Source organism: Helicobacter sp. TUL (assembly GCF_002287135.1).
Lineage (GTDB): Bacteria > Campylobacterota > Campylobacteria > Campylobacterales > Helicobacteraceae > Helicobacter_F.
In genome coordinates, this window is record NZ_NESU01000013.1 from 1 (window position 1) to 57,065 (window position 57,065).

At 37.5% G+C, this 57,065-nt stretch carries 49 protein-coding genes and 2 tRNA genes; 29 read left to right on the plus strand and 22 right to left on the minus strand.

The genetic code is table 11. The features are described from left to right. A partial coding sequence (locus B9T66_RS08875) for a hypothetical protein (protein WP_180763360.1) occupies positions 1 to 342 on the plus strand: 342 nt, incomplete at its 5' end. On the opposite strand, the gene B9T66_RS06545 is transcribed toward B9T66_RS08875, so the two are convergent. From B9T66_RS06545 to B9T66_RS06555, 3 genes are all read right to left on the minus strand, one after another. Beyond that, the gene (locus B9T66_RS06545; RefSeq protein WP_095628181.1) at positions 339 to 764 is read right to left on the minus strand and encodes a hypothetical protein; all 426 of its coding nucleotides are present in this window, start codon (positions 762 to 764) and stop codon (positions 339 to 341) included. The genes B9T66_RS08875 and B9T66_RS06545 overlap by 4 nt on opposite strands. 131 nt (positions 765 to 895) lie before the next feature. Beyond that, positions 896 to 972, minus strand: a tRNA-Met gene (locus B9T66_RS06550). A gap of 78 nt (positions 973 to 1,050) precedes the next feature. Beyond that, positions 1,051 to 1,596, minus strand: a complete 546-nt coding sequence (locus tag B9T66_RS06555) for a hypothetical protein (protein WP_095628182.1) — start codon at positions 1,594 to 1,596, stop codon at positions 1,051 to 1,053. Positions 1,597 to 1,763: 167 nt separating this feature from the next. Between B9T66_RS06555 and B9T66_RS06560 the strand changes: the two genes are divergently transcribed. The 8 genes from B9T66_RS06560 to B9T66_RS06595 all read left to right on the plus strand — a co-directional run bounded on the left by B9T66_RS06560 (position 1,764) and on the right by B9T66_RS06595 (position 11,073). Then, positions 1,764 to 3,023: an aspartate aminotransferase family protein gene (locus tag B9T66_RS06560; RefSeq protein ID WP_095628183.1), complete on the plus strand. Its 1,260-nt coding sequence runs from the start codon at positions 1,764 to 1,766 to the stop codon at positions 3,021 to 3,023. Between the two features lie 2 nt (positions 3,024 to 3,025). Continuing rightward, complete coding sequence (locus B9T66_RS06565) at positions 3,026 to 5,101, plus strand: ATP-dependent helicase (RefSeq protein WP_095628184.1); 2,076 nt, start codon at positions 3,026 to 3,028, stop codon at positions 5,099 to 5,101. Positions 5,102 to 5,175: 74 nt separating this feature from the next. Beyond that, positions 5,176 to 5,769, plus strand: a complete 594-nt coding sequence (locus B9T66_RS06570) for a hypothetical protein (RefSeq protein ID WP_095628185.1) — start codon at positions 5,176 to 5,178, stop codon at positions 5,767 to 5,769. 5 nt (positions 5,770 to 5,774) lie between these two features. Continuing rightward, positions 5,775 to 6,635, plus strand: coding sequence for an NAD(+)/NADH kinase (locus B9T66_RS06575; protein ID WP_095628186.1), 861 nt, complete (start codon positions 5,775 to 5,777; stop codon positions 6,633 to 6,635). Continuing rightward, positions 6,632 to 8,188: a DNA recombination protein RecN gene (locus tag B9T66_RS06580; protein ID WP_095628187.1), complete on the plus strand. Its 1,557-nt coding sequence runs from the start codon at positions 6,632 to 6,634 to the stop codon at positions 8,186 to 8,188. The genes B9T66_RS06575 and B9T66_RS06580 overlap by 4 nt, the downstream gene beginning before the upstream one ends. Beyond that, complete coding sequence (locus B9T66_RS06585) at positions 8,185 to 9,510, plus strand: NFACT family protein (protein WP_095628188.1); 1,326 nt, start codon at positions 8,185 to 8,187, stop codon at positions 9,508 to 9,510. Before B9T66_RS06580 ends, B9T66_RS06585 begins: the two co-directional genes overlap by 4 nt. Before the next feature lie 11 nt (positions 9,511 to 9,521). Beyond that, on the plus strand, positions 9,522 to 9,845 hold the full coding sequence (locus B9T66_RS06590; RefSeq protein ID WP_095628189.1) for a hypothetical protein: 324 nt from the start codon (positions 9,522 to 9,524) through the stop codon (positions 9,843 to 9,845). A gap of 58 nt (positions 9,846 to 9,903) precedes the next feature. Further along, positions 9,904 to 11,073: a multidrug effflux MFS transporter gene (locus B9T66_RS06595; RefSeq protein WP_095628190.1), complete on the plus strand. Its 1,170-nt coding sequence runs from the start codon at positions 9,904 to 9,906 to the stop codon at positions 11,071 to 11,073. Between the two features lie 5 nt (positions 11,074 to 11,078). Here B9T66_RS06595 and B9T66_RS06600 read toward each other — a convergent pair whose 3' ends face one another. The 4 genes from B9T66_RS06600 to hemH are packed head-to-tail and all read right to left on the minus strand — an operon-like array spanning position 11,079 to position 17,473. After that, positions 11,079 to 13,082, minus strand: a complete 2,004-nt coding sequence (locus B9T66_RS06600) for a hypothetical protein (protein WP_095628191.1) — start codon at positions 13,080 to 13,082, stop codon at positions 11,079 to 11,081. Position 13,083: 1 nt separating this feature from the next. After that, positions 13,084 to 15,894 carry a cytochrome c biogenesis protein gene (gene ccsA, locus B9T66_RS06605; protein WP_095628192.1) on the minus strand — a complete coding sequence of 937 codons (2,811 nt, stop codon included), beginning with the start codon at positions 15,892 to 15,894 and terminating at the stop codon, positions 13,084 to 13,086. Positions 15,895 to 15,905: 11 nt separating this feature from the next. Beyond that, on the minus strand, positions 15,906 to 16,505 hold the full coding sequence (locus tag B9T66_RS06610) for a SoxW family protein (RefSeq protein WP_095628193.1): 600 nt from the start codon (positions 16,503 to 16,505) through the stop codon (positions 15,906 to 15,908). A gap of 11 nt (positions 16,506 to 16,516) precedes the next feature. After that, a complete protein-coding gene (hemH, locus tag B9T66_RS06615; protein ID WP_095628194.1) occupies positions 16,517 to 17,473 on the minus strand; it encodes a ferrochelatase in 957 nt (318 codons plus the stop codon). A gap of 115 nt (positions 17,474 to 17,588) precedes the next feature. On the opposite strand from hemH, the gene B9T66_RS06620 reads away from it, so the two are divergent. The 4 genes from B9T66_RS06620 to B9T66_RS06635 all read left to right on the plus strand — a co-directional run bounded on the left by B9T66_RS06620 (position 17,589) and on the right by B9T66_RS06635 (position 19,635). Continuing rightward, entirely contained in the window at positions 17,589 to 18,038 is a 450-nt protein-coding gene (locus tag B9T66_RS06620) for a hypothetical protein (protein WP_095628195.1), read from the plus strand. Between the two features lie 3 nt (positions 18,039 to 18,041). Next, complete coding sequence (locus tag B9T66_RS06625; RefSeq protein WP_095628196.1) at positions 18,042 to 18,341, plus strand: hypothetical protein; 300 nt, start codon at positions 18,042 to 18,044, stop codon at positions 18,339 to 18,341. Next, positions 18,310 to 18,729 carry an RsmE family RNA methyltransferase gene (locus B9T66_RS06630; RefSeq protein ID WP_257874644.1) on the plus strand — a complete coding sequence of 140 codons (420 nt, stop codon included), beginning with the start codon at positions 18,310 to 18,312 and terminating at the stop codon, positions 18,727 to 18,729. The genes B9T66_RS06625 and B9T66_RS06630 overlap by 32 nt, the downstream gene beginning before the upstream one ends. A 63-nt stretch (positions 18,730 to 18,792) precedes the next feature. Then, on the plus strand, positions 18,793 to 19,635 hold the full coding sequence (locus B9T66_RS06635) for a prephenate dehydrogenase (protein WP_095628198.1): 843 nt from the start codon (positions 18,793 to 18,795) through the stop codon (positions 19,633 to 19,635). A 29-nt stretch (positions 19,636 to 19,664) separates the two neighbouring features. Here B9T66_RS06635 and B9T66_RS06640 read toward each other — a convergent pair whose 3' ends face one another. The 3 genes from B9T66_RS06640 to B9T66_RS06650 all read right to left on the minus strand — a co-directional run bounded on the left by B9T66_RS06640 (position 19,665) and on the right by B9T66_RS06650 (position 22,819). Beyond that, positions 19,665 to 20,900 carry a hypothetical protein gene (locus B9T66_RS06640; protein WP_095628199.1) on the minus strand — a complete coding sequence of 412 codons (1,236 nt, stop codon included), beginning with the start codon at positions 20,898 to 20,900 and terminating at the stop codon, positions 19,665 to 19,667. Positions 20,901 to 20,909: 9 nt separating this feature from the next. Beyond that, positions 20,910 to 21,098, minus strand: coding sequence for a hypothetical protein (locus tag B9T66_RS06645; RefSeq protein ID WP_095628200.1), 189 nt, complete (start codon positions 21,096 to 21,098; stop codon positions 20,910 to 20,912). 320 nt (positions 21,099 to 21,418) lie between these two features. Next, on the minus strand, positions 21,419 to 22,819 hold the full coding sequence (locus tag B9T66_RS06650) for a hypothetical protein (RefSeq protein ID WP_095628201.1): 1,401 nt from the start codon (positions 22,817 to 22,819) through the stop codon (positions 21,419 to 21,421). A gap of 167 nt (positions 22,820 to 22,986) precedes the next feature. Here B9T66_RS06650 and B9T66_RS06655 point away from each other — a divergent pair. The 9 genes from B9T66_RS06655 to B9T66_RS06695 all read left to right on the plus strand — a co-directional run bounded on the left by B9T66_RS06655 (position 22,987) and on the right by B9T66_RS06695 (position 33,857). After that, a tRNA-Phe gene (locus tag B9T66_RS06655) sits at positions 22,987 to 23,062 on the plus strand. Between the two features lie 361 nt (positions 23,063 to 23,423). Further along, positions 23,424 to 24,014 (plus strand): restriction endonuclease subunit S, encoded by a 591-nt coding sequence (locus B9T66_RS06660; RefSeq protein WP_095628202.1) that lies wholly within the window; start codon positions 23,424 to 23,426, stop codon positions 24,012 to 24,014. Beyond that, the gene (locus tag B9T66_RS06665) at positions 24,011 to 25,501 is read left to right on the plus strand and encodes a type I restriction-modification system subunit M (protein WP_180763361.1); all 1,491 of its coding nucleotides are present in this window, start codon (positions 24,011 to 24,013) and stop codon (positions 25,499 to 25,501) included. The genes B9T66_RS06660 and B9T66_RS06665 overlap by 4 nt, the downstream gene beginning before the upstream one ends. 112 nt (positions 25,502 to 25,613) lie before the next feature. Next, entirely contained in the window at positions 25,614 to 26,519 is a 906-nt protein-coding gene (locus B9T66_RS06670) for an Abi family protein (RefSeq protein WP_095628204.1), read from the plus strand. Further along, on the plus strand, positions 26,516 to 27,523 hold the full coding sequence (locus tag B9T66_RS06675) for a virulence RhuM family protein (protein ID WP_095628205.1): 1,008 nt from the start codon (positions 26,516 to 26,518) through the stop codon (positions 27,521 to 27,523). The genes B9T66_RS06670 and B9T66_RS06675 overlap by 4 nt, the downstream gene beginning before the upstream one ends. A gap of 35 nt (positions 27,524 to 27,558) precedes the next feature. Continuing rightward, positions 27,559 to 28,848, plus strand: a complete 1,290-nt coding sequence (locus B9T66_RS06680) for a restriction endonuclease subunit S (protein WP_180763362.1) — start codon at positions 27,559 to 27,561, stop codon at positions 28,846 to 28,848. Continuing rightward, entirely contained in the window at positions 28,845 to 30,179 is a 1,335-nt protein-coding gene (locus tag B9T66_RS06685) for a haloacid dehalogenase-like hydrolase (protein ID WP_219350222.1), read from the plus strand. The genes B9T66_RS06680 and B9T66_RS06685 overlap by 4 nt, the downstream gene beginning before the upstream one ends. A gap of 14 nt (positions 30,180 to 30,193) precedes the next feature. Beyond that, positions 30,194 to 33,229 carry a type I restriction endonuclease subunit R gene (locus B9T66_RS06690; RefSeq protein WP_095628207.1) on the plus strand — a complete coding sequence of 1,012 codons (3,036 nt, stop codon included), beginning with the start codon at positions 30,194 to 30,196 and terminating at the stop codon, positions 33,227 to 33,229. Continuing rightward, positions 33,207 to 33,857 carry a M48 family metallopeptidase gene (locus B9T66_RS06695; RefSeq protein WP_095628208.1) on the plus strand — a complete coding sequence of 217 codons (651 nt, stop codon included), beginning with the start codon at positions 33,207 to 33,209 and terminating at the stop codon, positions 33,855 to 33,857. Before B9T66_RS06690 ends, B9T66_RS06695 begins: the two co-directional genes overlap by 23 nt. 114 nt (positions 33,858 to 33,971) lie before the next feature. Here the strand turns inward: B9T66_RS06695 and B9T66_RS06700 are convergent, their stop codons facing one another. Both B9T66_RS06700 and B9T66_RS06705 read right to left on the minus strand, forming a co-directional pair. Further along, positions 33,972 to 35,162 carry a hypothetical protein gene (locus tag B9T66_RS06700; protein ID WP_095628209.1) on the minus strand — a complete coding sequence of 397 codons (1,191 nt, stop codon included), beginning with the start codon at positions 35,160 to 35,162 and terminating at the stop codon, positions 33,972 to 33,974. 126 nt (positions 35,163 to 35,288) lie between these two features. Next, positions 35,289 to 36,449: a patatin-like phospholipase family protein gene (locus tag B9T66_RS06705; RefSeq protein WP_095628210.1), complete on the minus strand. Its 1,161-nt coding sequence runs from the start codon at positions 36,447 to 36,449 to the stop codon at positions 35,289 to 35,291. Positions 36,450 to 36,648: 199 nt separating this feature from the next. Between B9T66_RS06705 and B9T66_RS06710 the strand changes: the two genes are divergently transcribed. Beyond that, complete coding sequence (locus B9T66_RS06710) at positions 36,649 to 37,764, plus strand: efflux RND transporter periplasmic adaptor subunit (RefSeq protein WP_257874642.1); 1,116 nt, start codon at positions 36,649 to 36,651, stop codon at positions 37,762 to 37,764. A gap of 9 nt (positions 37,765 to 37,773) precedes the next feature. Continuing rightward, positions 37,774 to 40,899 (plus strand): efflux RND transporter permease subunit, encoded by a 3,126-nt coding sequence (locus B9T66_RS06715; protein ID WP_095628212.1) that lies wholly within the window; start codon positions 37,774 to 37,776, stop codon positions 40,897 to 40,899. On the opposite strand, the gene B9T66_RS06720 is transcribed toward B9T66_RS06715, so the two are convergent. From B9T66_RS06720 to hemW, 6 genes are all read right to left on the minus strand, one after another. Further along, positions 40,896 to 41,192, minus strand: a complete 297-nt coding sequence (locus tag B9T66_RS06720; RefSeq protein ID WP_095628213.1) for a DUF3240 family protein — start codon at positions 41,190 to 41,192, stop codon at positions 40,896 to 40,898. The two genes, B9T66_RS06715 and B9T66_RS06720, sit on opposite strands and share 4 nt — an antisense overlap. A 20-nt stretch (positions 41,193 to 41,212) precedes the next feature. After that, positions 41,213 to 44,269 (minus strand): efflux RND transporter permease subunit, encoded by a 3,057-nt coding sequence (locus tag B9T66_RS06725; RefSeq protein ID WP_095628214.1) that lies wholly within the window; start codon positions 44,267 to 44,269, stop codon positions 41,213 to 41,215. Further along, on the minus strand, positions 44,259 to 45,347 hold the full coding sequence (locus tag B9T66_RS06730; RefSeq protein ID WP_095628215.1) for an efflux RND transporter periplasmic adaptor subunit: 1,089 nt from the start codon (positions 45,345 to 45,347) through the stop codon (positions 44,259 to 44,261). Before B9T66_RS06730 ends, B9T66_RS06725 begins: the two co-directional genes overlap by 11 nt. Positions 45,348 to 45,356: 9 nt before the next feature. After that, entirely contained in the window at positions 45,357 to 46,652 is a 1,296-nt protein-coding gene (locus B9T66_RS06735; protein WP_095628216.1) for a TolC family protein, read from the minus strand. Between the two features lie 40 nt (positions 46,653 to 46,692). Further along, the gene (locus tag B9T66_RS06740; protein ID WP_095628217.1) at positions 46,693 to 47,175 is read right to left on the minus strand and encodes an RNA pyrophosphohydrolase; all 483 of its coding nucleotides are present in this window, start codon (positions 47,173 to 47,175) and stop codon (positions 46,693 to 46,695) included. Between the two features lie 81 nt (positions 47,176 to 47,256). After that, positions 47,257 to 48,330, minus strand: coding sequence for a radical SAM family heme chaperone HemW (gene hemW, locus B9T66_RS06745; protein WP_095628218.1), 1,074 nt, complete (start codon positions 48,328 to 48,330; stop codon positions 47,257 to 47,259). 108 nt (positions 48,331 to 48,438) lie between these two features. Between hemW and B9T66_RS06750 the strand changes: the two genes are divergently transcribed. Genes B9T66_RS06750 through rsfS form a run of 3 tightly spaced genes read left to right on the plus strand, consistent with a single transcriptional unit; the run spans position 48,439 to position 51,270 of the window. Further along, a complete protein-coding gene (locus tag B9T66_RS06750) occupies positions 48,439 to 50,280 on the plus strand; it encodes an extracellular solute-binding protein (protein WP_095628219.1) in 1,842 nt (613 codons plus the stop codon). Next, positions 50,277 to 50,912: a nicotinate-nicotinamide nucleotide adenylyltransferase gene (locus tag B9T66_RS06755; RefSeq protein ID WP_180763363.1), complete on the plus strand. Its 636-nt coding sequence runs from the start codon at positions 50,277 to 50,279 to the stop codon at positions 50,910 to 50,912. The genes B9T66_RS06750 and B9T66_RS06755 overlap by 4 nt, the downstream gene beginning before the upstream one ends. Before the next feature lie 28 nt (positions 50,913 to 50,940). Further along, positions 50,941 to 51,270: a ribosome silencing factor gene (gene rsfS, locus B9T66_RS06760; RefSeq protein ID WP_095628221.1), complete on the plus strand. Its 330-nt coding sequence runs from the start codon at positions 50,941 to 50,943 to the stop codon at positions 51,268 to 51,270. Here rsfS and B9T66_RS08880 read toward each other — a convergent pair. Further along, positions 51,267 to 51,482, minus strand: a complete 216-nt coding sequence (locus B9T66_RS08880; protein ID WP_180763364.1) for a hypothetical protein — start codon at positions 51,480 to 51,482, stop codon at positions 51,267 to 51,269. The genes rsfS and B9T66_RS08880 overlap by 4 nt on opposite strands. Before the next feature lie 153 nt (positions 51,483 to 51,635). Here B9T66_RS08880 and B9T66_RS06770 point away from each other — a divergent pair, with 153 nt between their 5' ends. Further along, the gene (locus tag B9T66_RS06770) at positions 51,636 to 52,676 is read left to right on the plus strand and encodes a glycosyltransferase family 4 protein (RefSeq protein ID WP_257874643.1); all 1,041 of its coding nucleotides are present in this window, start codon (positions 51,636 to 51,638) and stop codon (positions 52,674 to 52,676) included. Here B9T66_RS06770 and B9T66_RS06775 read toward each other — a convergent pair. The 3 genes from B9T66_RS06775 to B9T66_RS06785 are packed head-to-tail and all read right to left on the minus strand — an operon-like array spanning position 52,666 to position 55,212. Continuing rightward, the gene (locus B9T66_RS06775) at positions 52,666 to 53,142 is read right to left on the minus strand and encodes a phosphatidylglycerophosphatase A family protein (protein WP_095628222.1); all 477 of its coding nucleotides are present in this window, start codon (positions 53,140 to 53,142) and stop codon (positions 52,666 to 52,668) included. The genes B9T66_RS06770 and B9T66_RS06775 overlap by 11 nt on opposite strands. Before the next feature lie 2 nt (positions 53,143 to 53,144). Continuing rightward, positions 53,145 to 54,050, minus strand: a complete 906-nt coding sequence (locus tag B9T66_RS06780) for a response regulator (protein ID WP_095628223.1) — start codon at positions 54,048 to 54,050, stop codon at positions 53,145 to 53,147. 19 nt (positions 54,051 to 54,069) lie between these two features. Further along, positions 54,070 to 55,212: a bifunctional 2-C-methyl-D-erythritol 4-phosphate cytidylyltransferase/2-C-methyl-D-erythritol 2,4-cyclodiphosphate synthase gene (locus B9T66_RS06785; RefSeq protein ID WP_095628224.1), complete on the minus strand. Its 1,143-nt coding sequence runs from the start codon at positions 55,210 to 55,212 to the stop codon at positions 54,070 to 54,072. Positions 55,213 to 55,761: 549 nt separating this feature from the next. Here B9T66_RS06785 and B9T66_RS09195 point away from each other — a divergent pair. Further along, a partial coding sequence (locus B9T66_RS09195) for an MBOAT family O-acyltransferase (protein WP_308201229.1) occupies positions 55,762 to 57,065 on the plus strand: 1,304 nt, incomplete at its 3' end.

Consider the following 57,065-nt stretch of genomic DNA (forward strand, 5'->3'; position numbering starts at 1 on the left):
AGAGTTGATATGGGAGATGCAAGTGCGGCAGCAGGTTATGCAGCAGGTGGTGTCAATGGTATGAGAACTGTAGGTGTGATAAATACTGCTAATAATTTTGTGCAAAATAGTTTCCAAAATGTAGCTTTCTATGCTCCAGGTGGAAGTGTTGCTAAGCTTGGCACAAATACAGGATTTATATCTTCTAATAGTAGATATGGTATGGGTGTAGGAAAGTATAACCAACAAATGGCTACACAAGGTATGAGGCAAGAACAAGGAGCAGCCTTAGGAGATACTAAAGGGCTTGGGGGAGGAGGAATCACAAATAAGGCAAACAGCCTTGATATAGCTATGCCCTAAACAATAACCCTATGGGTTTTGTTTGCAAGATATTGCTTCACTACAGACAACCCTTGTTGATATAGTGGGTGTTTAGTTTCCTCTCTAGTTTCATCAGCCCAAATTAAAATAAATCCTGTTGGGTTTTGTAGTGGAGCAACTATTTGTAACTCTCCTTTTTCTATAAGGTCAGCTTGTTCATCTTGGGTCATATTTGGGTAAGTTTTTGGGAAAAACTTAAACCCCTCCTCGTGATTTCTTAATCTCTCGATAACCCCTTCCTTCACTGCTCTATCCCAAGCCTTCCAATATGCTTCCCAATATGCCTTTTCCTCTATTTCTCTCAATCTAGCCTCTTCTGCTACGATTTCTTTTGCGATTTCATCTGCAGTGGGTGTGAATACTGCTGCCCACATTGCTGCACTTGCTATATTGCTAGCCATAGTGTCCTCCTTAGTTTTAATTTCTGTGTGGATTATAACAGAAAATATAGGTGGTTTCAAAAGCTATGAAAGATTATAAGGATTGGTTATAAAATGACTAAAGCGGATTGTGATAGCAAAATCTGTGGTAATGGTGTCAAGGGGGAGACTTGAACTCCCGACCTCCGGCTTATGAGACCAGCGCTCTAACCAGCTGAGCTACCCTGACATCACTTGTGGTAAGTAGGTGTAAATTAAAAAGTGCGTATTGTAAAAAAACTTTGCTTAAAAGGCATTGAAATAACACTTAGCCCAAATAATCCCCTTGCATTATTTGCTCATACGCATTTTTATAGCGCTTGATAAAACTTTCAATTTGGCTATTTTGCACGCCAAATGCTTTGAGTTGGTGTTGGGTTGTCGCGTCTATTTGCGCACTCTCCATATCTTTGCGTCCCTGATACAAATCTGTAAATCTATACAAGCCTTGTGCCATAAGCATTTTTTGAGATTCACTTAAGCCTTGTGAAGCAAATACAAAGGCGCGATATTCTTCATCACTCATAAGCTCTAAGATTTTCAAACCATATGTGATACGATTTGGGTGCAGATTTTCATCGGTATTTTGAGAATCTTGGGCTTGATTTTGGGTTATGTCTTGCGTAGCAGTGATAGATTGCAAATCCTTAGAATCTTTAGAATCTTTGGTGCGTGAAGTGCTTTTGTCCTCTGTCGTGGCTAGTGTTTGATTTTGATTTGTATCCTCTGCTTTTTGATGTTGCGCTGTAGGATCGTTTTGCGTCGCATACGATGATGATAAAAATGGGGTATTGATAGTATTATTAATCTGCAAGTAAAGCTCCTAAAATAAATAACCACAAGCCCAAAAGCAAAAAACACTCCACAATTTGTCATTTGCTCTATAACATTTCAAGTTTCTACGCCCAACATACCTAAAATTTTGCTTGTTTTTACTCCCATTTTGCTACAATTACCAAACCAAACTTTAGGAGATTTGCTATGGCAAAATGTAGCGCACAACAAACAAGTAAAACAGAGGAATTAGACCACATAAAAGCTCTAGATCAAGCATATGTGCTTCCAACCTATGCACGAGCAGATATCGCCTTTATCAAAGGACAAGGCGCAAGAGTGCAAGATACGCAAGGCAAAGATTATATCGATTTTGGCAGTGGCATAGGCGTAAGTTCGCTAGGACACAATCACAAAGCCTTGCAAAAAGCCATCAAAAAAAGTGCAAAAACACTCATTCACACCTCTAATCTCTACTATATCAAACCTCAAGCCAAACTTGCCAAGCGACTTGTCAAATACTATCAAAATGGCAGTGATGAGACTACCAAATGGCGTGTGTTTTTTGGGAATTCTGGTGCAGAGGCAAATGAATGTGCGATAAAAATCGCGCGTAAGTTTGGGCAAGAAGATGGGCGTTATAAAATCATCACGCTAGATTCTAGCTTCCATGGGCGCACCATAGCTACACTCAAAGCCACAGGACAAGATAAATTTCACAAACATTTTGCGCCATTCCCTGATGGTTTTGTCCGCGCCAAAGATCTCTCTGATATACCAAATAAAATAGATTCTCACACTATCGCCGTGCTTTTGGAGCTTGTGCAAGGAGAGGGCGGAATCAACGCGCTAGATATACAACAAGTCCAACACCTAGCCAAGCTTTTAAAAGAACAAAATATCTTGCTTATGATTGATGAAGTCCAAAGCGGAATCTATCGTAGTGGAGAAATCTTTGCTTCAAAAATCTATGGCATACAACCCGATGTCATCACAATGGCAAAAGGTTTGGCTGGTGGTGTGCCAATTGGTGCGTGTATGACAAGGCTTATAGATGTATTTGCACCCGGTGATCACGGAAGCACTTTTGGGGGAAATTTCCTTAGCACAAATGCAGGTTTATGTGTGCTAAAAACACTAGAAAAAATGCGCAAAAACACAACCCTAGCTACGACAATACAATATTTTCATGCTAAGCTAGATTCTCTTGTGAAATCCTATCCTAAGCTTTTTATCAAACGCGTAGGTTTGGGGCTTATGTGTGGTTTGCAAACGCATAATGCAGAAATCCTCACACAATGCCTTGATGCATGCCTCAAGCATCGTGTGCTTGTATTGCGATCAGGAGGAAATGTCTTACGCTTTTTACCACCATTGACAATCACGCAAGAAGAGATTGATGAAGGTTTTGCGCGATTTACTTGTGCGATGAAAGAACTTAGCGCTCATAAGAAATCAAGAATCTAAAAATGAGCAAACTCTCTAAAGCTCTCCAATCCCTCAATCCATCACAACGCCAAGCAGTAGAACATACTGAAGGCGCGTTGCTTATTCTTGCTGGTGCAGGAAGTGGCAAAACAAAAACACTTACTACGCGCCTTGCCTATCTTATAGAGGGCTTAGGGATTTTGGCACAAAACACCCTCACTCTTACTTTTACCAACAAAGCAGCCGCAGAAATGCGTGAGCGCGCTATGACGCTTTTAGAATCTAGCACCCAAATACCACCGCTCCTTTGCACATTTCATAAGTTTGGCTTGCTTTTTTTGCGCTTTCACATACATCATTTAGGACGCAACGCAAACTTCACACTTTTAGATTCTGATGATTGCAAACGCATTATAAAAAAACTCTCACCCAACATCGCTCCACAAAGAGTTTTGGGCTATATCAGTAGTTGCAAAAATGCCTCACTAAGTCCAGAATCTGCCGCCGCCTACGCACATACTCCAGAATATAAAACTATGCATCGCATATATGTCGAATATGAAGAGTTTTTGCGCACAAAAAATATGCTAGATTTTGATGATTTACTCTATCTCACATGCGAGATTCTCGCTACAAACAAAGATTTATCCCTACAGACAAGCAAACATTATCAATACATTATGGTTGATGAATACCAAGACACAAATGAGATTCAATATAGGCTCCTCTCCTATCTCACAAGTGCGCACACTAATCTTTGTGTTGTTGGTGATGATGATCAAAGTATTTATGGTTGGCGTGGAGCAGATATCAATAATATTTTAAATTTTCAACGACAATTTCACAATGCCACACTTATCAAACTCGAACAAAACTATCGCTCTACACCCCAAATCTTGCAAGTAGCCAATGCACTCATCGCACACAATACACATCGCTTAGGCAAAAAACTCCAAAGTATGCAAGAAAACGGACAAGAAGTAGAAACTTTGCACTCTCAAGATGAAGCACATGAGGGACACGCCATAGCAACGCTTATTGCCCAAGCCCTACAACAAGGTGAACACGCAAGTAATTTTGCAGTGCTTTTTCGGCTTAATGCACTCTCGCGCAGCATAGAAGAATCCTTTAATAAAGCAAGAATACCTTATAAAATCATTGGCGCTATGCGTTTTTATGAACGCGCAGAAGTCAAGGATTTGCTAAGTTACCTACGCTTTGTGCATAATTTTGATGATGATTATTCGCTACTACGTATCATTAATAAGCCGCGTCGTGGTATTGGTAAAAAGACTCAAGAAACCCTAGAATCTATCGCGCGATCCAAACAAATGAGTATTGCAAAAACATTTTTTACATACAAAAATGAGTGCTTGCAGGCTATCGGAGCAAAAAATACCAAAACGCTTGAAGAATTTTTTGCCAAACTCACAAATCTACAGGCGCTTTTAGATTCTGATAGGCTTGGCTTTATTGAATCTTTGCAAGAATGGCTAGACTTCAGCAATGAATTTAGTGCTTTAGAATCTGTGGATAGAATCGCAAACATTGAGGAATTTTATGGGCTTTTGCGTGATTTTGTCGTGCATAGTCCAGATGAAAGTTTGCAAGATTTTTTAAATAATATTGCGCTTAGCTCAAGTAGTGATGAACAAGTCGGAGATTGCGTGAGTTGTATGAGCATACATAGCGCCAAAGGCTTAGAGTTTGATGTTGTCTTTGTGATAGGACTTGAAGAGGAGATTTTCCCTATCTCTAGTGGCGAAGAACTGCAAGAAGAACGACGATTGGGATATGTCGCTTTTACGAGGGCAAAACGCAAACTTTATCTGTGCAGTGTAGAAAGTAGATTTGTGCATGGTAAGCGTCGATTTTTGCGCCCATCTAGGTTTTTGGCAGAATCTGGAGTGCGTGAATCTAGCACCCTAAAAGCACATTCTTTAGGGGATAGTCAAGACAAAGATGAAGCAATCGGTGTCAATGATATGGTAATGCACAAAGTTTTTGGCACAGGGCGTGTGTGTGAAGTGCGAAATAATGGCGGACAAATAGCCTTAAAAATCAATTTTGGAGGCAATGAACGCGTGATACTTGAGAGTTTTGTGCAAAAAATCTAACAACTTTCATTTAATCTAGCTTTGAGCTAAATTTGCTACAATAAAGCAAGGATTTTGACATTAGGGGATAGACAATGGAAAAGAAAAGAGGTAGTAAGTTAGGATTGTATCTTGTGCTTGTGGCAGTGTTGTTACTCATCATACTTGGTGCAATTTATTATATCTTGCTTGGATCACAAAATAATATCTTAGAACGCAAGGAACTAGGGCTTTCTGTGGAGCGATCCCAAGATGATGCCAAAGACGCACAGATTAAGCGTCTAGAAGCTGAAGCAAAAGCACTAAGAAGCGAAAAGGATAGCGTATCTTTAACACTCAATTATATGATAAAACCACAAGAAACACTTGTGAGTGAATGTGGCGTTTTGCCTGTGGGCAAATGGAGTCTTAATCAAAAATGCCAACAAACACTCGCAGAGAATCTCAAACGCACATTAGAAGACAAAAGAGTTGTGGCTATCGAAGTGAGTGGAGTTGTGGATACGCGACCTTATGGCGGCTCTAGTCCAGAACTCAAACAAGAGGGCTTAGCAAGTTTCCGCGCAAAAGAGGCTATACTTTTTGTGCAAAAAAATGCGCCAAATATTGCCGTATTTGAAGGTCTTTCCCAACAAATACCAAATAAACGCGGATTTGTCGTTAAAGCCTATTATGTGGTGAAAAACTAGGTTGTATGCTAGAGGTTACCAAAGTCGCTAAAATCGGCGTGGTTTTGCGCCCATCAAGTCCAGATTTACGAGAAGTCTTTGAAAGCATAAATACAATCTTTCAAGCTCATAATATAGAACTAAAGCTAGATTCTATTAGTGCGGCGATGATAGGACTTAGGGGGGTAGATTTTAGCACCTTGATAGAATGGAGTGATATTTTACTATCCATTGGGGGCGATGGGACGCTTATTGCGATGATTCGGCGAAGCTATGGTAAAAATATCGCTTGTATGGGTATAAATACCGGTAGATTGGGGTTTTTGACAGCCATTATGCCACATCAATTAGAATCATTTCTCCCACATCTCCAAAATGCTACATATGATTTACAAGCACATATGATGCTAGAATGCAGTATCTTACGCGATAACAAACCTTATTGCACACTCTTTGCGCTCAATGAATTTTTGATTTCCAAACAAACACTATCCGGACTTATTGATATTGAAGCAAAAATCAATGGGTGGAGCTTTAATACATATTTTTGTGATTCGCTTATCGTAGGAACTCCTACAGGCTCAACAGCCTATAATATCTCTGTGGGTGGATCAGTGGTATATCCACACTGCAAAAATATCTTACTCACGCCTGTAGCCCCTCATTCTTTGACACAACGCCCACTTATTGTAGATAGCGGTGTGAAACTAGAATTTAGTGTGCGTGAAAAAGCATTGCTTATTATTGATGGACAAGAAAGTATTGATATCTTGCCAAAAGATACGATTCTTATCCATCAATCGCCCAAAGATGCCTACCTCATCTATCCAAAAGATCGCAATTATTTTGAAATTTTGCGTGAAAAATTTAAGTGGGGTGAGCTATGATTACACGGATTTTAATCAACAACTCTCCGGCTTTCAAACTCCTAGAACTTCAGCTTTTTAAGGGCTTTAATGTCTTTAGCGGAAGTAGTGGGAGTGGAAAATCAGTTTTTATGGAATCACTGCTTGCAATCTTTGGGATTAAAGATTCTAATGCAGATCTTATTGAGGCTAATATCACTATTGACTGGATGCAAGTCCCCCAAGATGTCAAGGAACTGCTAGAAGATGGTGATGATGAGATTGTTTTAAGCATTTTGCGCAAAGAAAAAGTGCGTTATTTCCTCAATCATCAATCTAGCTCCAAAAAACGCCTCAATGAGCTTGTATCCGGATTTGGTAAGCATATCAGTGCCAAAGGCGATGAGGATTTAAAACCTGCAAATATTTTGCGCATTTTAGATGCTTTTATTGCAACCAAAAATCCCAACCACGCCAAAAATTTGGAAATCTGCAAACAAAAATTTGCCAAGCTCCAAGAAATCCAAAAAAGCCTTAGCGAAATTATTGCGCAAGAAAGTCAGATTCAAACACTCAAAGAAATAGCAGAGTTTGAAATTAAAAAAATAGAATCTATCGCCCCAAAAGAAGGCGAATACGAGGAGCTTTTGGAGCTGAAAAAAACACTTTCACGACAAGAAAAAATCGCTCAAGAAATCCAAAATGTCCGCACAGCTTTAGAGAATCTACATTGTATAGATACATTTTTGGGACTTGTTGATGAACAATGTCCGGCGTTTTTTGATGGGCTAAATGAACTTGAAGCGCTTTTAGAATCTAAAGAGCAGCAACTCCACTCGCTTGAGGATATTAACCCAGAATCCCTACTTAATCGCATAAGCGATATATCAGAGCTTTTGCGCAAATATGGCAGTGTAGAGGAAGCATTGGCACACCTTGCCACGCAAAAACAAAAACTCACCCAATATGAAAATATGGCATTTGACAAGCAAGAATTGCAAAAATCTCAAGAACTTTTAGAAAGTGAGCTTCATACCCTTGCACAAACCTTGCACACACAACGCTTAGAATCTAAAGAGGCTTTTGCAAACGAGTTAGGTGCACTTATGCAAGAATTGCGCCTCAAAGATTTGCATATAGAGATTGATACAAAAACACTTGATAGTAGCGGGATTAGCGTGTGCAATCTCACGCTTGGCACAAGCACAATCAACACCCTAAGTGCAGGAGAATACAATCGTGCGCGACTAGGGCTTATGTGTCTTGATGTCTCTATTAGTCCTCGTGCTGGACTTTTAGTGCTTGATGAGATTGATGCAAATCTTAGCGGTGAAGAGAGCGAGGGTGTGGCAAAAATCCTTAAAAAACTTTCGCACTCATATCAGATATTTGCCATTTCGCACCAACCACATATGCCCACCTTGGCAGACAATCACTATCTTGTCTATAAAAATGGCGCATATAGCGATGTCAAATTGCTTGATACGCAAGGACGCATTGAAGAAATCGCACGTATGATTAGTGGATCGCAAGTTACCAAAGAAGCATTAGAGTTTGCCAAAGGTGTGTTAGCCAAAAATGGTATAAAAGTATGAATCTAGGCTTACTAAAAGGCATTAGCACATATTTTTCGCAGTTTCATAAAATCTATTGGTGCAGGAGAGTAGATGACAATCTCCTTGCACTAAACCTTGAGGGCAATATCTTTTATATTGACCTCACGCGCTCCAAAAGCACCATTTTTTGCACAACACAATCTCTCCTAAGCACAAAACACTATCAAGCACCATTTGATATTAAGCTTGGGCTTTGCCATAACGCATATTTGCATTCATCTTGTGTCGATGGCGATAACAGAATCTTAGCATTACACTTTACACCACAAAATGCCTACAAAAAACAAGCCTATATCCTTGAGTTAGAATTTACCGGTAAATACACAAATGCCATTTTGCTTGATGAGAGGCGCATCGTGATAGAAGCCCTGCGTCATATTAGTGAATCTAGGCGTCCCGTGCGTGTCGGAAAACCTTTAAATCCACTGCCACAACCACCTAACCCAAAGCCATATGAAGTTGTTGCGGTCCATAAGGAGCTTTTAGAGAATCTTTACAAAGAGCGCACACAGCATATGCTAGAGAGTGCCAAAACACAGCAATTAAAGGCTATTGAAGCCAAAGAGGCAAATCTCTCACGCCTCTTGCAAGAAATCCCATCAGTCCATGCACTCACAGAACAAGCACAACGCTACAATCTCTATGCACACACACTCACTGCGCATTTACATGAACTTCAGCATAAAGCCATACAAGGAGATTCACTAACCTTATCAAGTAGTGATACCCCAAGCCTTGAAGTGCAAATCCCTATCCTAGAGCACACCAAAAGCTTTTCCCACCTAGCCCAGCAGTATTTTACGCTTGGCAAAAAATATGCACAAAAAGCACAAAATATTCATCTACGCTTAGAGAATCTCACAGATTCTTTGCAATTCCTCCAAGCCCAAAAAGCCTTAATTGCTAAAGCCAAATCACTTGCAGATGTCAAAATATTTAGTCCCCCAAAAACATACAAAAAGCACCAAAAGCACCAAAATTTTGAAATATTTTTTATCGATGGAATAAAAATTGGTGTGGGCAAAAATACCTCACAAAATATCGAGCTCCTAAAATACGCCAGTGGTGAGGATATGTGGCTACATATCTGTGATATTCCTAGCTCACATATGATTATTTTTTGTGGTAAGACGCGCTTGCGTGATGAAGTTATACACAAGGCAGGAGAGATTTTGGTGGGGCTATGTAGTGTTAAAATTGGAAATTTTAGGGTCGATTATACAAAGCGTAAGTTTGTAAAGATTACGCAAGGTGCAAATGTCGTATATGCTAAATACCAAAGCCTAGAATATAAAAAATAAAGGAGGCGATGATGGCAGTAAGTTTCGTTGGTAATATTACCTATATCAATCAAAACTCCCAAACAACTGCAATGCAACATGCCGCCACACAGGCAAGACCAGATATATTGCTAGAAGCCAATAAAGGAGAATTTGAACGCAAACTACAAGAAATTGATCACATCAACCCCACACAAGCCTCCCCTAGCGTGGATAAAGATGGATCTAATCACGCATCACAAAATTTTGAGCAAGATTCTCAAGAATCTACTCATAATACAACGCACCAAGACACACAAGAACATAAACAAGAATATAAAGAATATTATGAAGGATTGCTTAATATTAGCGTATAAATTCCGCAACTTTGCATTACAATTACACACTCCAATATTTTTATCCCAAGGAATACATATGTCACGCAACAATTATGTCTATCTTTTGCTAAATATGGCTGCTCTGGCGGCTTTTGGTCCATTTGTAACAGATTTTTATCTCCCTGCACTCCCCGATATACAGATACTTTTTGACACAACCACATCACGTGTGCAACTTTCTATCACTTTTAGTCTCATAGGCTTAGCCTTTGGGCAACTTATCATGGGACCTTTGAGTGATAAATATGGGCGCAAACCCATACTTCTTTTATCGCTCCTCCTCTTTGTGCTTTCTACTATAGCATGCCTACTCTCGTGGGATATTTACTCTTTTCTTGTTTTTCGACTCATTCAAGGTATCTCTGGAAGTGGTGGTATAGTTATTTCTAAAAGTGTAGTAGCGGATTTGTTTGAAGGTGAGGATTTGGCGAAATTTTTTGCTCTACTTGGAGCAATACAAGGACTTGCTCCTATTATCGCACCTGTGCTTGGGGGCATAATGCTTCGATACACGGACTGGCATGGAATCTTTAGCGTGCTTCTTGGTATTGGTATCGTGCTTTGTGTCTCAATGCTATTTTTTAAAGAATCGCTACCCGCCGCAAATCGCATAAAGGGAAGTTTTTTAGAGAGTTTCGCCTTTTGGCATATCTTAAAAAACAAAGAATTTATGCTTTATGTGATCTTGCAAAGCTTTGCTATGGGCATTATGTTTAGCTTTATTGCCTCAAGCTCTTTTATCTTTCAAGCACATTTTGGGCTAAGTGGTTTTTGGTATTCACTCTGTTTTGCAGGAGCTGCCTTTAGTATCACATTAGGAGCGAGTGTAACGCCTATATTCAAAAATGAGCGATTGGCATTATGCATTGGGGTTATTGGGCTTTTTGTCTGTGGATTAGGACTATGTGTGCTTTTACAATGCAATCCTAGTCTTTTTCTTACAGAATTAGGCTTTGGTATTACGCTTGTGTTTTTAGGTTTTATTTTGCCTACTTCTACAGCTTTGGCTATGGAAATGGAGCGCAGCAACGCAGGGAATGCTTCAGCTATCCTTGGCTTTAGCTTTTTCACATTTGGGGGAGTTTTATCACCACTCACAGGGATTGGGGATAATATGTTTGCTTCTGTTGGTGCGGTCATCGCCCTATGTTGTTTAGGCGTTGGAATCTTTGGCTACATAGTGTTGCGTAAGCCACACTCACGCTAAGATTCTTATTTCTTTTTATGTAAAAGATTCCCAAGTCCTTGTAAAAGTTCAGCGCTATCAAGGACAAGATTCTTTAGCTCCACTCGCACACTTGGTTTTTCAAGGTTTTGTGTGAGCCATACATTTGCTTCATTTTTGCCTATACGCAAAGCAAGTAGTGAATCTATGGTTCTAGTTTGCAAATTAATATGCGTCTTTTGGGATTGAAGGTGCGTGTTTTGTGAATCTAGTGCAAAATTTGCGTGCAATGTGGCATCATCAAATTTGGTATCAAGTGCAACATTTTGGTATATCTCCTTTGTCATATCTACACCCAAAAAACGCACCACATCATTACTTAAGGCATTGGTAGTCATTTTGCCATCTTTGCCAGAAAGCGAGAGTGCGCCACGCTGTGCCAAAGTATTATAAGAAAAATTTCCAGAAAGTTCAGCTTGCACCACAGGCGCGATACCAAAGAGGGCGAGAATTTTTTGACTTGCAATGCCATGTAATTGCGCATTAATTTGTGAATCTCGGTAATTCCCTGTAATCATTCCGCCCAAACTTTGTGTGAGAAAATCAAAAGCTATGAGCTTATCAAGTGTCATATTTCCACTAAAATCTAACCCACCCCTAAGCGTAATACCACTTGAAAAAGCGAGTTTTGTAAGATCTTGGATATGTAGCGTATATGGACTAGAGAAAGTAAAATCTTGGATTTTTAGAGGGTTTGCTTCTAGTTGCAAACCATCACCTACAAGGCTTAATGCCCCATCACCATTGCTTCCATTAAGATTCATAGAAATATGTAGCGTAAGTGGGGTGCGTGGTAATGTGAGAGGCATTATCTTAGTATCTGGGTTTAGCATACCATTAGCTTTTGCCACAATCTTGGTAGTTGGCGTTGTATGCAAGTTTGTCATAAACAAATCTGCATCCAAAGTCGCACTAGCATATGGCGGAAGATACAACATCCATAAAAGCTCTTTAAGAGCCATATTTTGTGTGTGTGCCTCAAAACTAAGTGGCAACAAATCTTTAAACATAAGCTTATAGTGCGTGTTTGAGTTGGCAAAATCACTATCTCCTTGTATCTCTAATGCCTCAAGTAATGCACCTGTAATCGTGCCAGAACCCTGCAAACTCCCGCGTATTGCCCTAGCAAAGATTGGACTAAATGGCGTAAGATTTGAGAATCCAAATCTAAAAGAAGTATCTATAGGCATAGTGCGCAATGTAGCAAAACTAAGCGTATCAGGGAGCGTAGCAACTCCTTGTGCGTGAATATTGCCAATAGGTGCAAGAAATTCAAAAGTGTGCGTAATACTCTTATCTTGTGTTTGTGTATCCAAACGCGCACTAAAACTATTATCTTCTAAGGCAATACCAAAATCCTTTTGTAATGCCTCTGCATTAAAAACGCCATTGCGCACCACCGCATTTGTCGCTCCCTCAAATGCAGAATCTTTGTGGATGAGTTTTGTATCAATATTTAATACGCCATTAATATAAGGCTTATGCCCCAACATTGCCAAAAGTTCTTGAATAGAAGCTTCTTGCATATGCACTTCAAGGCTTTGGAGTTGTTGGTTTCTTAAATGCATATGCAGTGTGCTAAATGATTTGGCAATATCGCTTTTTGCCATAATGTTAAAATCATCAAATGTGCCACTACTTTGTGCCTCAAGCCTAAAGGCGCCCTGCAATGGTGTATCTACAAGTTCTCCAAAAATGCTAATGTCATGCACCAAGGCATTGAGTGTGAGAGTAAATTCTTGTGAGGGAATCCAAAAATGCCCATCTAACACAATATCAATATATGCACCATTTTGTAATTCAAGATGTAAGGCATCAGGCTTAAGGGAAAATTGCGTAATTTCAAGTTTAATAGGTGCTAGAGAATCTATCTTTGCTTGTAAAAGAGGTTTTAGCAACGCATTACCAAACGCACTAAAAAGCAGTGTATAAGCTATGATAGCACACGCTGCTACAATACCAAGAAACCAAAAAATACTTTTTTTAAGCACTCTATACCTTAGGCATTTGGAGTGTTCGTTTTGGACTAGCGCCAAGGATAAGAGCAACCATACACGCTACCATAAGATACATATACCAAGGCACTCTCGCGGCTTCCCCAGTCGCATAAGAATGCATACCGGTTAGAAAATAATTTACCCCAAAATATGTCATAAGCACACTCAAAAATCCCAATACAGAAGCCGCGCTAAAAATAAATGGCATATTTTTCAAGCCAAGCAATCGTAAATGCAAGATAATAGCATACACCCCTATACTAATTAATGCCCAAGTTTCCTTTGGATCCCAGCCCCAATAGCGTCCCCAAGATTCATTTGCCCAAATTGCACCCAAAAAATTACCAACGGTGAGCAAAAATAATCCTAGCATCATACACATCTCATTAATCGCACTTAAAGACAAAATAGAATCATCAATATGCGCGCGCTTACTTGATCGCAACATAAAGAGTATCAATGTAATGCACCCTAGCACAAAACACAAGCCCAAAAAGCCATAACTTGCTGTAATAACCGAAACATGAATATTAAGCCAATAAGACTTTAGTACCGGCACAAGATTCCCAATCTGTGGATTCATATCTCCCAAATTTGCTACAACAAGGGTAATTCCAGCAAGAAAACTTGCTGCACAAAGGGCAAGTGCGGATTTTCTAAAAAATACCACACCAGCAAGTGCTCCAGCCCATGCAATATACAACATAGATTCATATGCATTACTCCACGGAGCATGACCACTAACATACCAACGCAAACCTAAACCAAGAGTATGGATAACAAAGCACAATGCAATGAGAATCCACGATATGCGACAAACCCATACATTAAGTGCTTTGGCGGTGATAATATGTATCAAGACGATAATAAAGACCACCACGCCAATAAGCACATATGGATATGCGAGTTTTTCAAAGATTCTGTATTTGTTGAGAAAAATCTCAGCTTTTACCTTGCTAGATGAGATAATAAGCTCAGACCCGTGGGATTTTTGATACTCTTGAAGTTTTTGTAAGCCCTCAAAGCCAAGTTTCCAATCATTATTTTGCACACCCATAACAAAACCATGAGAAAGTATATTGACAATATGCAAAAGTTCCTTAAGCTCTTCATTGTTGCCCTTGCTTGCATGTAGAGCATCTTGGATATCATACCAAGTTAAGTCCGTAGCTTGAGTGCTTGGAAAAACTCGCAATGTTTGCCCCGAATAGATAAGCCCAAAGATATATAACCTTTCATTGACTTCAAGCACATCTTTATCGAATCTATCTTGTTCTTTGAGAGATTTTTGGTTAGCTGCTTCGACATAATTCCTTAGAATATAGTTTCCATCAGGCGTGTATGCATCCACCGCAGCAATATATTTTTGATCTACATCCACGCCTAGAATCTCTCGCAATTTAGGGCTTTTTGTCTTAATCATTTTGATATGCCTAAAATACTCCGGATACATCGTAATCCCCAAAAAGATCTGCACATTATTAAGCCCCAAAAATCCATCTTTTCCAGTAATTTTGTGGATATATTCTGCCGCAACGGTATCAACGGGCTTAATGCGCCCACCTGAATCTTGGACAAGTAGCATGGAGAATATATCACTAAAACTAGTAGCATGCGTTTTTATATTTGTGATAAGTGTTTGGACTTCTTGAGCACTTGGAGGCGCAAAATCTTGCATAGATTCTGTGGCATAAGATGTTTGTGGTATGAGCGCATACATACCAAGCACAACCAATGCAACAAGGCTTTTAGATCGCACAAAACGCGCAAGAGACATAAAGCGTCCATTTTTATCAAAAAGTAGCCACAAACAACCCACAATCAACAACGCATACCCCACATATGTAGGAATCTTGCCCGGATCGTTATTGACAGATAAAATCGTGCCACTCTCATCTGGAAAATAAGAACTTTGGAAAAACCTATACCCACCATAATCAAGCACATTATTCATAAAAATCACTGCATCTTGTGTATTTTGGCTACTTGGATCTTGCACTTGCACAAAAGAAGCATATGATGAAGGTGCATTTGATCCGGGGTATCGATCAAGCACAAAATCTTGTAGATAAATACTAAAAGGTAGCGTATATGCCTTGCTCCCCCAAGCGACAAAAAAGACATACTCGCCTTGATCTATACGCGTAAAGCTAGGCATATCCCCCAATGGAGATTGCATAATCTGTGTGCTTGTGTGAGAATCTTGAGTAGGGTTTTGTGCTTCTTGCGTATTTTTAGAATCTACAGGCTGAAATGACAAACTAAGATCAAGGGCTTGATAAGGCATACCAAATTCATTTTTACGCTCACCGATATTTTCTAGCTTTAGCGCCATTTCTTTGCCAAAAAATGCAATGTTATATTCTCTTGCTTTTGTTGAATGCAAGGCAATCTCTATGCCTTCAATCTTTTGAGTGGATCGCTCAAAGCCCTGTATAAGCACATAAGGTTCGCTAGAAAAAATCACATTGGAGCTCGTGTGTTCTTGGATAGGCATACTGCCCTCAAAGCCAAAATATCTTGTAATTCCAGCACCCACAATAATCACAATAAACGAAAAATGCAACATAAGAGAAGCATATTTTTTGCGTTGCCAAGCCTTAGAAGCAACAAAGCACCCAATAAGCGAAAGCAAAAGCCATATATGCAATATCTCAAACCACCAAGTCCCATACACACTTGCCTTGGCTGCAGGAGTGCCATTGGCAGATTCTATAAATGTCGCCACACCACAAGCTGTAGCATATAAAGCAATCAAAACAAGCACAAGTGGCATATTTGCAAATAAAACTCTCAAAATTTTCATCACAATATCCTTTAACGCGTAGAATCTATCACTGCACTAAGCTTATTAGCAATGTTTTGCACATCATCAGAATCTATAATGCTATAGTTTTGTGCGCTTTGCAAAAGTGCTTGAAATTTAGAGGGAGTGAGATACCCTGGATACATAAAAAAGACCTTGCCTGTAGAATCTAAAAAAATCAATGTCGGCGTGGGGCGGATATTATATTCTCTCGCAAGATTTAGCGTATCAATCTTTCTAGGCTCTGCATCATCAAACAAAAGATTATGAATCTTAGAGTAGTCAATATTAATATAATAACTCGCAAAATTATCCCTAAGGATATTTTGAAGCTCTAAACTTGCCTTAATATCATCTTTTAGTTTATCGCAATACACGCAATTATTTTTACCAAAGATAAAAATCATAGGCTTATGATTGGCAGCAAGTGTCTTGGTATCCAAAAACACATTTTCTAATCCTGCATAACTTACCTTATCCATAGATTCTGCTTCTTGCAATGCTTGAGTGTTTGTTTTGTTGCCATCAGAGAGTTCAACCTTTTGATCATCACAGCCCCAAAACACCAAAACACCAAAACATACACTAAAAAATACTTTTATACCTTGCAATGTATCCCCTTTTAAGCTTGTTTGAGTGCATTTTGCGTTGTTGTAATAATAAATCTTGCAAAATCTTCACTTGCATTAAAACAACGCGCAACAATGTATTCACGCACGCCTGCGTTTTTAGCGATATGTGCACATTCAATGCTTAATTCATAATCAGTCTCGGAATTATCAATCGTAAAAGCCAATGGAAAAACAAGCACCTTTTGATCTTTTAGTGAAGCAATAACGCTTTGTGTCGTAGGACCAACCCACTTAACCGGACCAATCTTAGATTGATAAGAGTGTAAAATTTGTTTGAAATGCATTTGCTTAGTATCAAGAATCTCTTTTACTAACGCGATATTTTGCTCACATTCATAAGGATAATGATCGCCCTTTTTGACAAGAGCTTCTGGGATAGCATGTGCAGAAAACACCAAGGTAAATTCACCACAATCCCTATCTCCTAACGCATTTTGGATAGATTTAACAATCAATTCACAAAACGCATAATCATTAAAATAGCGTTCTACCACGCGAATTTTTGGGCTATATTGCGTTTCACACAAAGCTTGTTTAATATCTACAAGAGAGGATTTTGTCGTGGTGGTGGAATATTGTGGATACATACTAAAGAGCACAAGAGATTCAATACCTTTGAGGCGTAAGTCCTCTAGCACATCTTTTGCAAATGGCGGTGTATAACGCATACAATATGTATAAAAACATTGCGGATCTAGTGCATTTAAAACATTTGTTAATTCAAGAGTGTGTTTAATAAGTGGCGAACCACCACCGATAGCCTGATAATTTGCCTTGGCGGTGCTAAGACGCTTACTCGTAATAAGATTTGCCACCATATTACGCACAAAAGTATTAGGAATATTTAAAATATGCGGATCACTAAACAGCCGTTTTAAAAATCCCTCTACTTCAAAAAGCGAATTTGGTCCTCCCATGTTAAACAGCACAACGGCTTGTTTATTCATCCATTTCCCTTTGTGAATCTAAGACTCAATTTGTTGTTAAAAAAGATTTGTAATAATAGACTTTTAAAGTTAATAGTGCCTCCTCTTATTTTAAGAATATTTTAAGGATTTATACATGCAAGAAGTCTCTCAAAGCTTAGCTCAAACGCCTATGATTATCGAATCATTTAGGCAACTAACTTTTTATCACAGCTTTTTTTCACTTTTTTTGATTCTCCCTTTTGTGTTGAATCTTTGGAGTTTATTTTTTTACAAAAATCTTGTGCAACTTAATAAGCGTATCTGGTTTATGATGCCCCTTATTTTTTTCCTACTTTCTGTTGCAGTATTAAGCGGTCTTAATATTTTGGTTTTTAATCCCCAAAGTTTTGGCATAAGCACACTTGTGATGATTATTTTATGCCTTGTGGTTTTTGGAGGCGAAATCTATCGTATCAAGATTCTAAAAATCGCTAGACGCACAAGCTTAGAAGCAATGCAACGATATGTCGTATTTTGCAAAATGCTCTACACCATAGATGTTATATTATATGCTCTTGTTATTCTTAGTGTAGGAATCTTTTAGGTAATGCGCTTTGTCTATCACCCTGATGCCAAAGCACCTACGCTAACACTCACTGGAGAATCTTATACACATATTTTTAAGGCTAGGCGACATGATAAAAACACGCCTCTTGTGCTTTGTAATCTTTTAGATAATCATCTTTATACCTACCAAATTACCCACCTTGATAGAAACAAAGCTTCCTTAGAGCTCACACATAGCACACCTTATACACCAAACACACAACACACAACACACAACACATATTATTTGGGCGATTGTAGATTCAAAAATCGTAGAAAAAACTCTGCCCACACTAAATGAGCTTGGTATAAGCAAACTTACGCTTTTTTTTGCGCAATACTCCCAAAAGCCCTTTAACCCAAACCTCCAAAGACTCCACAAGATTCTCACGCACTCTTGTGAGCAATGTGGTAGAGGCACACTCCTAGAACTTGAGGTATTAAAAGACTTAGATTCTGTGCTATTAGCATACAAAGATTGTGTAGCCCTAGAATTTGGTGGCGAAGTGCTCACACATACAAATCTTATCGCCAATCTCAAAAACAAAAGTATCCTTATTGGTCCCGAAGGTGGCTTTAGCCCTAGTGAGCGCGATAAACTCCCTCATACAATTGGCATAGCAGGGGATCTTATCTTGCGTAGCGAAAGTGCCTGTATCTTTGTCGCAAGTATGCTAAAGCTCCTTTGACACATACTCTTGCTTTATAAGGCTTGTGCTACAATAGCATATCACAATACAAAAGGAATGATAATGGAGCATAAATTACACGCAGGTATTATTGGGTTAGGACTTATTGGCGGATCTATGGGATTAGCATTGCGAGAATTGCAAATGTTTGCCTGTATAGCAGGTTTTGATAATAATCCTTTGCATTCCCAGCAAGCACTTTCTTTGGGACTTGTAGATGAATGTATAGATCTTAGAGAGCTTATCACCCAAAGTGATGTCATATTTCTTGCCACACCAGTAGAGGCTATCATTTCTCTTATGCCACAACTCACACACATAAAACCTAGCGCGACTATTATCGATCTTGGTGGAACTAAAGAGCGCATTATTCAACACATTCCAGATTCTATACGCAAAAATTTTGTTGCCGCACATCCAATGGCAGGCACGGAGTTTTATGGACCAAAAGCCGCATTGCCAAATCTCTTTAAAGATAGCATTGTGATTTTAGCAAACCTACAAGATAGCGGAGATTCACAAGTCCAAATAGCGCGTGAGATTTTTTTGGGTATTGGTATGAAAATTATCAAAATGGACGCGCACGAGCACGATAAACATATTGCACTCATTAGTCATATGCCGCATGTTATCAGTTATGCCCTTGCTAATGCCGTGCTTAAACAAGAAGATCCTCAAACAATCCTAGCTCTTATAGGCGGAGGGTTTAAGTCAATGAGTAGGCTCTCTAAAAGTTCGCCAAAAATGTGGAGTGATATTTTTAAGCAAAACACACAAAATGTGCTAGATTCTATTACAAGCTTTCAAAATGAGATCCAAAAAGCCAAGGAAATGCTCCAATCCAAAGATTGGGAAGGATTAGAAGCCTTTATGGCACAGGCAAACAAGCTACAAGATTTTATGTAGCCTATGCCTTAGCCTAAAAATCACAAAAATTAAAAATCATAGCGGATTTCTACACGCCCCTTACCATAATTTACATCACCAAGGTTACGCCCATAATATGCAGTTGCACTCACCTTGCCAACTTTGTAAGTAATAGATGGTGCAATTTCGTGATATGTGATACCTTTGGCATTATCTTGTGTCAGCTTGTCTTTAAGCGAACCTGCCACAGCATTAGCCACAAAAGGATAATTGTTGTTGCCAGTGATAAAAGAATAATCTAACCCAACTTTCCAAGCTTTGCCAAGTTTATAATCTAGCGCTAAATACGCTACATAAATGCTTGTGCCACTTCTGCCACCAGCACCCATAAATCCAAAACCTTCATTTGTCGCATCATAGCTATTAATCCAAAACTTTCCTGCGACATCAATCCCACCTTTGCTATCAAGCAATGTTCCATAACCATCGCCAAAACTCCCTACAAATCCTAGCTTTGCAGAAACAGGGGCTTCTTTGTTTTTATAGCCGACTTGAATATTATACATACCTCGATTTGAAGCCCAATCGCTATTATTAAAGCCTGTGTATGAAAAAAATTGTCCTGCTGTTTGTGTCCAATCTGTGCCTGTTTTGTTACCATTAGGAAGCATAAAATTTGCATTCTTAGACATACCAGTAGCAGAAACTTGTCCTAGCACATACACGCCACCAAAATCATATTTGGCATCAACAAATGCAAGATAATCAAGCAACCTATTAGCGTGTCCTAACGCGACATTAAAACTAAACTTGCTACCTGCCACATTATCACCCTTATTAAGAGAAAGTATCACAAGGTCATTACCCAAACTCCCTGTAGTCGTAGGAATTGCACTATTTGTTGAATTATTACCAAGCGAAGTTCTCCTTGCGTTATATATCACATGACCTGTTACCCAACTATCAAAATACTCCGCACCATATGTAATACCATTATTTGCTATAAAACGCGCCTTACCACCATTACCAACATCTAGGGTTTTATCTGTAAAAACATTTACAAGATTTATGCGTCCGACACTAAATTCTGTCTTGGCATTTTGGGTAGCGATTTCTTTATTGACCGAAAATACCGCTACACCAAATCGATCGTTATATTTTCCTCCGGTTACAATCGCCATTGATCCTTGTGTGGCGTAATTTGTATTGCTAGTCGTTGTTGGATTACTTGAACCCATATTAAACATCAAACCACCAGTAAAACTCCAGCCCTCTACCTTACCTGTCGTAAGATCAAGCTTCATTCTTAGCTGTTACTCTGCACCACTTTCCCCAGCACCATCGATTGTCGTATAACGTGCTCTTGCAAATCCTTTTGCCTCTATACCATCTAAAAATTGGCTAGTAAGGTTTTTAGATTCACTAGAAGTGGGTGACTTTGTCTCATCTGCCAAAAGTAGTCCTGCTCCAATCAAGCTTGCTACAAATATTTTGTTTTTCATGAATTCCTCCAATTTGTTCGTATTTTTAAATACAAACAAATTGTAATAATACTTGAAAACTTTTTGGAAACAATATATATTTATATATAATAAGCGGATGCAACAATAATTTGTAGAAATATATTATTGAAATAATTTGAAATATTTTTTATTTAAAATTAGATACAAACCTAAAATACATTGTCTAAGATAATAAATATAAGAGGTTAGGAGAGGTATAACCCAAGAGTTACGCAATGTAACATCTTGGATTTCTTGGAAAGTAGGATACAAACACTCACCCATTTGCACTACCTTTGTTTATCAACATAGTCTTCTAGCTATTGCAAATCTTCTAATTCTTGAGATTCATCAGCTTCATCAAGGCTTATGTCATCATCAATATCAATGCTATATTCATTACTAAACATTACTTCATCATTGACTTTAAATGCTTCAGCACTCGGTGTTTGAGTGTATTGGAGTTTGACACCATATTGCTTAGAATCCGCTTGCTTGATAAAATATGTCCCTACCTCATTGATGAAATCTTTAAAGCTTAGCATGTCCTTATAGCGCCCCAAAAGTTCTTCAATAGGATATTTACTAGAAACCGCCAAATTAAGCTCTAGATTCTCAGGAGAAAACTGCCCATCAGCAACATAAGTAACTTTTTTGTCATTGAGCAAGAAACTAGAATCTTTTATGCTAAATTTTGGATTACTTCCAAGAATTGTTTGTCTTCTTTGTTCAAGCTCATGGAAATTAATGGGGATGGGGAAGGAACCAACTATAGAAGTCAAATACCCCACGGTATCTTTGTGCATATTTTGAATCTCTAATGCACTAGAAAAATCTGTGATATCTAACTTAAACTTTTCATATGTAGATTTATTGTCGATGACAAAATTCTTAAGCGTCAAATCAGCACTTACATCATACAGATCGTTAGAGGCTTTTGTTTTGTTAGTAACCCCAAATTTCTCAAATCTTACCTCAACATCATCATCACCAAATTCAATAGCCTTGAAATGTGCGGTGCTTTTGCTAGAAAACAATGTTCCTTTGCTTATCATACTTATTAGATCCTGATAAGTCATTGGTGTATCATATTTATCTTCTGCAACAAAATCCTTGATGCTCCAATGAAAATATTTATCATCACTAGAAGCCTCAGGTAAGCTAAATACTATACTTTTTATTCCATAGTCTGTAGTTGTATGCAAAACGAGTGAAAGTCCCTTAACCTCTACATTGTCTCTTCTTTTATGTATTATCATATCATTAAGTCGCAATGCTAGACTTCCGCTACCCAATTCAATAACACCAATTTTGCCATCTGCAAATACTTCTTTGATGTCAGCATGTGTCGAAGAAACATAAAATTTCGAAGATGTGAAAGGGATATTAGAAAATACAAAATCAATATCAAATGCAACACGTAATTCTGGAAAACTAACCACCCACTTACCATTTGAATGCAACAACCCACTCTCATATGGTGAAGTTTCAAGACTTAAATCAAGCTCTTCAATACTGCGCAACATATACGCAGCACTCATTCCCTGTGCTTCAAAAATAGGTTTGAGCGCAGAAGCCACACTCGCCTTTATATCACTCACGCTTTTTTGAGACAACTCTTCATAATACTTCTTGTGAATGCCATTTATATACACTGCAGACCCTATAAATGCCCCAAGTGCAAGCACTATCACCACGATACCAACAACTTTCTTTGTCATTTGTCATCCTTAGTTTTGTAAAAATTGGGCTCTCATTATACACAAAAAATGCGCAATTTGATAAGACAATTTAGAGTTTCCAAGAATCTCCTGCTTTTAAGTATTTTTTCAAACTCTCTATTATATAATCCCACCTTTTATTACCTAAACCTTTCTTTATTCTTTGTGGCTTGATAGCTCAGTCGGTAGAGCAGAAGACTGAAAATCTTCGTGTCGGTGGTTCGATTCCGCCTCAAGCCACCATTCTTATATAAATTTTTTATGCTACGAAAATATCACTATTGAATTATTCATTCACTTCAAAAATCATCCTATTCGCTCTCTTCCAAACAAGAAATGCACTATAATATCCTCAAGAATCGAACTAGATAAAATCGCAATGCAATCAATCTCTTGCTTCTATGCCTTTTAATAGCAATACTTCAAGATTATAGCCTAGAAAGGGAATATATAAACCCTTCTTCTCTATTATGCTATATCATAGTTATTACGGCATTTCAAAACTTATTTATCAATTTTAATTATGTCCAATATAAAAAAAACAATTTTTTATGATAATTGTGGTATAATTTTTCCTTAAAAATATGAAACACAATGAGGAGAAATGGGAAAACTTAAAAATTTAGCATCCTTTCATTCTGGCTTACAACTAAGTCGAGTGCAACATCAAGAAGATAATGAAGGCTTCTCTTATAAGGTTATTAGAATCTCTGATTTTGGTAATTTTGGCACACTTAAGTTGGAAAATATAGAGCAAATTACTTTTTCCAAACCTATTCCCAAAAGCAATCTGACACAAGAAGGTGATGTGCTTGTCAGACTAAAAGCTCCATTGAGTGCAGTATATATTACAAAAGACTATGCTGGTTGCGTCTTTTCTTCGGTTATGGCTGTTATTCAGACAAATCCAAGCAAACTCTCATCTCAGTATCTTGCCTATTATCTCAATTCTTCAATGCCCCAAGGATATTTTCAAGAGCGTAGCACTAATGGAACAATGATGTCATTTCTAAGACTTACAGATTTAAAAGAACTAGAAATTTATCTGCCAAGCGTAGAACAACAAAAAAAGATTGTCCAATTCATTCGAGAATCTAATAAAAAAATTGCACTTTTGCAGGAAAAAATTAGTGCTGAAATCTCATTAAAAAATGAAAGATTCAAACAGCTAATCACAAAGGAACTCAAATCATGAAAACAACAAAAGATCAAATAAATGCTGTAGTATGGAAAGCTTGCGATAGTTTTAGAGGGAGTATGGATAGCTCAAAATACAAAGACTATATCCTTAGCCTTCTTTTTGTCAAGTATCTCTCTGATTCTCACAAGGAAACCTTGCAAAAACTAAAAAAAGAATACAAAGACAATCCAGAGATGTTACAAAGAAGACTTTCAAGAGAAAAATTCAAGCTTGATGAAAAAAGCACATTTGATTATCTCTATGCAAACAAAGAAAAAGAAAATATCGGAGAAATTATCAATGCAGTCCTTGAAAAAATTGAAGAGGATAATCAAGAAAAGCTAGAAGGCATTTTTAGAAATATTGATTTTAATGATAAAAACCTTTTAGGAAACAATAAAGAGCGCCACAAGATTCTAAAAAATCTACTTGAAAATTTTTCAAATAACAAACTTGACCTCTCTCCAAGCAAACTAGAAGATCAAGATGTCATGGGTGATGCGTATGAATACCTCATTTCAGAATTTGCAGGCGATGCAGGAAAAAAAGGAGGGGAGTTTTTTACGCCTAGTGGGGTTTCTACTCTCCTAGCAAAACTCCTACAAGCACAAGAATCAAATACTATCTATGACCCTACTTGTGGCTCTGGCTCTTTGCTTATCAAAGCAAGTAAAGAAGTAGGTAATACAAACTTTGCAATCTATGGACAAGAAAAAAATTCCCAAACCCACTCACTTTGTCGTATGAATATGTTTTTGCATGGAATCGATGATGCAGATATCAAGTGGGGAGATACTATCATCAACCCCCAACACCTAGACAACGACCACATCAAAACTTTTGATATTGTGGTTGCCAATCCTCCCTTTTCCCTCAAGGAATGGGGTGAGGAGCATGCAAAAGATGATGAATACAAACGCTTTTCCTCCTACCCCATGCCTCCAAAAACAAAAGGGGATTATGCCTTTGTTATTCATATGATTTCATCTCTTGCCCCTCATGGCAAAATGGGCATTATACTTCCTCATGGAGTGCTATTTCGCGCAGCAAGTGAAGAAGCAATAAGAAAAAAAATCATCGAGGAAAATTTACTTGATGCAGTCATCGGACTCCCTGAGAACCTCTTTTATGGGACATCTATCCCTGCGTGTATTTTGATTTTTAAAAAAGACAGAGAAAACAAAGATATACTTTTTATTGATGCAAGCAAAGAGTTTCAAAAAGGCAAACGCCAAAACACGCTCACACAAGAAAATATACAAAAGATTCTCACAACCTATCATAATCGTCAAGAGATAGAAAAATACTCTCACATCGCCACAATACAAGAAATAAAAGAAAATGAATATAATCTAAACATTCCAAGATATGTAGATACATTTCAAAAAGAGGAAGAAGTGGATATCCCCTCAACGCTTGAAAAAATCGCTCATCTTGATAAAGAGATTGCCAAAACTCAAGAAAAAATGGATAATTATCTCAAGGAATTAGGATTACAATAATGAAAAAAAATTTCCATAGATTCGGTATTTTTAAATTTTTTATAATATTTTTGAGATACAATACCGCCAACAGACCTCTCGGGTGCTCGACACTGACTGGGAGGTGCTCTCTATGAATTACAAAAACTTCAAAACTCATAACGAACTCATAGAAATTCTAAAACAAAGACATCTTATCATCAAAGATGAATCTAGCGTTATTGATTTTTTAAAAAAAGTGCATTACTATCGCTTGAGTGCTTATTTTATCCCATTTCAATATCCAAAAGATTCAGATAAAAAAGATATCTTTAAAGACAATGTAGCTTTTGAAGATATCACAAATCTTTATTATTTTGATTGTGAGTTAAAAAAACTAATTTTTTCTTATTTACAACAGCTTGAGCTTACCCTAAGAGCCCAAATCTCTCATATTCATTCACAAAAATACAACCCCTTTGGATACATACAAAACCAAAACTCTCTAAAAAGAGAACTAAGAAATAAAAATATTTTTCTTTTTTATGAGTTTATCACGAAAGCTCAAAAAGAAAAACAGCGTGCAAGCGAGGATTTTATCAAACATATCAAAGATAAATATAAAATTGATGACCTTCCGCTTTGGGCTTTGGTAGAAATCCTCTCCTTTGGCTCGCTATCAAAGTTTTTTAAATTGATGCAATTAGATGAGCAACTCAAACTTTTAGAATTTTTCAAAATGCAAAATATAAGAGTTGGGATTTTTGAAAACTGGCTTGAATCTTTATCTTATGTGAGGAATATTTGCGCTCATCATGCAAGACTATGGAATAAAAATCTAGTTAAAAAATTTAGGCTTGATTCAAACTATGATTTTTTACATCAATCTGTGCCAACAAATAAAATCTTTTTTGCCCTAAGTGTCCTAGCAGAAATCCTAAAAGAATATTCTATCAAGTTAGAATTTCAAGCCCTACTTGCCAAATATCCCTCTATCTCTAAAGAATCGATGGGTATCCCTCAAAATTGGGAGAATCTAGCCCCTTGGAGCAATCTATGAAAAGCAATCAGATTCAAAGCATTCTCTATCATATCAAGCAAACTGACTTAGAAATCAATGTGATTGTCAAAGATGAGAGTATTTGGGCGACACAAAAGGCAATCGCAGAGCTTTTTGGCGTCAATGTCCCAGCAATCAACAAACATTTAAACAATATCTACAAAGAGCATGAACTTGATGAAATGGCAACTATTTCCAAAATGGAAATAGTTCAAGTGGAAGGAAGTAGAGAAGTAGCAAGGATTCACACACTCTACAACCTCGATGCCATTATCTCTGTAGGTTATCGTGTCAATTCCAAAGAAGCGACAAGATTCAGAATCTGGGCGACAAATATTCTCAAAGAATACACAATCAAGGGTTATACACTTAATCGTGAGCAATTAGAGCAAGGAAACAAGATCTTTGGAAAAGACTACTTTAAAGATCTCTTAGAAACTATTCGCTCTATTCGAGCAAGTGAGAGAAGAATCTATCAGCAAATCACAGATATTTTTGCAGAGTGCTCCCTTGATTATGATCCACACTCTCCTATCACAAGAGAGTTTTTTGCTTTTATCCAAAATCGCTTTCATTATGCTATCACAGGAAAAACAGCTCCTGAAATCATCTATGCCAAAGCCGATGCCTCACTTCCAAATATGGGACTAACCACTTGGAAAAACTCGCCAGAAGGTAGAATTCTCAAAAGTGATACAGAAATAGCAAAAAACTATCTTTCAGAAGAAGAAATCAAAAAACTTGAGAGATTAATCGGTGGATATTTTGATTATATTGAGGACTTGGTAGAGCGAGAAAATACTTTCACTATGGAAGAGTTTAAGGCAAGCGTGGATAAGTTTCTAAACTTTAGAGATTATAAAATCCTCCATGACAATGGAAAAATCTCACGAGCCCAAGCCATAGAAAAAGCTTCAAGTGAGTATGAAATATTTAATAAAACTCAAAAAATCAAATCAGACTTTGACAAAGTCCTTAAAGCCTTACAAAAGGAGAGCAAATGATCTCCAAAGGCTACAAACACACAAAACTTGGAATCTTGCCTATTGATTGGGAAGTGGTGAGATTGGGGGAGGTGTGTAATTTTTTAAAAACTTATAGTAAATCACGTAGTGATTTGTCAGAATCCCAAAATTGTATTGATGGCGTTGCTTATATTCATTATGGAGATATTCACACAAAATTTAAACATTTTCTTGATATGGATAAAGATATTTTACCCTCAATCGATTCTAAAAAATTAGCAGAAGATTTAGAGGATATTGTCTTTGTTGAAAACGGTGATCTTGTCATTGCAGATGCTTCAGAGGATTATGAAGATATTGGGAAAAGCGTTGAGGTTAAGAATCTATCCAATCCAACAGTATCAGGATTGCATACCATTTTGTGCAGAGATAAATCTAATTATTTTGCCAATGGATACAAGGGATATATGTTTTCTTTATATAAAGTTCATAAGCAAATCAAAAGGTTGGCTTGTGGAATTTCTGTTTTGGGAATCTCTCGAAGCAATTTATCAAAAATTCAAATCCCTCTCCCACCCCTTGCAGAGCAAGAAAAGATTGCAGAGATTCTAAGCACTTGGGATACTCAAATCCAAAATTTTGAATCCCTCATCACAGAGAAGCAAAATCTCAAAAAAGGACTTTGCCAAACCCTCCTTACAGCAAAAACACGCCTTAAGGGCTTTAGCGAGGATTGGGAAGCAGTGAGATTGGGGGAGGTGTGTGAGATTTGTAATGGTTTTGCCTTTCAATCCAAGAATTTTAAAAAAAATGGATTCCCCATAGTTCGGATATCTAATATAAAAAGCAATAATACGATTTCACTCGAAGATATGGTTTATTTTTCATTTGATGATTACAAGAATAGGGATTTGAATAAATTTGCAATTTATCAAAATGATATTTTGGTTGCATTATCTGGAGCAACAACAGGAAAGATAGGCAAATTGAAAGAAAATGTTGTTCTGTATCTAAATCAGCGAGTTGGAAAATTTCAACCTTCAGAAAGATTAAATAATGATTTTCTCTATCAATGTTTATTGCTTCAGTCAAATTTTCTTTTTCTATTGTCTGGTGGAGGGGCTCAACCAAATTTAAGTACAGCAACTATCAAGGATAAAGTATTGATTTCGCTTCCACCCCTTGCAGAGCAGGAAAAAATCGCAGAGATTCTAAGTGAAGCAGACAATGAAATCACACTCTTAGAGCAAAAACTAGAATCTCTTAAATACCAAAAAAAAGGGTTAATGCAAAATTTACTAAATGGAAAGGTTAGGGTAAAATATAATAAAAAGAATATTTCAATAATAAAGGATAGAAAATGAGTGAAAGTAAATCTATGATAAAAATGGCAATAGCTTACGATTTTGATGGAACTTTGGCAATGGGAAATATTCAAGAAAATTCTTTTTTACCTGAACTTGGTATCGATAAAAATGATTTTTGGCAACAAGTAAAAAAAGAGGCTCAAGATCAGAATATGAGTGAGATTCTCGCTTATATGCGTCTTATTATTCGTAAAGCCGATGATGCAAATACAAAAATCACCTATGATGTCCTTAAAAATCATGGAAAAAGCGTCGAGTTCTTTAAAGGCGTAGAAGAATATTTTGACAGAATCAAAGACTATGCTAAATCCAAAGGCGTAGATCTGGAACATTATATCATCTCTTCAGGAACAAAAGAGATGATTGAAGGAACAAAGATAGCAGACAAATTTGAAACGATTTTTGCATCATCTTTTATCTTTGATCCCTATGGAAAACCAACTTGGCCAGCTGTAGCGATTGATTATACCTCAAAGACACAATATCTCTACAGAATTAGCAAAGGGATTTTAAACACTTGGGATTCACAAGTCAATAAGCCCGTAGCTGAAGAAAAAAGAAAAATCAGATTTGAAAACATGATTTATATTGGCGATGGAGAAACTGATATTCCTGCAATGACACTTCTTAAGTCAAAAAAAGGAATCTCTATCGTTGTTTATGATGTTCAAAATGCTGATAAAGTTACACAATCTAAAGAAATGCTAGAACATGGTAAGGTAAATTATGCTGTTCCTTCAGATTATACAGAAGGAAGTCCTCTTGATGATATAATCAAAATGACTATTGACAAGATAATAATTGAAGCAAAATACGGAAAATACCAAAGCACTTATCAAACACAAAAAGAAAAACTGCAAGATAATCAAGATAATTCTAATGTTACAGAAGAGTATAAAGAACAAAGAAAAGATAAATTTGATAATGAAGAACAATATTTACGCACTTTAGGTATCACAAAATTCTCCACAGAAAGAGATGCTACATCATGCATCTATCTTGAACAAGATAGATGGAATGATAGAGGGTATGAGACAACCTTTAGAATGTATAAAAAGACAAATGAGGCAGGTATGGATATGATAGGAAAAATAAAAATTTGTTTTATTGAACAAAAAAAAGGAGAACATACAATTAATTTCTTAGAAAAAAACTTTAAAACATTAAAAAACACAAAATTTATTTCATATTTTCAAATTACCAAAATTGACATTACAGAGGATGAAGAAACAGCCTTGCGTTTTCTACTAAATGATATTAGAGAAAATGATGAATATGATGATCAAGATATTGTTAAATACTCTCTAAAAAGAGGAATACCCTTTTAAATGGAAGGAATAAAATGACCTACTCAACCACTGAATATGCAACTATCCAAAAACCTAGCATTGAGTTTTTAGAAAAACTAGGCTATGAATACATCTCACAAGAAAAAGCCCTAGAGCTTAGAGGTGGCAATCTCTCAAATGTCCTTTTAAAAGACATTTTGGCAAAAAAGCTAAAAGAGTTAAATACGCGTAACTTTGTCATAGACAAAGCTATCAAAGAGCTTGATGTATCGCTTGATAAAGGACTAAAAGAAGCCAATCGTGAAATCACTAATTTGCTCACCTATGGCACAGCCACACAAGCAGAGAGCCAAAAAGGCAAAAAATCTCAAAACCTTAGATATATCGATTTTGACAATCCTAGCAACAATCACTTTTGTGTGACTGAAGAATTTAGCGTAAAAAGAAAGATACCAGATGCAGAGGGAGATACGCGTCGCCCTGATTTGGTGCTTTTTATCAATGGAATCCCTTTTTGCGTGATTGAGCTTAAAAGTTCAAAAACAAATATACAAGAAGGTATCTCTCAACTTATTCGCAATCAAAATGAAAAAAATGAAATCCCTAATCTCTTTAAATTCATACAAATTTGTATCGCAGGGAATAACCAAGAAGCCAAATACGGCACGATTTTTACCTCAAGTGAATTTTATAGCCTATGGGAAGAAGAAAACAAAGAAAATAATCCATTCACGCCACAAGCCTATGGTGTAAATATCCCAGATGCATTAGATAAGCTCTTTGCTTCTTTGTTACATAAAGATAGGATTTTAAAGCTTATACAATCTTTTATTATTTTTGATAATGGGAAAAAAAAGGTTGCAAGATATCAGCAATTTTTTGCCATACAAGAAACATTAAAAAGAATCAAAAATAAAAACGGAGATGAAAGAGGGGGATTAATATGGCATACTCAAGGCAGTGGTAAATCTCTAACGATGTCTATCCTAGCCTCCCTAATAAAAAAGACAATCCCCTCAAGTCGTATCATAGTCGTAACAGATAGAGAACAACTAGATGATCAAATACATAAGACTTTTTTAAAAACAGGTATAGAATCTAAAAGAGCCAAAAGTGGTAAGCATCTGATAGAATTGCTGCAAAATGGGGAGACGGTCATCACCACACTTGTGCAAAAGTTTAAAGCTCCAGATGAAAAAAATATCTCTATTGATACAAAAGATATTTTTTTACTTGTAGATGAGTCTCATCGCACCCAAAATGGACTTTTGCACAATGCCATGAAAGAATCTATCCCAAATGGTTGTTATATCGGATTTACAGGCACACCCCTTACCTCTGATGAAAAAAACTCTGCCAAGAAATTTGGGGGCTTTATCCACAAATACACTATCGAACAGGCATTAAGAGATAAATCGATTTTGCCACTTTATTATGAAGGGAGATTCTCCGAGCAATTCATCAATGACAAAGAAAGTCTTGATAAAAAATTTGAGGCTATAACCAAGGGATTAACCGAAGAAGAAAAAATGCACCTAAAAAACAAGACAGCAAGAGCAACACTCTCATCATACCAAAGACTAGAATGGATAGCCCTAGATATACAAGAGCATTTTGAAAATCATTTTAAAGGGACAGGGTTTGTAGCGATGTTTGCCACAAGCTCAAAAGGTGATGCCATAGCGTATTACAAAATTTTTAAGTCTCAAAAAAGACTTAGGGTTGCCTTTGTGATTTCCTCCCCTGATACAAGAGCAGGAAATACAGCAGTAAATGAAGAAAATGAGGATGATGTAATCAAAGAATGGAGACAAATTTTAAAGGATTATGGAAGTGAAGGGACTATTACTGAGAAATTTGAAGATGGTGAGATTGATTTGCTTATTGTTGTAGATAAACTCCTTACAGGATTTGATGTTCCAAGAGTAGCGTGTCTTTATTTAGATAAAAGCCTAAAGGATCATGGCTTGCTTCAGGCAATTGCTAGAGTGAATCGCCTATATTCCGGAAAAGAAAGAGGCTATATTATTGATTATCGAGGGATTAGCGAAAAAATAGATACCGCAATAAAAATCTACAAAAAACTTGCAAACTTTGATAAAGAAGATTTGCATAATGTTGTATTTTGTATCAAAGATGCCATAAAAGAGTTAAGAGAAAATTTTTCGAATCTTCAAAAGTTTTTTGCAGAAATCAAAAAACTAGAAGGACAGGGTAAGTTTCAAGAAATCTATGAGCAATTTTTGGAAGAAAGAGAAAAAAGAGAAAGATTCTATGAACTTTTAAGTCTTTTTGCGCGCTCCTTAAATGCTTTGATAATTTTTCCCAGATTCAAAGAGAGCATTAGTGAGGATGAAGTCACTAAATATAAAAATGCTCTAAAATTTTATATTGATTTAAAATATAGTATCCAAATTCGTTATCATGAAAAAATAGACTTTAAGCAATACGAATCTCAAATCAACAAAATGATACATCAATTCATCGGTGCAAAAGAACCTCAAAGTATTGGGAAAATGCTAAGTATATTTGATGAAAATTTTATCAATGAAGTGATAAAACAACCAAATGACAGAGCTAGGGCAGATAAAATCACTGGAGCTATGACTCAATATATCAAAGAAAACCGACAAAGCAACCCCTATTTTTATGATGAAATATCTACTAAGATTCAAAAAATAATTGATGATTACAAAGAGGGGCGATTAAGTGAAAAAGAAAAGTTTGATGAGCTAAAATCTATCTATTCAGACATTTTAGAAAATAAAACAATTCAAAACAAACAATACCCCAAAGAATTACAAAAACCTACATTAAAAGCTTTTTATGATAGCTTGAAGGGGATTTTAAAAGATTTAAAAGAAGAAGATATTGTTTTTCTTGCTCTTGAGATTGATAAAATTTTTATACAAAAGAGCAAAAAACCTGAATGGAAGAGCAACTATGATGTTAGAAACGAAATGCTCAATGAAATAGAAGATGTGCTACTTGCTTCTGATAAACATATCACTACCGAAGAACTAGATGAATTAGGCAAGCAATTTTTTGAAATTGGGATTTTTCACTATGGAAGCAAAAATTCTTTATAAAACTATCAAGAATCCTATACTCAAGGTAACGCCAAAGCTAGAAGTAATTCTAAGTATGCCCCTTAATGCATCGCAACAAGAAATCGAGCATATTCTAGAAAAAAGAAAAAGATGGATTAATCAAAAATTAGAATTTTTTAAATCTAAACAAATGCCACCAAGATTATTAATTAGTGGGGAAGATTTTTTCTATCTAGGAAAACGCTACAGGCTAAAAATTATTAAAGATACACAAACACAAATAATCCTAAACAACAAATACTTGCAAATCTATCTTAAGGACACTAAAAACTACAAGAAAAAAGAAACAATGATTAAAAAATGGTATCAAGAAAGGGCTAAAGATATATTTTCTGAAATTTTGACACGCTATAGCAAAATGCTTGAAATAGACTTCAACACCTTTTCTATCAAAACAATGAAAACAAGATGGGGGAGTTGCAAAATTAGTTCAAGACACATCACTCTTAATCTTGAATTAATCAAGAAGCCCAAAAAAAGTATAGAATATGTTATTCTACATGAACTTGCCCATATAAAATACCCATACCACAATCAAGATTTTTACAATTATCTTAACATACATATCCCTGACTGGGAAAATGCTAGAACAAAACTAAATGAGTGAAAGAAAAGACATTCTAAATATTGTTTGCTTCCCTTTACATTTGCTACATATTTATAATCCAAAACACAAAGAGTAATACTAGGCGTGGGAGCCTAGTATTTTTATAGGGTTAGATTAAAAATCCCATTTGATACGCATAGCACCGATGACACTGCTTTGTTTATTCTCTTTTCCAAGACTTACCCTTGAATCTGCGTCACCTGCAACAGAATAATACGCTACAAGTGGTGCTAGTGTTAAATTCTGGCTAACTTTATATGGTAGATTGATAAATGCTGCAAAAGAATTGATACCACCATCTCTCTCACCAGTTGTTTGTTTGTATTGATTGCTACCACCTGTTGTGAGTTGATAACCTCCACCGATAGCCATACCAAATTGCTTGCTAAAATCATACCCAAACTCTAAATGTGCTCCTATACGTGTAGCATTATATCCTATGTTACTATTTATATTCCCATTTATATTCCCATGTGTATAAGCACCTGTACTAATAGTCGTGCTTTGTTCACCATACAAATCACCATTTTTTCCTGCATTTGCCATAAAGGAAATATAGGCATTGCCAAATTTTGGTCTAATACCAAACCACGCGTGATACGCATGCAAATCTGGTCCGCTATAACTAGATGCCGAATAATATGGACCATATCCACTAACTCTCACATAACTAGCACCTACTTTAAAAAAGAGATTGCCATCCGCGTCTTTGGCTGTATAGCTTGCGGCAATCCTTGGCATTTGTGCATTAGCACGATATGCTCCATCTTCTTGTGTTACCCCAGTATTCACACCTGTGCCCATCTTGTCCTCAAGCAGTGCAATATTAAGACCCCCAATTTTATAGGCCACTTGTATACGTCTCAAAGCTAAAGCCACACCACCAAAACCTATAGATCCAGTATCTGCATTAAGCCAATTTGACGAAAAACCTTCATCTGTAGTAGGTGAATTTTGCTTACCAAACAAAAATTCTCCGCTAGAAGTCTTATATGCACCATAATAAAGACGCCAACCTGGTGAATTATCTGTCTCTTGCCAACCATATTCTACCTGCGCCCTAAAGTCTCCTGTTGAAAAATTGATACCAAATCGACTATTGTTTTGTAAGCCCATAAGATATCCAGTAGGAGCATTAGGTCTGCCTGTTCCTTCTGGAGCAGAAAGATTGTGTCCTACGCCTATATAACCTCTCATTGATGCATACACATCGAGCTTTGTATTATCATTATTATAAAGCTCAAAACCAAAACTAGGAAGTGCTAACAATGCACTAACCATACTGCCTGCTACAACTTTTTTCATAAAAGCCTCCTCCTAAAATGTTGTTCGTTCATTAAGAACTTTTTACATTATGATTTACGTTTACTTTGCATTTGCTTTACATAGAAGTATTTTTTTAGCATTATGTGTAATTTTTGGACATTTCGGCTAAGAGGCAACGCGAAGAAATATCGCTGCTAACAACGCCTCATCATCTAAATGCTCCATATCATACATATGTGTCATACCTCCTAAACCTCGCGCGAGAAGATATGTTTGTGTCTTTTTGACAAGCTCTGGCACAATTTCTGTGAGATGATAGATTTTTGTGCTTTTATACGCGTGTAGGTGCATTTGAGATTCTATAAGAGAAAGTATGGTGGGAATATCCTCATCTATTGTCAAAAGGTCTATAATCCGCTGATATAAAGGGGTTTGGGTTACCAATCTATCAAGCATTTGTGGTGTATGAGTGCTAAGCTCATAGCGCAGAATCTCTGCAAGCGCAAAAGCAAATCCTTGTGTATATGTAGTCATATCATCAAGGAAAAAATTAAAATCTCTCCCTATCAAACGTCCAAAACTTTTTAATGTATCTACATACCCAAGCTCAAATTGTTCGCGTATCGCAGTAGCGTCAAAATCTAGCATACCTCCCAAACGCTCTTTTGGCTGGATACATCGCACAAAGGGGTGATTTGTGTAGGCGTGAGGTTTGGGGTTTAGTGCAATAGCGATGACTTCTTGCGCACCAAGTCTAAATGCAAGTGAAATAGGAAGATTATCATAATATCCGCCATCAATATACCCCTCACCATCAATCTCATAAATAGGAAACGCTGGAAAACACGAGCAAGACGCCATAATCCAATCTTGTAGCTGTGCCTTTGGTATAGAATCTTTTTGTTTTTGCACTGGTTGCATAGAGGGAAATCGCACACTCACAAGCCCATAATCCACCGATGAAGCAAAGAATCTATCCGCATCAATAAAATGTCCCAAAAGATTCAATAATGGTGTAGTATCCATACCTTTGTTGCTTGTATAGGTTTTGAGAAATCCTAGAAGTTTGTCGCTATGCTCCATATAATAATTAAGATCTGTGCGGAGGTTTAAACCATTTAACACAACTTTATCAATATCTATGCTCTGCCATAATTCAAACGCACGATCATAGTCTCCCTGCACCATTAGCGCACCATTACACGCTCCAATACTCGTGCCTGTAACAATATCATATTCTATGCCAAGCTCTCTTAGTGCTTTCCAAGCACCGATTTGATAAGCTCCCTTGGATCCGCCACCACCCAATACAATAGCACGCTTCATATATAAAATTCTCCTATGCCTTTGCTATACATTCTCACTCATTCCTTAAGATTCTAGCACAAGCAATACAAAGATTTTCTTATAGTAATATTTACTTACAATAATATTTTTATGCTATAATCCGCCGTTTTTATAACAGAATCTAACACCAAACCCCTCAAAAATTAATTGCAAAATGATGAGACTATGGAGGATGTCAATGAAGTATTACAGATATATAGGTTTTTTTGGACTTTTGTTGTTGATGATAGGTTGTGGCTCACAAGAACAGCAACAAAAAAAGATTGCTCTCCCTGTCAATACCCAAACAATCACAAGCCAAGATCTTGATTTGAATTTTGAATATCCTGCACGACTAAAAAGTGTGCAAAGCGTGGATATTTATGCGCGTATTGAGGGAATCTTGCTCACACAGAACTTTACTGAAGGCGATATTGTCCAAGCTGGACAAACACTCTTTACTATAGAATCTACACGCTATAAAGCTAGAGTCAATATGGCAAAAGCTCAATACAACACTGCATTGGCAAACCTCACAAAAGCAAGCAAAGATTGGACGCGAACAGAAAGGCTGTATAAGCAAGGTGCTCTCACAGTCGATCAGTATGATAATGCTATGTATAACTACCAATCCGCACAAGCCAATGTCGAGAGTGCAAAGGCTTCCCTTGATGATGCGCTTGTAGATTTGAAATACACCACAATTACCGCAGATATCACCGGTAGAATTGGTATGAGACGCTATGATGTTGGGAATCTTGTGGGAAGAAATGGCGGTGGAGGCGATACATATCTCACCACGCTTACACAACTTAGCCCTATTTATGCAGAATTTTCTATCCCTAGCACGGATTTTTATTATATGCGTGGCTTAGATAAAGATAATGTGATTGTAGAATTTATCTTGGGCAATGATACAATCTATGATAAACGCGGTAAGCTTGACTTTCTTGATAGTGTGTTAGATTCTCAAACAGCCTCTATAAAAGCAAGAGCAATTGTCAATAATGACTCATATGTTTTGCTACCTAATGAAATTGTGCGTGTGAATCTCAAAGGATTTAAAGCACAAAAAAGCATAGCTATTCCACAAAAAGCACTTTTGCAAGATTCACAAGGAAGCTATGTTTATATAGCCAAAAATAATCAAGCGCAAATCGCACGCCTCACACTTGGTAAAATGCTCAAAAATGGACAAGTTATTGTCCTAAGTGGTTTGCAAGATGGCGATATGCTCATTACCAACAATCTTACAAAATTACGACAAGGTAGCGAGATTAGCCCCCAACAAAACGCACCACAAAGCGCCAACTAGGAGGCTTTAATGTTTTCTAAGTTTTTTATTAATCGCCCTGTATTTGCTATAGTAACTTCTATCATTATTACACTTGTGGGAGTTTTAGCGATTTTTAGCCTTCCTGCGGAAGAATATCCACAAGTAACACCTGTGGAAGTGGTGGTTTCTGCCAACTATACTGGTGCTAGCGCGGAGGTTATTTCAAACACTGTCGCAAGTGTGCTAGAAAATAGCATTAATGGTGTAGAAGGTATGCTCTATATGAAGTCTTCATCTTCATCAAGCGGTAGGCTTTCTATCACTGTGTATTTTTCTAATGATACAAATCCTGATATGGCAACAGTCAATGTCAATAACAGGGTGCAAGCGGTTTTAAGCCAACTTCCTCAAGAAGTCCAACGCTTAGGAGTAACGGTTAGAAAGCGTAGCTCTACAATACTCACTGTGTATGCGCTTTTCTCTGATAATCCTGCGCACGATGATTTGTTTATCTCTAACTATGCAAGTATTAATATCATTGATGAATTAAAGAGGGTGCCGGGCGTGGGTGATGCCTCAACCTTTAGATCCCAAAATTATTCGATGAGAATCTGGCTAGATCTTGATAAACTCTCTCAAAACAATCTCACACCTTCAGAAGTCACAAATGTGATTCAAGAACAAAATGCGCAATTTGCCGTAGGACAATTTGGACAAGAACCAATGCGCCAAGATATTGTCTTTACTTATTCTATCAATACGCAAGGTAGGTTTATAAAACCTCAAGAATTTGGGAATATTATCATACGATCTAATTCCGATGGCTCAAGTCTAAGACTAAAAGATATTGCAACTATCGAACTTGGATCAGAAAGCTATAATGTAAGAGAGAAATTTAATGGTAAAAGCGCGGTGGGCTTTGGAGTATATTTGCAACCTGGAGCAAATGCTATGGAAGTGGCAAAAAAGGTGGAGGAGAAAATGCAAGAACTCTCACAAACCTTTCCACAAGGTTTGCAATATGGTATAGCACACGATACAACAACCTTTGTGAGTATATCGATTAAAGAGGTGATTAAGACATTTATAGAAGCTATTGTGCTTGTTATTATTATTATGTATTTTTTCTTGCAAAATTTCCGCGCAACTATTATTCCAGTTATTGCAATCCCTGTGTCTATCATCGGAGCTTTTGCAGGTATGTATGCATTAGGATTCTCAATAAACCTCCTTACGCTTTTTGGACTTGTGCTTGCGATTGGTATTGTTGTAGATGATGCGATTATTGTGATAGAAAATGTCGAGCGTATCTTGCATAGCCACCCTGAAATTTCTGTAAAAGACGCCACCATTGAAGCTATGCACGAAATGCAAAGTCCTGTGATTGCCATTGTGCTTGTGCTTTCTGCGGTGTTTATCCCTGTGGCATTTATCGGTGGATTTGCCGGAGAAATCTTTAAACAATTTGCCATTACAATCGTGGTTTCTGTTGTCATTTCTGGATTTGTAGCCTTGACACTTACTCCTGCATTATGCACACTAATCCTCAAGAAAAAAGAACCTAAGCCATTTGCAATAGTCAAAAAATTCAATGTATTTTTTGATTGGCTTACCGAAAAATTTACTTTGAGTGTGAGCAATTTTATCCGCAGGGGATTGCTACTGCTTGCGTTATTTGCGGTTTTTGTAGGCTTAACTGGCGGACTTTTTTGGAAACTCTCAAGCGGACTTGTCCCACAAGAGGATAAAGGGACACTCATAGCCTTTATGTCATTGCCACCTGCAACTGCCCTAAGCTACACAGACGCTGAAGCTACAAAAATGGCAGAAATTTTGCATAATAACCACAATGTGCGTTCGTTTTTCCTTGTAGAGGGATTTGATATGCTTGCAAGTGCGCCTAGAACACATGCGGTTACTTCATTTGTGAAACTCAAAGATTGGAGTGAGAGAAAAGGTCAAGGAGAAGATTCTTTTAGTGTCGCTGGAACACTTACAGGTGCGTTTAATCAAACACTTGATGCCACAGCCTTTGTGATGAATCCACCTGCTATCAATGGTTTAGGACTTGCTGGAGGTTTTGAAATCTATTTGCAAGATAGAACTGGTGGTAGCGTCAAAGACTTAGATACATATGCCAAACTCCTTATAACAGAAGCAAACAAACGCCCCGAGATAAAGGGTGCAAGATCCTTGCTAGATACTAGCATTCCACAATATTTTGTAACACTTGATAGAGAAAAGGCAAAAGCCTTTAATGTCAATGTAAATGATGTATTTACGGTTTTGCAAAGCACATTTGGTAATTATTATGTCAATGATTTCAATCTCTATGGGCGCACATACAAAGTCTATGTGCAAGCCCAAAGCCAATTTAGAGAAGCTCCTGAAGATTTTGGTCGTGCCTTTGTGAAATCAACTGATGGAAAGCTTGTGCCTATTAGCTCCCTCGTAGAATTTGAACGCATTGTCAATACCGATATTATTGATAGATTTAACCTCTTCCCAGCAGCCAAGCTTATGGGTGATGCAAATACCGCAGATGGCTACTCAAGCGGTGATGCCCTTAGAGCAATTGAAGAAGTCGCAAAAGAAGTTTTACCAGATGGCTACACAATCGCATATTCGGGTATGTCATATCAAGAAAAAGCCACAAGTGGTGCAGGTATGATAGCCTTTGTATTGGGATTGGTATTTGTATTTTTGATACTCGCTGCACAATATGAGCGTTGGCTTATGCCATTTGCGGTGATCTCTGCCGTGCCATTTGCGGTGTTTGGTGCGGCATTAGCCATTTGGTTGCGTGGATTAAATAACGATATTTATTTCCAAATTGGACTTATTACACTTATCGCTCTTGCTGCAAAAAATGCAATTTTGATTGTAGAGTTTGCACAGCATAAACGCGAACAAGAAGGCTTAGGTATGATAGAATCTGCCGTGGAAGCTGCAAGACTTAGATTCCGTCCTATCGTGATGACATCTCTAGCATTTAGTATTGGGGTATTGCCTCTAGCTATTAGTAGCGGTGCAGGAGCAGCAAGCCGACACGCCATAGGAACAGGCGTCATCGGTGGTATGCTTGTAGCAACATTCATAGGGACATTTTTTATCCCTCTCTTTTGGACATATTTTGCAAGACTTAGTGAATTTATCAAAAGCAAATTACACTAAATCTTGTAATGTTGCATATCGCTTTTAAAAATTTTAATATCATCTGTGCCAAAAGCTTGTAAAAGCTTGTTGGCTAAAAACTTCGCACTATCCTCGCTAAGAGAAATTTTAAACATACCATAATCTTGTCTGCCACTCACTTGCTCCATTGAACTATGGAGCATAGAGCTAGACGCATATTTAGAACATCTATGATAAAAGAAATCATCAAAGCCATCATCTAAAAGCATATCCACGATAGAATCTTTGAGATTAAATCTAAAATATATCTCAAGCACTATTTCTTCATCCATAATCTCTCCTCTATCACAAACTACACGCCAAACTTACGCACGACAAATCTAAATAATGGTGGCAACATCACAAGGGTTAAGAATGATGAAGTTACCAACCCTCCAAGCACCACGACAGCGAGTGGTTTTTGGACTTCACTGCCCACACCACTTGAAAGCAACATCGGCACAAGTCCAAGCCCAGCGATACACGCAGTCATAAGCACAGGTCTTAAGCGTCTTCTAGCACCTATCACGACGCATTCATCTAGTGTCCTTCCTTGCTTAAGAAGCTGCAAGAAATAACCCACCATTACCACGCCATTAAGCACAGCGATACCAAAAAGCGCGATAAATCCAACAGATGCAGGCACAGAAATATACTCTCCAGATATAAAGAGTGAGATAAGCCCTCCTGTAACAGCAAATGGAATATTAAGCAAAATAAGGAGCGCAAGCGGGATAGATTTAAAAGTAAAGAACAAAATAAAGAAAATTGCCAAGATACTAAGCGGAATCACGGTTGAAAGTCTCTTGAGTGCGCGTTGTTGGTTTTCAAACTGCCCACCATAGACAATGCTATATCCATCTGGGAGCTGAACTTGTGCGCTAATTTTTTCTTGAGCTTCTTGCACAAATCCTCCCAAGTCTCTATCGCGCACATTGGTGCGAACAACATTGTAGCGTTGCGCACCTTCTCTTTGGACTTGCACAGGACCATCAACTTCAACAATCTCTGCAATCGAACTAATAGGAATTGGTGAGCCATTTTGCGAACTCATCTCTAAACTTTTTAGTTTTGTAATATCTGTGCTAAGCTCGTTATTTTGTCGGATAATTACAGGAATCCGCGCCGCACCTTGTGGAATATACTCCACCATAATACCCTCTAGTGAGCTTTTCATAAACTTTGCAAACTCATCACTAGGAATCCCCACATTTGCCATTATCGGAGAATATGGTGTGATATGGAGATAATTTACACCTTTATTAAAGGTGGTAAAAGTCTCTTGTGCGCCATCAATGCCCTTCAAAATATCCATAATTTGCTCACTTAATTCATTAAGTTTATCAATCTCTGTCCCAAAGATTTTTATCGCCAAATCTCCACGCACCCCTGTAAGCATTTCGGAGATTCTCATATCAATAGGCTGCAAAATCGCGAGATTCATTCCTTTTATGTCATTAGTTACTTCTCGAATCTGATCGCGAATCTCATCAAGATTTTTAGCCTGCCATTCTTCTTGAGGTTTGAGAGAGATAAAGGCATCGCTTTGGTTTGGACCTGATGGATCTAACCCCACTTCATCGGCTCCTATACGCGTTACCACACTTTTGATATCTGGCACACGTGCCAAAAGCTGCTCTTGGAGAGAAAGCATAATTTCTTTATTTTGCTCCAAAGAAATAGATGGAGGACCCTCAACATTTACCACTATATCACCCTCATTTAGTGTAGGCATAAAAGCCGTCCCTATGTAAGGAAAAATCGAGAGAGAAAATACCAAAAATGCAATAGCACCCAAAAAGACTATCTTAAAGTGATTAAGAGAGAAATTGAGCAATGGATCATATAATTTGTGCAAAAACACAATAAGTATGGTTTCTTTGTGATCTTTTACCTTTAATACATAAGAACTCACCACAGGAATAACGGTCATAGACAATATAAGGCTACCCACAAGGGCAAATACGATTGTTTGGGCAAGTGGCACAAAGAATTTGCCCTCTAACCCTTGCAAAGTCAAAAGTGGCACAAAGAAAATGATAATAATCAAAATCCCACTAAAAACTGAAACCGAAATTTCCTTACACGCGCGATATACGGTGTGTAGTTTGGGTGAATTTTTGTTTTGGCTAAGGCGCTCAAAGGTGTTTTCTACCATTACCACCGCAGAATCCACCAAAATACCTATGGCGATGGCTAAGCCACCAAGACTCATAAGATTAGCGGACAATCCATATTCTTTCATCATCACAAAAGCTACAGAGATTGATAATGGCAAGATGACGCTCACTGCCACAGCAGCGCGCACATCGCCCAAAAATAAAAAGAGTGTGATAATAATAAGTATCACAGCTTCGGCAAGAACTTTTACAACATTATTCACTGCCTTTTGGGTGAGTTGTGAGCGATCATAAAATACGCGTAACTCCACACCCTCTGGAAGATTTGGCTTTAACTCTTCCATTTTTTGTTTGATCCCATCAATTGCATCACGTGCATTTGCACCTTTGAGTGAAAGCACAAGCCCTTGTGTAGTCTCCCCTACACCATCAATCACTACAAGCCCAAGCCTTGTCATATGAGATTCTATCACTTCACAAAAGTTTCCAATTTTTACAAATCCATTTTTGGTAATAACAGGAATTTCCTCAATCTTTTCACGCGTGAGTGAAGCGGTTTGCACCTTGACTAAAAATGTCTGTCCATCTCTATCTACACGCCCAGCACCTTCATTTTTGAGATTTGCACTTAGGGCGCTTTGGAGTTGAGAGATACTAATACCAAGCCGCGCCATATTATCAAAATCAGGCACAACCGCAATAGCCCTCGCATACCCACCAAGCCGATTCACATCAGCCACACCTTTTGTGTTTCGTAGTATCGGGCGAATCGTAAAATCAAGCAATGAGCGCTTTTCTACCTCGCTTATATCACCCTCGATAGTAAACATAAACATATCGCTAAGTGGCGTAACAATAGGAGCTAGACCACCGCTTACCTCTGCTGGAAGATCTGCCATAGTCATTGTAAGCTTTTCATTCACCATATTACGCGCAAGATAAATATCCGTCCCATCATTAAAATCAATGGTAATATCTGCTAAACCATATTTTGAGAGAGAACGCAAACTCTTTTGGTTTGGCAAACCCAAAAGTTCTAACTCCAAAGGTCGCACCACCCTATTTTCCACTTCTTCTGGTGCCATACCCGGTGCTTTCAAAATTACCTTAACTTGCGTAGAAGAAATATCAGGAAACGCATCAATTGGCACGGTCAAGAAACTATATGCCCCAAAAAACAAAAGCCCACATGCGCAAATGATCACCATTAAGCGCTGTCGGAGTGAAAATTCAATAATGCTAGTTAGCATTTTCGTCACCTGATCCAAGTCCGCTTAGCATACCTTGCAGGATAATAATAGATCCTGTGGCAATCTGCATATTTGGCTTAAGCACACCCTTAGTAATCCCAAAACTATTGTCGCGCTCCTCTGTTACATTGACTTTAGTTGGCAAAAAGCCGTTTTTAGTTCTCACAAAAACAACATAATCATTATCAATCTTTAGCACCGATGATGATGGGATAAGCATACTATTTTGGGGTAAATTACCACCGATATATACCTCAACCATTTCGCCGACTTTGTATTCTTTGGCAGTGATTTTTGCTACCGCCAAAATTGTGTTTGTATCTCTATCAATGGCTACCGAGATTGTATCAATATAACCGATATTTTTTCCAGACTGATCCAAAAGTACATCGCCCTTTTCAACCGTGTGTGCAAGATGTGCAGGTATGCGAATACGCCCTAAAAAGCTATTATCTTTAAGGGAGATTCTCACATATGGCGTAAAGGCATTGATTTTTTGCCCTATTTGTCTTGGAGCTACCGAAAGCACTCCAGACGCTCTCGCTACGATAGGAAAACCATAGCGCCCCTGCTTCCCACCTTCCATAAAGGATCGGCTAACACCTAATAAGTCAAGTTTTGCAAATGTTTCGTTGTATTTAAGCTTTAGCTCATTCATTGTAAGGTAGCTTAATTGATATTCACGGCGCGAAATCACACCACTTTCATAAAGCATTTTGTCTTTTTTTTCATTTTCTGATGCAATTTTTAGCCGTTCTCGTGTGTTGGTAAAGTCAAAAAAGAGTGTGCTAAGCTCATTGGAGCTAATATCACAGATTAAATCGCCTTTTTCTACATACTCCCCTTCGCGTTTGTAGATATTAACCACCACGGTTTCAAAGCTTGAGCTCTGTGCTACAGAAGTTTTATCATCAAAATCAATCACAGCGTTAAAAGGTATGCCACGCGTGTCAAAGTCCTTAGTGCCTACATTTATGAGTTTTATGCCATTGACTTTCATTTCATTTTCATTTATTATGATCTCATCATAGCCCCATAGACAAGCACACAAACCACATATGAGAGCAATTTTTCGCATACCTTCTCCTTACTCTTTATTATTAAGATTCTCTAAAATTAGCGCCTGTGCTAAGCTCTCTTCTAACATAGCCAAGGTATTGTTATAATCACGCTTTGCTTCGATAGTCGCTATCATAGAATCTAAGTAATTATTTTTGACCAGCAAATATTCAAACACGCTTGTTTTTCCAGCCTCATACCCAATCTTGCTAATTTCTGTAAGATTTTTCTTGTTTTCCTCATCTGCCTGTGCTACGCTAATAGCATTTTTTTTCATTTCAAGTTGTTTAAGATATGAGTGTGCGTTGCTTTGCAACGTATTTTTTAAAATCTCACTCTCTCGCACAGAACCACTTTGGAGTGCCAAATACATTGCTTTTTGATTGCCATATTTGGTAGTCAATGGAAGAGGGATTTTTACTTTAAAAGCTGCGCCTGTGTTAGATTCTGCAATATTAGCACCTGCCCCAATTTCTACAGAATCAAAGCGGCTTCTTGAGGCAAACTTTGCGCTATTGGCATAATCTGCAATATCAAGCGCCACAATCTCTAAATAAAGTGAATCTTGAAGCTTAGATTCTATGTCTGTATCACTAAGTGTAATGTAACTAAAAACTAATCCGCTTACTTCAATATCTATGCTGCTATCCACAATCCCAAGACCAACTTTTATGGCATTAAGCGTATTGGCTAGATTCTTTTTAGAGTTTTCATACATCACCTGCACACTCAAGAAATCACTGCGAAAAAACAGATACTGCGATCGTGAGATTCTTCCTGCATCAAAGCGAACTTTTGCTATATCTAATTGCTCTTTGGCATTAGACAACCTATCCTCATAAACTCTAAATTGCTCTTTTTGCGCAAGATAATCCAAATACAATCTCTTAATGCTAATCACACTAAGTCGTTTGGTAAGCTCATAATTTTTTTGCGCTCGTATGTAGCGTGTTTCATACATTTGGCGCAATATACTACTCACCCAAGGTAGGCGCGGTGCGAGCATAAAATATGCTTCTGTTTCTAGCTCATTGCCACCACTTGGAGAACGCACTTGCATAGAACTTACATCAGCATATGGACTATTCCATGCGCGTGCCGCCTTGCCCTCATAAATTAATGATTTTGCGTATGCTTGAGATTTGGCAAGCATAACAGAATTTTGCTCTATACGCTCCAAAAATTCATCAACACTCATCGTATGCACAGAATCTGCCATACTAAGAGAAAGTGATGTGGTCTGCGTGGATTTTTGTGGTGTTTGAGCGGATACAAATGCACTCACGCAACACACACAAAACACAATTTTATATACTATTTTCATTCAGAATCTGCCTAATATAGAAAATACTTCATAATCACTCTTAAAGAAATCCTTCGTCCTTAAAATATCCTAAAATATTTTTATAAACACGTTTCTTAAAATGCGTAACATACTCAAAAATTTCCTTATAGGTAACAAATTTATACGCATCAAATTCGGGAGTGTGCGTCATAAGATTGATTTTAGCACTTGATTTTAGCCGCACCAAGAAATATTTCTGAATCTGCCCATCAAATGGATACATTTTTTTGCTAATAGTCTCTGGAAAATCATACTTTATCCATTGCGGACATTCTGCGATGATTTCTACTTCACTTGTGCCTATCTCTTCGCCAAGCTCTCTAAAAAGCGCCTCTCTTGGATTCTCACCCTCATCAATCCCACCTTGTGGAAACTGCCACGCACCTTTTATGTCATTGCGTTGGGCGATAAAAAACTCACATTCATTTGGATATTTTGATGAAAGTATTACTGCTGCGACATTTGGTCGATATCGTTTCTGTTTTTCTTGTGTGTTTTGCATAAGCCCATATCCTTAAAAGAATTAATCGTAATATTTTGACATGCTTTAAGGTGCATTATACACTACCCAAAACAACAACGCCTAACTTAACCACATCGCCAATTCATCAGCCAAAAGCATATCATCTGCGATAATATATTCACATTCCTTACCCTGCATATTTGTGCGAGAAACTTTGTGGATTTTGTGAGAATCTAAAAGCAAAGCAAGATTGCGATGAGATTTTAAGAGCTCATATGCCACGCCACTCTTACACCTAAGCCCAAGCATAATAGCCTCCAAATTTAAATCTGCATCACTTAGTCTTTCTTCTATGCGATAATGCGGACTAGCAATATAATGTTTTATGTTTTTGTGTGCCATAGTTCGTGTATTACCCACTCGCCCAAACGCCCCAGCACCACATCCTATGTATTCTTTTAGCTCCCAATATCCTATATTATGACGACAATACGCGCCATTTTTTGCATAATTTGATACTTCATATTGGCTAAACCCAAGATGATCCAAAATCTCGCGCACCTCATAGCTCAAACTTTCTTTTGGTAGCACATGCTCCCTACCCTCAAAGCGTGAATCTGTATCAATACTCAAAGAATACGCCGAAATATGTGTCAATGGTAGATTTTTGAGGTTTTCAAATTCCTGTTTAAGACTAGAGTGAGAATCTAAAGGTGTGTCATATATCATATCGCAATTAATATTGCTAAACCCTGACTTTTGAATAGATTCAAACGCGCCTGCAATGTCCTTGATACTATGATCGCGCTCCAAAAATGCAAGCTTCTTGGGATTAAAGCTTTGCACACCTACGCTTATGCGATTTGCACCAAGATTATAGAGAGTTTTACACCAATCAGTGGTAATGAGATTGACATTAGATTCTATACTGATTTCACAATCCTTGCTTGTATATGCCCAAAAACTCGCAAAAATATCATCATAATAATGTGCTGGTAAAATATTTGGTGTCCCTCCACCGATAAAAACACTCTGCAATTTTCCATGCGCTAGATAGCACTCTAGTGATATGTGAATATCCTCGCAAAGTGCTTGTATATACATAGGATATATATCTTTAGAATCTACTACAGAATTAAACGCGCAATATCCGCATTTACTCGCACAAAATGGTATATGAATATATAATAACATCTCTAGCCTTTAAAATTTCGCGCCATTATACTACACCGCTCTTGCTTGTGTCTTTAAGCAAGGAAAAGATACAATCCAAAGCATACTCTTAGCTCTTTAGGATAATACATGACAAAACCCTTACGCGTTTTACTTATTTTTTGCCTATGCTTTGCAGAAGCCTTTGGCGCACATGCGATAGCGCTTTTTGGGACACCAAAGTATCCTAGAGAGTTTAGCCATTTTGACTACGCCAATCCCAACGCGCCAAAAGGTGGCACACTCAAAAGCTTTGAACTTGGCACTTTTGATTCACTAAATCCTTTTGTCCAAAAAGGCAATGCTGCTCAAAGTATCCTTGCCCTTGTGTATGAAACACTTGGCGTGGGAAGCCTTGATGAGAGCGCGACAGAATATGGACTTATTGCACAAGAATTTATCCTTGATCCAAAGGGATTTTTTTTAGAATGTCATATCAATCCAAAGGCAACCTTTAGCGATGGAATCCGCATAAGCGCGGAAGATGTGAAATTTAGCTTTGAGACATTAATGACGCTTGGCAAAATCGAATATCGCCGTTACTACGCTGATGTGGAGCGTGTGGAAGTCTTAGATTCTCACAAAGTGCGATTTTATTTTAAAACCAACAAAAATACCGAACTTCCTCTTATTCTCTCGCAACTCCCTATCTTGCCAAAACATATCTTTGTAACACAACAAGGCAACACCTTTGGGCAAAACCCCTTAGATACACCGATAGGAAGTGGTCCTTATGTCGTAGATTCTTATGATTTAGGACGCAAAATTATTTTAAAAGCCAACCCAAAGTATTGGGCTAAAAATCACCCTACAAGAAAGGGTTTTTTCAACTTTGAAAGCATTGAAATAGAATATTACAAAGATCCTGTCGTAGCCCAACAAGCCTTTATGGCTGGGGCGTATGATTGGCGTATAGAATCTAGTGCAAAAGTTTGGGCAAAAGACTACAATACCCCTAAACAAACGCTTCAAAAAATAGTGATACCAAACAATCTCCCAAGCACTTTACAAGGATTTTTTTTCAATACCAAAAGACAGGTATTTGCTAATCCACTTGTGCGTGAGGCGATTTTTTATGCCTTTGATTTTGAGTGGAGCAACCAAAACCTCTTTTTTGGACAATATGAGCGCACCATTAATATTTTTGATAATTCAATCTTTGCCTCTAGTGGAATTCCTATGGGGGAAGAAAAGCACATTCTCCAAAAGCTCCCTCTCACAGATTCTAGAATCCTCACCCAAAAATATCTCATTCCTCGCACAGATCACAAACTCCCACCGCGTATAGAATCTGGCTGGAAAGATTGGCGAGGGATCACGCATATCGATAATGCCGCAATTTTTGCGCAAGATAAACGCGAGAATCTCAAATATGCCGCTTCACTTCTAGCTCAAGCGGGTTTTAGATTCAAAAATGGCGTGCTTGTGGATACAGATGATATGCCATTGCGTTTTGAGATTATGATAAATTATGAGGGATTTGAGCGTATTTGTCTCCCTTTTATCCAAAATCTCCAAAAACTAGGCATACAAGCCACACTTGCCAAAGTCGATGACACGCAATACACCAATCGCTTGCGCAATTTTGATTATGATATGGTGATTGAACTTGTAGGACAGAGCTTAAATCCTGGAAATGAGCAGAGATTTTATTGGGGAAGTGAAGCGGCAAATAATTCTGGGGGGCGAAATTACGCACGGATTGATGATAGCAATGTAGATTTTCTCATAGAACAGCTCATCAAAGCCAAAGATTCTAAAGAAAAAATCGCTTATGGCAAGGCACTTGATAGAATCTTACTTTGGGGATTTTATGTGATTCCACACTTTCATGCAAAAGGCTATCGCATAGCGTATTGGAGCGATACAATTGCTATGCCTAGCACACAGCCACTCTATGGATTTGATCCATATGTATGGTGGGCAAAATGACAACCCCACATAGCGTCATATTTGGAGGAAGCTTTGATCCGCTCCATAACGGACATCTTGATATTATGCACTATGTGCTACAAACACTTCATGCAAAGCAACTTATCCTTTTACCCACATTTTGTTCGCCGTTTAAAAAAGGATTTTTATTAAGCCCAAAAGAGCGCCTTATAATGTGTGAAATGACAAGCGCTTATCTTGCTACATGCTATCCACAAGCACACATTATGACATGTGATTTTGAGGTTATGCAATCAAAGCCTACATATAGCATTGAATCTGTGCGATTTTTGAAAAATACACTTGGAGATTCTACGCGGCTTGGATTTGTGCTTGGGTGGGATAATTATGCACAATTTCATCTATGGAAAGATTACACAATCCTATCAAGTATGCTTTCTTTGCTTGTTTTTGATAGAGGCAATCACGATCTTACAAGCTTTGATACCCTCACACAAAGCTTAGGTCTTAGGGATTTAGAGGCGCATTTTATCCCTTTTTGCTCTGCGATCTCTTCAACCCACATTAGAGAACAACTTACTAAAAAGAATTGTGTTAATGAAGTGTTTGGGCAAATTCCATCGTTTTTAGTCCCTACTCTCAAAGACTTCTTACGCAAACATTTGCTATAATACCCACAAATTACTCAAAGGAGCGTTTTTGCAAAACCTTGCCCAAGAAATTATACAAATTTTAGAAGATAAAAAAGCAGAAAATGTCGTGTGTATCGATGTAAGTGATAAAGAATACCTTGTAGATTATGTCGTAATAGCTACCGCTATGGTGGGTAAGCATTCTTTTGCCCTCCTTGATCACCTAAAAACCACGCTCAAAGCTAAGGGTGTAGAATTTTATGCCACTGATGAAGAGAGTGAAGATTGGATTATCGCGGATTTAGGAAGTGTAATGGTGCATATCTTTACACAAAACCACCGCGCAAAATTCAATATAGAAGAATTTTTACAAACCCTCCCAAAACGCCTCATTTAGAATCTAAATGCCACAAGACGCCTATAAAACACTTGATACAACACAACAAACACAAAACTAAGCGCTATAAGCACAAAGCTTTGGTGCGCAAAAATCACACTCAAAATCACAAAAGGCATATATAATGCCAAAATCCATACTGAAGTTTTGGCATTGCTCTTAGCAAAACGCTTATAAATTAGCATATGAAAATGCACACCATCTGGTTGCATAGGCGATAAACCTCTTTTTACCTTTTTGCGAAAGATTGAAAAGAGTACTTTTCAATCTTTTTTCCATACATACATAAATTGCACAAAGCTTATGTTTAAAACGCGTATTTAGTGCTATAATGCCAACTTTTTATTATTTATTTGGAGCAACCTTTGGCAATTGATATTACTCTCATCACTAGCGCACTTATAGGGTTTTTGCTAAGCCTGTGTGTATGTCTTGGTATTGTTATAGTTTCTGCTCGTTTGCATTTTTTTGTAGATTCTGCAACATCAGATAAACCCCAAAGATTCCATACTGATAATACTTCTCGCGCTGGTGGGCTTGGGATTTTTATAGCCTTTTTATGTGCTTGCGCTATATTTTTTGGTTTTGATAAACCTATTATGGGACTTTTATTTGGAAGTTTGATTATTTTTTTAAGTGGCTTGGCAGAGGATTTTAGCTCCGCATTAAGTCCAAAACTTCGCTTACTTTTGCAATGTTTTGGAGCATTTTTGGCGTGTTATACAATGCACACTTACATCAGTGATTTATCACTCGGATTTGTATTGCCATATGTCGCTGGTATGCTTTTTAGTATTTTTGCACTTGTGGGCGTTACAAATGCTACCAACATCATCGATGGCTTTAATGGTTTGGCAAGTGGCGTGTGCATTTTGATTTTTGGTGCTATTGCGATTGTGGCATATAGAGTGCAAGATTGGGATATTTTTCACCTTACTATCTTAATCATACCAGCTATTTTGGGATTTTTTGTGTTAAATTTTCCGCGTGGAAAAATTTTTTTAGGAGATGGTGGCGCGTATTTTCTAGGATTTTTAGCAGGATTCTTACTCATCGCACTGACACAAAACGAGTCAAATGGCGTAAGCGCTTGGTTTGGATTAAGTCTTATGATATATCCAGTATGGGAAGTACTCTTTTCAATCTTTCGGCGAAAGAGACAAAAAGCACATGCTATGCAACCAGATTCACTACACCTACATACATTGATATTCACATATCTTCAAAGACGCCATAGCACATCTGCAAACGCCAAAACCTCGCTTATCATAACGCTATGTGTTATGCCATTTATGCTTATTAGTATCCTGTGCTATCGAGATACACCAATCCTCATTGCAATATCTATATGCTTTATCATTCTTTATACTCTAGCATATCGCTTGATTAAGACATCTATTGCATAATACTCCAAAGCGTCATTACAAGCAATACACAAATCCCAGCTACAAACCCAGCTAACGCATCATCACCCACCACGCCAAGTCCGCCTTTTACCTCACGATCGATTTTTCCAATAAAAGAGGGCTTCCAAATATCAAAGATTCTAAAAAATACAAAACTTAGCGCAACTGCTACAATCCCTTCATACATACTAAGCGTGTGCAGATTAATAAAACTCATCGCAATCCACACACCCACGAGCTCATCAATCACAATGCTTTTGTCATCGTGCATACCACCATTTTGCTCATAAATAGTAATCTGCTTTATGGCAATGCCCCCAAGCAAAACAGCAAGTAAAAATAAGGTTTCTTGCGAAAAATACAACAAAGGCAATCCCAAAAACACACTTACCAAACTTCCCCAAGTCCCCGGTGCAAAAGGGATTTTCCCACTATATAACACACTCAAAAATGCTGTTTGCCACATACTTAGGATTCTTTTGTTGTTTTATTATGACGCAAAAGTCCATATTTTTTGCGTTTTTCCCACAAACTCTTGCGACTCATACCAAGCTTTTTGGCAAGCTCTATATCAGGATAGCGACTTTCAAATTTTGTGATGATGATACGCTCATATTCCTTGACAGATAAAATATCACCTCCAAGCTCCAACGCCCCAGAACAATTAGAAATATCTACCACTTGTGGAAATGGCACTTTTTCATTAGAAATGGTAGAAACAATGCAGCTATATTTTAAAATCATCTCCAAAAATTCTTTTAACTCACTTTTTTTCAATTCCTCAAGATTGGTAATGTAAAACACTTGATTTTTGCTTGGTTGAGATTCAAAGATTTGTCGCCATTTTTCTTCTTTGAGTGTCAAAAATGTAAATCGTATCCCCTTGCGACGCGCATAACGCATAGCATAAATATCTGCGCTGCGTTGAGAGTTGGCTTTGATAATAAATGGCGGATTATATGCTATAGGATTAGGTGTAGAGAGTTCTTTTTCGATGAAGTTAAAATAATTACAATAAAACTCTATTTCTTTTTTGAGATCTCTATAAGACTTATAATGTCTAATTTTACGCACAAGCTCATCAATCACAAAAGGCTTCACGATATAATCTGTAACTCCGCTTTGCAATGGCTTAGTTACCGTGTCATCATTGATATAAGAAATCATTAAAATAATAATCGCTTCCTCATAACGCTTTGTAAGCTCTTGATAATTACCATCTATACTTCCAAGTGAAGCAATCACTACATCATAATCTTTATGCTCTATCTCTTTAAGATTGGCAGCAATCGTGCATTCTAATTGAAAATCACTCAATTTATTAACAATGCCTTGTGCCAAATATGTCTCATTCTCAATAATCAATACTCTCACTCTCTCTCCTTAATGTAATTTAGCGCAAAATGCTATCCCATTGTATATATCCAAGCGTAGCAGTAGCACTCACTGCTACACCTTCTTTTCGTCCGATAAAACCTAGAGATTCTGTAGTTGTAGCCTTGATACTTACCCGTGCTTTTGGAAGCCCTAAAAGTGCCGCGATACTTTCTTGAATGCGCTGTTTGTAGGGCGCAATCTTTGGGATTTGTGCCATTATGGTAATATCCACATATCGCACCTCAAACCCCACACTTCTAGCATATGTATAAATATATGTAAGAAGCTTTTTAGAATCTGCTCCCTTAAACTCTTTGCTTGTATCTGGAAACCACTGCCCTATATCTCCTGCACACATTCCACCCAATATCGCATCACTAAGCGCGTGCAAAACCACATCGCCATCACTATGGGCTTTGAATCCTATTGGGGAGGCAATCTCAATGCCACCTAATACCATAGGCTTACCTTCTTCAAAGGCATGAACATCAAACCCACTTGCACAAAAACTTTCTTTGCTAGGTGGCAAGAGGTTGGAATTATGCAAATCCTCACCTAATGTGAGCTTGGAAAGCTTTGCACTGCCTTGCACAAAATCTATACGCTTACCAAGAGCGTGCATTGCTGAACTCTCATCGCTAAAGTCTTTAGAATCTAAGGCTTGTTTAAGGGTTTGTGTATGGCTAAGTTGTGGGGTTTGAACAAGCTTAATATCCTCACGCGCAAGATACGCACCTTGATAAAAAGTCGTATCTGGCACACTCACAAAAGGCACGGCACAAGCAAAATCAGGATTATCCAAACAGGCAAAAAGTCGCTCACATACTGCCTTATCAATATCCCAACGCGCTACATCACTCACAAGCACAAAATCCGCCTCAACAAATTTAAGGGCATTTCTTAGACTCTGTGCGCGCGTATTGCCACCTTTGATGACACAAAATGGGCTAATAGTTTGCATATACAAAAAATCCGATTCTGAAGCGGTGATAAAAATTTGACAAAAAGGATATGTTTCACTCAAATCTTGTGCGACTTTTTGCCACAATGGCATATCACCTACTCTAAGCCATTGTTTTTTAAGCGAAATATTTGCACTTGCGCAAAAGCGTGTAGAATCTCCAGCAGCCATAAGAATCAGGGCTATACGATGAGACATTGATCTCCCCATATCACAAATTTTTTGAAATTGTAGCGACACTTTCACAAAAAAATGCTGAAGTTGTTACAAAAATCCACATAAAATCTTTATAAAATCAGATTGACAAAGACAATTTAGATTTTTATGCTACAATCACCCCCTAACATTGCAATAACAAACCTAAACAAAAACCTTAAGACAGAGCCTTGTTAGAAACCTTTTGTTAGATTCTTACCCAAAGGAATATAATGCTCTTTTCCTCTTATATCTTTATCTTTGTATTTTTACCTATTGTGTGGTTTGGCTTTCATACTATTAAAGCCCTTTCTTTTTCACATTCTTATGCTCTTGCTAAAATCTTTTTAGTCCTTAGCTCACTCTTTTTTTATGCGTATTGGAAACTCTCATATCTTCCTATACTCTTAAGCTCTATTGCACTTAATTATTGTTTTGCCACTTGGATATTAGCATGTAATACACATACTACAAAGACTTTTTTGCTAAAGGCTATTAGGGGGGGGGGGCAAGTATACATTAAATCTTTATAATCCCAAATTTCCTCTGTATTTGGGCATTGTTTTTAATCTTGCTTTACTTGGATTTTTTAAATACACAGACTTTTTCTTAGAAAACTTTGCACTCTTTACCCAACTCTTGCATTTAGACTTTAACATTCCTTTACCACATATACTCTTACCACTTGCGCTCTCATTTGTAACCTTTCAACAAATTGCATTTTTGGTAGATTGCTATACAAAGATAAAGCACGATAATCACACTCTTAGACAATCTAGTAATCCCACACACAACACAATAGATTTTATAGATTATTGTTTATTTATTACATTTTTCCCACAACTCATCGCAGGACCTATTGTGCATCATAAGGAAATGATGCCACAATTTGCCAAGCTCTCTAAAGACACATCTCCTAAAACATTTGCGTTATATGAAAGTGTGGCAAAGGGCTTATTTATCTTTTCTATTGGGTTATTCAAAAAAGTATGTATTGCTGATAGTTTTGCGAAATGGGCAAATGCAGGATATGGTGCAGTAGAAAAAGGAGCAGTTCTTAATCTCTTTGAATCTTGGGCAACAAGCCTTAGCTATACCTTTCAGTTATATTTTGATTTTAGTGGGTATTGTGATATGGCAATAGGATTAGGCTTACTCTTTGGCATTATGTTGCCTATTAACTTTAATTCTCCATATAAAGCGTTAAATATCACAGACTTTTGGAGACGATGGCATATTACTCTAGGAAGATTCTTAAAAGAATATGTATATATTCCTTTGGGAGGTAATAGGTTTGGTAAGCTTCTTACTTTGCGTAATCTATTTATTGTAGCCTTTCTTAGTGGTATATGGCATGGTGCAGGATGGGGGTTTGTGGTATGGGGCATACTCCATGCCTTTGCGATGTGCATACATAGAATCTATACATGGTGGTATGAAGGATTAGAATCTAAGAATACGCAATCTCTTAATAATACTAAGGTTTTTAATGATAAAGATATGAAAGCTTGTGATATTGAGACACATATGCCACAAGCTACTACACACGCCAAACTCCATACCACCTCTAGCATTTCTTTAAATCCACATGCATCTGCTATGACAGATAATCTTACTATGCACCAAGAACCTTCTTGTGTTAACACACAACAAGGTAATGATGCATCATGCTCTACGACACAGCGCTATAGCTTTGCAAGAATCTATCTAGGCTTTATGCAAACAAAACTCTATACAGTGCTCTGTTGGTTTCTTACCTTTAACTTTGTCAATATTGCTTGGATATTTTTTAGATCTGAGAATATACAAGGAGCATGCAATCTCTTGAAAGGAATGTTTGGGGGTGTGGTGGTGTT

What these genes read in the sequence shown, in the direction of transcription:
- B9T66_RS06585 (WP_095628188.1), top strand. Translation starts at nt 8,185, where the DNA reads ATGAATCTAGGCTTACTAAAAGGCATTAGCACATATTTTTCGCAGTTT.
- B9T66_RS06725 (WP_095628214.1), bottom strand. Translation starts at nt 44,269, where the DNA reads ATGCTAACTAGCATTATTGAATTTTCACTCCGACAGCGCTTAATGGTG.
- B9T66_RS06690 (WP_095628207.1), top strand. Translation starts at nt 30,194, where the DNA reads ATGACCTACTCAACCACTGAATATGCAACTATCCAAAAACCTAGCATT.
- B9T66_RS06660 (WP_095628202.1), top strand. Translation starts at nt 23,424, where the DNA reads ATGGGAAAACTTAAAAATTTAGCATCCTTTCATTCTGGCTTACAACTA.
- B9T66_RS06645 (WP_095628200.1), bottom strand. Translation starts at nt 21,098, where the DNA reads ATGAAAAACAAAATATTTGTAGCAAGCTTGATTGGAGCAGGACTACTT.
- B9T66_RS06620 (WP_095628195.1), top strand. Translation starts at nt 17,589, where the DNA reads ATGCAAGAAGTCTCTCAAAGCTTAGCTCAAACGCCTATGATTATCGAA.
- hemW (WP_095628218.1), bottom strand. Translation starts at nt 48,330, where the DNA reads ATGTTATTATATATTCATATACCATTTTGTGCGAGTAAATGCGGATAT.
- B9T66_RS06575 (WP_095628186.1), top strand. Translation starts at nt 5,775, where the DNA reads ATGCTAGAGGTTACCAAAGTCGCTAAAATCGGCGTGGTTTTGCGCCCA.
- B9T66_RS06570 (WP_095628185.1), top strand. Translation starts at nt 5,176, where the DNA reads ATGGAAAAGAAAAGAGGTAGTAAGTTAGGATTGTATCTTGTGCTTGTG.
- B9T66_RS06705 (WP_095628210.1), bottom strand. Translation starts at nt 36,449, where the DNA reads ATGAAGCGTGCTATTGTATTGGGTGGTGGCGGATCCAAGGGAGCTTAT.
- B9T66_RS06755 (WP_180763363.1), top strand. Translation starts at nt 50,277, where the DNA reads ATGACAACCCCACATAGCGTCATATTTGGAGGAAGCTTTGATCCGCTC.
- B9T66_RS06750 (WP_095628219.1), top strand. Translation starts at nt 48,439, where the DNA reads ATGACAAAACCCTTACGCGTTTTACTTATTTTTTGCCTATGCTTTGCA.
- B9T66_RS06685 (WP_219350222.1), top strand. Translation starts at nt 28,845, where the DNA reads ATGAGTGAAAGTAAATCTATGATAAAAATGGCAATAGCTTACGATTTT.
- B9T66_RS06670 (WP_095628204.1), top strand. Translation starts at nt 25,614, where the DNA reads ATGAATTACAAAAACTTCAAAACTCATAACGAACTCATAGAAATTCTA.
- B9T66_RS06665 (WP_180763361.1), top strand. Translation starts at nt 24,011, where the DNA reads ATGAAAACAACAAAAGATCAAATAAATGCTGTAGTATGGAAAGCTTGC.
- B9T66_RS06635 (WP_095628198.1), top strand. Translation starts at nt 18,793, where the DNA reads ATGGAGCATAAATTACACGCAGGTATTATTGGGTTAGGACTTATTGGC.
- hemH (WP_095628194.1), bottom strand. Translation starts at nt 17,473, where the DNA reads ATGAATAAACAAGCCGTTGTGCTGTTTAACATGGGAGGACCAAATTCG.
- B9T66_RS06580 (WP_095628187.1), top strand. Translation starts at nt 6,632, where the DNA reads ATGATTACACGGATTTTAATCAACAACTCTCCGGCTTTCAAACTCCTA.
- B9T66_RS06710 (WP_257874642.1), top strand. Translation starts at nt 36,649, where the DNA reads ATGAAGTATTACAGATATATAGGTTTTTTTGGACTTTTGTTGTTGATG.
- B9T66_RS06675 (WP_095628205.1), top strand. Translation starts at nt 26,516, where the DNA reads ATGAAAAGCAATCAGATTCAAAGCATTCTCTATCATATCAAGCAAACT.
- B9T66_RS06740 (WP_095628217.1), bottom strand. Translation starts at nt 47,175, where the DNA reads ATGCAAAACACACAAGAAAAACAGAAACGATATCGACCAAATGTCGCA.
- B9T66_RS06720 (WP_095628213.1), bottom strand. Translation starts at nt 41,192, where the DNA reads ATGGATGAAGAAATAGTGCTTGAGATATATTTTAGATTTAATCTCAAA.
- B9T66_RS06640 (WP_095628199.1), bottom strand. Translation starts at nt 20,900, where the DNA reads ATGAAGCTTGATCTTACGACAGGTAAGGTAGAGGGCTGGAGTTTTACT.
- B9T66_RS08880 (WP_180763364.1), bottom strand. Translation starts at nt 51,482, where the DNA reads ATGCAACCAGATGGTGTGCATTTTCATATGCTAATTTATAAGCGTTTT.
- B9T66_RS06590 (WP_095628189.1), top strand. Translation starts at nt 9,522, where the DNA reads ATGGCAGTAAGTTTCGTTGGTAATATTACCTATATCAATCAAAACTCC.
- B9T66_RS06775 (WP_095628222.1), bottom strand. Translation starts at nt 53,142, where the DNA reads ATGTGGCAAACAGCATTTTTGAGTGTGTTATATAGTGGGAAAATCCCT.
- B9T66_RS06560 (WP_095628183.1), top strand. Translation starts at nt 1,764, where the DNA reads ATGGCAAAATGTAGCGCACAACAAACAAGTAAAACAGAGGAATTAGAC.
- B9T66_RS06730 (WP_095628215.1), bottom strand. Translation starts at nt 45,347, where the DNA reads ATGCGAAAAATTGCTCTCATATGTGGTTTGTGTGCTTGTCTATGGGGC.
- ccsA (WP_095628192.1), bottom strand. Translation starts at nt 15,894, where the DNA reads ATGAAAATTTTGAGAGTTTTATTTGCAAATATGCCACTTGTGCTTGTT.
- B9T66_RS06625 (WP_095628196.1), top strand. Translation starts at nt 18,042, where the DNA reads ATGCGCTTTGTCTATCACCCTGATGCCAAAGCACCTACGCTAACACTC.
- B9T66_RS06785 (WP_095628224.1), bottom strand. Translation starts at nt 55,212, where the DNA reads ATGTCTCATCGTATAGCCCTGATTCTTATGGCTGCTGGAGATTCTACA.
- B9T66_RS06695 (WP_095628208.1), top strand. Translation starts at nt 33,207, where the DNA reads ATGGAAGCAAAAATTCTTTATAAAACTATCAAGAATCCTATACTCAAG.
- B9T66_RS06735 (WP_095628216.1), bottom strand. Translation starts at nt 46,652, where the DNA reads ATGAAAATAGTATATAAAATTGTGTTTTGTGTGTGTTGCGTGAGTGCA.
- B9T66_RS06565 (WP_095628184.1), top strand. Translation starts at nt 3,026, where the DNA reads ATGAGCAAACTCTCTAAAGCTCTCCAATCCCTCAATCCATCACAACGC.
- B9T66_RS06545 (WP_095628181.1), bottom strand. Translation starts at nt 764, where the DNA reads ATGGCTAGCAATATAGCAAGTGCAGCAATGTGGGCAGCAGTATTCACA.
- B9T66_RS06650 (WP_095628201.1), bottom strand. Translation starts at nt 22,819, where the DNA reads ATGACAAAGAAAGTTGTTGGTATCGTGGTGATAGTGCTTGCACTTGGG.
- B9T66_RS06715 (WP_095628212.1), top strand. Translation starts at nt 37,774, where the DNA reads ATGTTTTCTAAGTTTTTTATTAATCGCCCTGTATTTGCTATAGTAACT.
- B9T66_RS06595 (WP_095628190.1), top strand. Translation starts at nt 9,904, where the DNA reads ATGTCACGCAACAATTATGTCTATCTTTTGCTAAATATGGCTGCTCTG.
- B9T66_RS06700 (WP_095628209.1), bottom strand. Translation starts at nt 35,162, where the DNA reads ATGAAAAAAGTTGTAGCAGGCAGTATGGTTAGTGCATTGTTAGCACTT.